Source organism: Pseudomonas sp. Irchel 3E13 (genome assembly GCF_900187455.1).
Classification (GTDB): Bacteria; Pseudomonadota; Gammaproteobacteria; order Pseudomonadales; family Pseudomonadaceae; genus Aquipseudomonas.
Window position 1 is genome coordinate 147,745 of record NZ_FYDX01000012.1, and the last position, 54,825, is coordinate 202,569.

Annotated in this window: 64 protein-coding genes (2 of these 64 cut by a window edge); 42 read left to right on the forward strand and 22 right to left on the reverse strand. The window is 56.1% G+C overall.

The features are described from left to right. A protein-coding gene (gene yejK, locus CKW37_RS21670) for a nucleoid-associated protein YejK (RefSeq protein WP_095158293.1) crosses the window boundary here: on the forward strand, positions 1-634 show its 3' portion. Its footprint begins 368 nt before the window's first position; the window shows 634 of its 1,002 coding nt (coding positions 369-1,002); its start codon lies off the left edge, out of view; the stop codon is at positions 632-634. Positions 635-989: 355 nt separating this feature from the next. Further along, positions 990-1,976, forward strand: coding sequence for a hypothetical protein (locus CKW37_RS21675; protein WP_095158295.1), 987 nt, complete (start codon positions 990-992; stop codon positions 1,974-1,976). 371 nt (positions 1,977-2,347) lie between these two features. On the opposite strand, the gene dnaB (CKW37_RS21680) is transcribed toward CKW37_RS21675, so the two are convergent. Beyond that, positions 2,348-3,745 carry a replicative DNA helicase gene (dnaB, locus tag CKW37_RS21680; RefSeq protein ID WP_095158297.1) on the reverse strand — a complete coding sequence of 466 codons (1,398 nt, stop codon included), beginning with the start codon at positions 3,743-3,745 and terminating at the stop codon, positions 2,348-2,350. Positions 3,746-4,056: 311 nt separating this feature from the next. After that, positions 4,057-5,574 carry a replicative DNA helicase gene (gene dnaB, locus CKW37_RS21685; protein WP_256587824.1) on the reverse strand — a complete coding sequence of 506 codons (1,518 nt, stop codon included), beginning with the start codon at positions 5,572-5,574 and terminating at the stop codon, positions 4,057-4,059. Between the two features lie 255 nt (positions 5,575-5,829). Between dnaB (CKW37_RS21685) and CKW37_RS21690 the strand changes: the two genes are divergently transcribed. From CKW37_RS21690 to CKW37_RS21700, 3 genes are all read left to right on the forward strand, one after another. Beyond that, positions 5,830-6,759 (forward strand): S49 family peptidase, encoded by a 930-nt coding sequence (locus tag CKW37_RS21690; protein WP_095158301.1) that lies wholly within the window; start codon positions 5,830-5,832, stop codon positions 6,757-6,759. Between the two features lie 174 nt (positions 6,760-6,933). After that, the gene (locus tag CKW37_RS21695; RefSeq protein ID WP_095158303.1) at positions 6,934-8,637 is read left to right on the forward strand and encodes a DNA cytosine methyltransferase; all 1,704 of its coding nucleotides are present in this window, start codon (positions 6,934-6,936) and stop codon (positions 8,635-8,637) included. A gap of 146 nt (positions 8,638-8,783) precedes the next feature. Next, positions 8,784-9,704 carry a hypothetical protein gene (locus tag CKW37_RS21700; RefSeq protein WP_095158305.1) on the forward strand — a complete coding sequence of 307 codons (921 nt, stop codon included), beginning with the start codon at positions 8,784-8,786 and terminating at the stop codon, positions 9,702-9,704. Positions 9,705-9,830: 126 nt separating this feature from the next. Here the strand turns inward: CKW37_RS21700 and CKW37_RS21705 are convergent, their stop codons facing one another. The 3 genes from CKW37_RS21705 to CKW37_RS21715 all read right to left on the reverse strand — a co-directional run bounded on the left by CKW37_RS21705 (position 9,831) and on the right by CKW37_RS21715 (position 13,046). Beyond that, the gene (locus tag CKW37_RS21705) at positions 9,831-11,870 is read right to left on the reverse strand and encodes a hypothetical protein (RefSeq protein ID WP_095158306.1); all 2,040 of its coding nucleotides are present in this window, start codon (positions 11,868-11,870) and stop codon (positions 9,831-9,833) included. A gap of 275 nt (positions 11,871-12,145) precedes the next feature. Then, complete coding sequence (locus CKW37_RS21710) at positions 12,146-12,490, reverse strand: hypothetical protein (RefSeq protein ID WP_095158308.1); 345 nt, start codon at positions 12,488-12,490, stop codon at positions 12,146-12,148. 73 nt (positions 12,491-12,563) lie between these two features. After that, on the reverse strand, positions 12,564-13,046 hold the full coding sequence (locus tag CKW37_RS21715) for a hypothetical protein (RefSeq protein ID WP_095158310.1): 483 nt from the start codon (positions 13,044-13,046) through the stop codon (positions 12,564-12,566). 1,012 nt (positions 13,047-14,058) lie between these two features. On the opposite strand from CKW37_RS21715, the gene CKW37_RS21720 reads away from it, so the two are divergent. The 3 genes from CKW37_RS21720 to CKW37_RS21735 all read left to right on the forward strand — a co-directional run bounded on the left by CKW37_RS21720 (position 14,059) and on the right by CKW37_RS21735 (position 15,722). Then, on the forward strand, positions 14,059-14,301 hold the full coding sequence (locus CKW37_RS21720; RefSeq protein ID WP_095158311.1) for a hypothetical protein: 243 nt from the start codon (positions 14,059-14,061) through the stop codon (positions 14,299-14,301). 11 nt (positions 14,302-14,312) lie between these two features. Beyond that, positions 14,313-14,798, forward strand: coding sequence for a hypothetical protein (locus CKW37_RS21725; protein WP_095158312.1), 486 nt, complete (start codon positions 14,313-14,315; stop codon positions 14,796-14,798). A gap of 537 nt (positions 14,799-15,335) precedes the next feature. After that, positions 15,336-15,722, forward strand: a complete 387-nt coding sequence (locus tag CKW37_RS21735) for a hypothetical protein (RefSeq protein WP_095158316.1) — start codon at positions 15,336-15,338, stop codon at positions 15,720-15,722. A 389-nt stretch (positions 15,723-16,111) separates the two neighbouring features. On the opposite strand, the gene CKW37_RS21740 is transcribed toward CKW37_RS21735, so the two are convergent. Continuing rightward, positions 16,112-17,212 (reverse strand): restriction endonuclease, encoded by a 1,101-nt coding sequence (locus CKW37_RS21740; RefSeq protein WP_256587825.1) that lies wholly within the window; start codon positions 17,210-17,212, stop codon positions 16,112-16,114. A gap of 168 nt (positions 17,213-17,380) precedes the next feature. Between CKW37_RS21740 and CKW37_RS21745 the strand changes: the two genes are divergently transcribed. The 20 genes from CKW37_RS21745 to CKW37_RS21825 all read left to right on the forward strand — a co-directional run bounded on the left by CKW37_RS21745 (position 17,381) and on the right by CKW37_RS21825 (position 30,543). Beyond that, complete coding sequence (locus tag CKW37_RS21745; protein ID WP_095158318.1) at positions 17,381-17,629, forward strand: PapB/FocB family fimbrial expression transcriptional regulator; 249 nt, start codon at positions 17,381-17,383, stop codon at positions 17,627-17,629. 228 nt (positions 17,630-17,857) lie between these two features. Then, entirely contained in the window at positions 17,858-18,043 is a 186-nt protein-coding gene (locus tag CKW37_RS21750; RefSeq protein WP_095158320.1) for a hypothetical protein, read from the forward strand. A gap of 13 nt (positions 18,044-18,056) precedes the next feature. Then, positions 18,057-18,251 (forward strand): hypothetical protein, encoded by a 195-nt coding sequence (locus CKW37_RS21755; RefSeq protein ID WP_095158322.1) that lies wholly within the window; start codon positions 18,057-18,059, stop codon positions 18,249-18,251. A gap of 376 nt (positions 18,252-18,627) precedes the next feature. Further along, positions 18,628-19,311, forward strand: coding sequence for a GNAT family N-acetyltransferase (locus CKW37_RS21760; protein ID WP_095158323.1), 684 nt, complete (start codon positions 18,628-18,630; stop codon positions 19,309-19,311). 124 nt (positions 19,312-19,435) lie between these two features. After that, on the forward strand, positions 19,436-19,801 hold the full coding sequence (locus CKW37_RS21765; protein WP_095158324.1) for a hypothetical protein: 366 nt from the start codon (positions 19,436-19,438) through the stop codon (positions 19,799-19,801). Next, on the forward strand, positions 19,798-20,067 hold the full coding sequence (locus CKW37_RS21770) for a hypothetical protein (RefSeq protein ID WP_095158325.1): 270 nt from the start codon (positions 19,798-19,800) through the stop codon (positions 20,065-20,067). The genes CKW37_RS21765 and CKW37_RS21770 overlap by 4 nt, the downstream gene beginning before the upstream one ends. 31 nt (positions 20,068-20,098) lie before the next feature. Next, positions 20,099-20,332, forward strand: coding sequence for a hypothetical protein (locus CKW37_RS21775; RefSeq protein WP_095158326.1), 234 nt, complete (start codon positions 20,099-20,101; stop codon positions 20,330-20,332). Between the two features lie 102 nt (positions 20,333-20,434). Then, entirely contained in the window at positions 20,435-20,671 is a 237-nt protein-coding gene (locus CKW37_RS21780; RefSeq protein ID WP_095158327.1) for a hypothetical protein, read from the forward strand. A 44-nt stretch (positions 20,672-20,715) separates the two neighbouring features. After that, positions 20,716-20,874 (forward strand): hypothetical protein, encoded by a 159-nt coding sequence (locus CKW37_RS32825; protein WP_159985297.1) that lies wholly within the window; start codon positions 20,716-20,718, stop codon positions 20,872-20,874. Positions 20,875-21,034: 160 nt separating this feature from the next. After that, positions 21,035-21,382: a hypothetical protein gene (locus CKW37_RS21785; protein ID WP_095158328.1), complete on the forward strand. Its 348-nt coding sequence runs from the start codon at positions 21,035-21,037 to the stop codon at positions 21,380-21,382. A gap of 327 nt (positions 21,383-21,709) precedes the next feature. Further along, positions 21,710-22,090 carry a hypothetical protein gene (locus CKW37_RS21790; protein WP_143502085.1) on the forward strand — a complete coding sequence of 127 codons (381 nt, stop codon included), beginning with the start codon at positions 21,710-21,712 and terminating at the stop codon, positions 22,088-22,090. 84 nt (positions 22,091-22,174) lie between these two features. Next, positions 22,175-23,266, forward strand: coding sequence for a hypothetical protein (locus CKW37_RS21795; protein ID WP_095158330.1), 1,092 nt, complete (start codon positions 22,175-22,177; stop codon positions 23,264-23,266). Between the two features lie 19 nt (positions 23,267-23,285). Then, positions 23,286-23,621, forward strand: coding sequence for a hypothetical protein (locus CKW37_RS32565; protein WP_143502087.1), 336 nt, complete (start codon positions 23,286-23,288; stop codon positions 23,619-23,621). Next, positions 23,600-24,244 (forward strand): hypothetical protein, encoded by a 645-nt coding sequence (locus CKW37_RS21800; protein ID WP_095158331.1) that lies wholly within the window; start codon positions 23,600-23,602, stop codon positions 24,242-24,244. The genes CKW37_RS32565 and CKW37_RS21800 overlap by 22 nt, the downstream gene beginning before the upstream one ends. A gap of 383 nt (positions 24,245-24,627) precedes the next feature. Beyond that, complete coding sequence (locus tag CKW37_RS21805; protein ID WP_159985299.1) at positions 24,628-25,710, forward strand: site-specific integrase; 1,083 nt, start codon at positions 24,628-24,630, stop codon at positions 25,708-25,710. A gap of 82 nt (positions 25,711-25,792) precedes the next feature. Then, positions 25,793-27,244 (forward strand): site-specific integrase, encoded by a 1,452-nt coding sequence (locus CKW37_RS32570; RefSeq protein ID WP_159985301.1) that lies wholly within the window; start codon positions 25,793-25,795, stop codon positions 27,242-27,244. Then, positions 27,234-29,327, forward strand: a complete 2,094-nt coding sequence (locus tag CKW37_RS32575) for an integrase (protein WP_143502091.1) — start codon at positions 27,234-27,236, stop codon at positions 29,325-29,327. The genes CKW37_RS32570 and CKW37_RS32575 overlap by 11 nt, the downstream gene beginning before the upstream one ends. Positions 29,328-29,371: 44 nt before the next feature. Then, positions 29,372-29,740, forward strand: coding sequence for a hypothetical protein (locus CKW37_RS21815; RefSeq protein WP_256587826.1), 369 nt, complete (start codon positions 29,372-29,374; stop codon positions 29,738-29,740). Positions 29,741-29,945: 205 nt separating this feature from the next. Next, on the forward strand, positions 29,946-30,131 hold the full coding sequence (locus CKW37_RS21820) for a hypothetical protein (RefSeq protein WP_095158335.1): 186 nt from the start codon (positions 29,946-29,948) through the stop codon (positions 30,129-30,131). A gap of 79 nt (positions 30,132-30,210) precedes the next feature. Then, positions 30,211-30,543: a DUF2790 domain-containing protein gene (locus CKW37_RS21825; protein WP_095158336.1), complete on the forward strand. Its 333-nt coding sequence runs from the start codon at positions 30,211-30,213 to the stop codon at positions 30,541-30,543. A 67-nt stretch (positions 30,544-30,610) separates the two neighbouring features. On the opposite strand, the gene CKW37_RS21830 is transcribed toward CKW37_RS21825, so the two are convergent. From CKW37_RS21830 to CKW37_RS21860, 7 genes are all read right to left on the reverse strand, one after another. Then, entirely contained in the window at positions 30,611-30,802 is a 192-nt protein-coding gene (locus CKW37_RS21830; RefSeq protein ID WP_095158337.1) for a hypothetical protein, read from the reverse strand. Continuing rightward, positions 30,792-31,568 (reverse strand): cytochrome c, encoded by a 777-nt coding sequence (locus CKW37_RS21835; protein WP_095158338.1) that lies wholly within the window; start codon positions 31,566-31,568, stop codon positions 30,792-30,794. The genes CKW37_RS21830 and CKW37_RS21835 overlap by 11 nt, the downstream gene beginning before the upstream one ends. A gap of 9 nt (positions 31,569-31,577) precedes the next feature. Beyond that, complete coding sequence (locus CKW37_RS21840; protein WP_095158339.1) at positions 31,578-32,654, reverse strand: copper resistance protein B; 1,077 nt, start codon at positions 32,652-32,654, stop codon at positions 31,578-31,580. Next, positions 32,644-32,961, reverse strand: a complete 318-nt coding sequence (locus CKW37_RS21845) for a hypothetical protein (protein WP_256587827.1) — start codon at positions 32,959-32,961, stop codon at positions 32,644-32,646. Before CKW37_RS21845 ends, CKW37_RS21840 begins: the two co-directional genes overlap by 11 nt. A 14-nt stretch (positions 32,962-32,975) precedes the next feature. Then, positions 32,976-34,817 (reverse strand): copper resistance system multicopper oxidase, encoded by a 1,842-nt coding sequence (locus CKW37_RS21850; protein ID WP_095158341.1) that lies wholly within the window; start codon positions 34,815-34,817, stop codon positions 32,976-32,978. Between the two features lie 183 nt (positions 34,818-35,000). Further along, on the reverse strand, positions 35,001-35,207 hold the full coding sequence (locus tag CKW37_RS21855) for a co-regulatory protein PtrA N-terminal domain-containing protein (RefSeq protein ID WP_095158342.1): 207 nt from the start codon (positions 35,205-35,207) through the stop codon (positions 35,001-35,003). Between the two features lie 190 nt (positions 35,208-35,397). Next, positions 35,398-35,757, reverse strand: a complete 360-nt coding sequence (locus tag CKW37_RS21860) for a co-regulatory protein PtrA N-terminal domain-containing protein (RefSeq protein ID WP_095158343.1) — start codon at positions 35,755-35,757, stop codon at positions 35,398-35,400. A 193-nt stretch (positions 35,758-35,950) separates the two neighbouring features. Between CKW37_RS21860 and CKW37_RS21865 the strand changes: the two genes are divergently transcribed. The 9 genes from CKW37_RS21865 (at position 35,951) to CKW37_RS21910 (ending at position 43,137) form a co-directional block, all read left to right on the forward strand. Beyond that, a complete protein-coding gene (locus CKW37_RS21865; RefSeq protein WP_010955863.1) occupies positions 35,951-36,628 on the forward strand; it encodes a heavy metal response regulator transcription factor in 678 nt (225 codons plus the stop codon). After that, positions 36,628-38,034, forward strand: a complete 1,407-nt coding sequence (locus tag CKW37_RS21870) for a heavy metal sensor histidine kinase (RefSeq protein ID WP_305885285.1) — start codon at positions 36,628-36,630, stop codon at positions 38,032-38,034. Before CKW37_RS21865 ends, CKW37_RS21870 begins: the two co-directional genes overlap by 1 nt. A 246-nt stretch (positions 38,035-38,280) precedes the next feature. Beyond that, positions 38,281-39,051, forward strand: a complete 771-nt coding sequence (locus tag CKW37_RS32580) for a hypothetical protein (RefSeq protein ID WP_143502093.1) — start codon at positions 38,281-38,283, stop codon at positions 39,049-39,051. Between the two features lie 521 nt (positions 39,052-39,572). Further along, positions 39,573-39,989 (forward strand): hypothetical protein, encoded by a 417-nt coding sequence (locus CKW37_RS21885; RefSeq protein ID WP_143502095.1) that lies wholly within the window; start codon positions 39,573-39,575, stop codon positions 39,987-39,989. Between the two features lie 94 nt (positions 39,990-40,083). Then, positions 40,084-40,404 (forward strand): hypothetical protein, encoded by a 321-nt coding sequence (locus CKW37_RS21890; RefSeq protein ID WP_095158348.1) that lies wholly within the window; start codon positions 40,084-40,086, stop codon positions 40,402-40,404. Positions 40,405-40,462: 58 nt separating this feature from the next. Continuing rightward, complete coding sequence (locus CKW37_RS21895; protein ID WP_095158349.1) at positions 40,463-41,197, forward strand: hypothetical protein; 735 nt, start codon at positions 40,463-40,465, stop codon at positions 41,195-41,197. After that, on the forward strand, positions 41,194-41,463 hold the full coding sequence (locus CKW37_RS21900; protein WP_095158350.1) for a hypothetical protein: 270 nt from the start codon (positions 41,194-41,196) through the stop codon (positions 41,461-41,463). The genes CKW37_RS21895 and CKW37_RS21900 overlap by 4 nt, the downstream gene beginning before the upstream one ends. A gap of 512 nt (positions 41,464-41,975) precedes the next feature. Next, the gene (locus CKW37_RS21905) at positions 41,976-42,260 is read left to right on the forward strand and encodes a zinc ribbon domain-containing protein (RefSeq protein ID WP_177454463.1); all 285 of its coding nucleotides are present in this window, start codon (positions 41,976-41,978) and stop codon (positions 42,258-42,260) included. A 97-nt stretch (positions 42,261-42,357) separates the two neighbouring features. Continuing rightward, positions 42,358-43,137 carry a hypothetical protein gene (locus CKW37_RS21910; protein WP_256587828.1) on the forward strand — a complete coding sequence of 260 codons (780 nt, stop codon included), beginning with the start codon at positions 42,358-42,360 and terminating at the stop codon, positions 43,135-43,137. Positions 43,138-44,239: 1,102 nt separating this feature from the next. On the opposite strand, the gene CKW37_RS21915 is transcribed toward CKW37_RS21910, so the two are convergent. Then, on the reverse strand, positions 44,240-44,458 hold the full coding sequence (locus tag CKW37_RS21915) for a hypothetical protein (protein ID WP_095158351.1): 219 nt from the start codon (positions 44,456-44,458) through the stop codon (positions 44,240-44,242). Positions 44,459-44,966: 508 nt separating this feature from the next. On the opposite strand from CKW37_RS21915, the gene CKW37_RS21920 reads away from it, so the two are divergent. Continuing rightward, positions 44,967-45,341 (forward strand): hypothetical protein, encoded by a 375-nt coding sequence (locus tag CKW37_RS21920; RefSeq protein WP_143502097.1) that lies wholly within the window; start codon positions 44,967-44,969, stop codon positions 45,339-45,341. A gap of 135 nt (positions 45,342-45,476) precedes the next feature. Here CKW37_RS21920 and CKW37_RS21925 read toward each other — a convergent pair whose 3' ends face one another. The 8 genes from CKW37_RS21925 to CKW37_RS21950 form a co-directional block, all read right to left on the reverse strand. Continuing rightward, positions 45,477-46,175 (reverse strand): GNAT family N-acetyltransferase, encoded by a 699-nt coding sequence (locus CKW37_RS21925; RefSeq protein ID WP_095158353.1) that lies wholly within the window; start codon positions 46,173-46,175, stop codon positions 45,477-45,479. 53 nt (positions 46,176-46,228) lie between these two features. Further along, the gene (locus CKW37_RS32585; RefSeq protein ID WP_143502099.1) at positions 46,229-46,615 is read right to left on the reverse strand and encodes a hypothetical protein; all 387 of its coding nucleotides are present in this window, start codon (positions 46,613-46,615) and stop codon (positions 46,229-46,231) included. A 173-nt stretch (positions 46,616-46,788) separates the two neighbouring features. Beyond that, entirely contained in the window at positions 46,789-47,100 is a 312-nt protein-coding gene (locus tag CKW37_RS32590) for a hypothetical protein (protein WP_143502101.1), read from the reverse strand. Positions 47,101-47,275: 175 nt separating this feature from the next. After that, the gene (locus CKW37_RS21930; protein WP_095158354.1) at positions 47,276-47,527 is read right to left on the reverse strand and encodes a hypothetical protein; all 252 of its coding nucleotides are present in this window, start codon (positions 47,525-47,527) and stop codon (positions 47,276-47,278) included. 226 nt (positions 47,528-47,753) lie between these two features. Beyond that, the gene (locus tag CKW37_RS21935) at positions 47,754-49,463 is read right to left on the reverse strand and encodes a DUF4942 domain-containing protein (protein ID WP_095158355.1); all 1,710 of its coding nucleotides are present in this window, start codon (positions 49,461-49,463) and stop codon (positions 47,754-47,756) included. Positions 49,464-49,590: 127 nt separating this feature from the next. Further along, entirely contained in the window at positions 49,591-49,812 is a 222-nt protein-coding gene (locus CKW37_RS21940) for a hypothetical protein (RefSeq protein ID WP_095158356.1), read from the reverse strand. 591 nt (positions 49,813-50,403) lie between these two features. After that, the gene (locus CKW37_RS21945; RefSeq protein WP_095158357.1) at positions 50,404-50,757 is read right to left on the reverse strand and encodes a hypothetical protein; all 354 of its coding nucleotides are present in this window, start codon (positions 50,755-50,757) and stop codon (positions 50,404-50,406) included. Positions 50,758-50,947: 190 nt separating this feature from the next. Then, on the reverse strand, positions 50,948-52,789 hold the full coding sequence (locus CKW37_RS21950) for a phosphoadenosine phosphosulfate reductase family protein (protein WP_095158358.1): 1,842 nt from the start codon (positions 52,787-52,789) through the stop codon (positions 50,948-50,950). A 268-nt stretch (positions 52,790-53,057) separates the two neighbouring features. On the opposite strand from CKW37_RS21950, the gene CKW37_RS21955 reads away from it, so the two are divergent. From CKW37_RS21955 to CKW37_RS21970, 4 genes are all read left to right on the forward strand, one after another. Continuing rightward, a complete protein-coding gene (locus CKW37_RS21955) occupies positions 53,058-53,861 on the forward strand; it encodes a phosphoadenosine phosphosulfate reductase family protein (RefSeq protein WP_256587829.1) in 804 nt (267 codons plus the stop codon). Between the two features lie 171 nt (positions 53,862-54,032). Beyond that, a complete protein-coding gene (locus CKW37_RS32830) occupies positions 54,033-54,257 on the forward strand; it encodes a hypothetical protein (RefSeq protein WP_095158359.1) in 225 nt (74 codons plus the stop codon). A 76-nt stretch (positions 54,258-54,333) separates the two neighbouring features. Next, positions 54,334-54,573, forward strand: coding sequence for a hypothetical protein (locus tag CKW37_RS21965; protein ID WP_095158360.1), 240 nt, complete (start codon positions 54,334-54,336; stop codon positions 54,571-54,573). Between the two features lie 76 nt (positions 54,574-54,649). Next, positions 54,650-54,825: the 5' portion of a hypothetical protein gene (locus tag CKW37_RS21970; RefSeq protein WP_095158361.1), read on the forward strand. 16 nt of this gene lie beyond the right edge of the window; the window shows 176 of its 192 coding nt (coding positions 1-176); it begins with the start codon at positions 54,650-54,652; its stop codon lies off the right edge, out of view.

Below are 54,825 nucleotides of genomic sequence, written 5' to 3' on the forward strand. Positions count from 1 at the left end.
GCTGCACCACAGCGAAGGCGTGGCGGTGAACGCCGAGCTGGACGTGACCCCGTCGCGCCACCTCGACCTGAGCCAGCTGCAACTGGCGGCGCGGATCAACATCTCCGAATGGCGCAACAACGCCAACTCCAAGCAGTACATCTCGTTCATCAAGGGCAAGAACGGCAAGAAGGTCTCGGACTACTTCCGCGACTTCATCGGCTGCCAGGAAGGGGTCGACGGCCCTGGCGAAACCCGCACCCTGCTCAAGGCCTTCACCGATTTCGTCGAGAGCGAGGACCTGCCAGAGGAAGCCGCCCGCGAGAAGACCCAGACCTTGGTCAACTACGCTACCAGCCAGACCCGCGCCGGCGAACCGGTGACCCTGGAGGAACTCTCTGGCCTGATCGACGAAGACCGGCCGAAAGCCTTCTACGACCACATCCGCAACAAGGACTACGGCCTGTCGCCGGAAATCCCGGCAGACAAGCGTACCCTCAACCAATTCCGCCGTTTCACCGGCCGCGCCGAGGGCCTGTCGATCAGCTTCGAGGCCCATCTGCTGGGCTCGAAGGTCGAGTACGACGAGGAAGCCGGGACCCTGATCATCAAGGGCCTGCCAACCCAACTGACCGATCAACTCAAAAGGAAGTAGCCCCAAGCCGCTGTCCTAATATCTCCCGCGGCTGTCGACCACTTTCGTCACGTCATAGCTCACTGCAGTTGGCCTGCAGTGAGCTCTATAACTTGCTGAGCTATCTCAACTTGTCCGCCTCCCAACGCCCCAGGTAGTTGAACATTTGCCCGGCCCGTGGCATTCCAGGCTATTGCCCCTGCCCCCATAAGTCACGCCTTTCGGCGATCGGTCGAGAGGCCTGGCATCGATATCGCTCCCCAATTCGTCCCTTAATTCCCTCCGGATTCAGGGTTGCAGTTCTGGCAACCTCTGTATTCTCAACACCATGAAAGGCAGAATGCCGACACGATAAACCGACTTAGGAATGAGCCTCATGTCTGAAAACGTTGCCATCCTCGACCAAACCGCAATCCCGGCCAGCGAGTTCTCGCTAGATTTCGTCTTCGGATCGATCAAAGGCGCGCTCGAACGTGACATGGGTGCAAAATCCCGCGACCTCTGGATGCCGTTGGTATCTGAAATCGACAAAATCCAGATCATGGACGGACTAAACGTCCGGGTGGATGATGCCGGCCTCCAGGCTCACATTCGTCAGATCGCCGACAGCATGAAGGTGAACGGCTTCAAGAGCTCGAAGCCTCTCGAAGTCTTCATCGTGGAGGACGGTGGGAAATCCATCTGCTATCTCGCCGATGGCCACTGCCGTTTGGCTGCACTTCGTATCGCGCTTGCTGAAGGCGCCCAGATCAAGAACATCCCGATTGTAACCTTGCCCACCAAGGGCATTGGACTGGAAGACATCATCGCCGGTCTCTACACAAGCAACACCGGCAAGACCCTCACCACCTTTGAGACGGCTTTGGTCTGTAAGCGACTTGCCGGCTTCGGTTGGAGCGAAGTTCAGATCGGCGCGAAACTGGGGTTTGGACCTGAGTACATTGCACAGCTTCTGGAGGTGGTCAGCGCACCGGTCACCATCGTCACCATGATCCAGAACGGCGAGTGCTCCGTTGGACTGGCGCTCGACATGCTGCGCAAGCACCGTGGTGGAGCTGTAGACGTGCTCAAGACGGGCTTGGAGAGCGCCCAACGCGCTGGCAAGAAAAGCGTCACCAAAAGCTTCATCGCGGGCGCCAGCCTTGAAAAGGTCGTTAAGAAGCAGGCTAAACCACTCTATGACGCGGCCAAAAAAATTACCGAGGACCCGGGATTCAAAGGCCTGAGCAAAGAAAACCGGGATCTGATGGAAAAACTGCTAGCTGAAATCAGCGACAAAGAGAAAAAAGCCGAAGAAAAAGCCAAGGCGCTGGAGGCGAAAAACGCTGGCAAGGATTCAGATTCGCAAGAGGCCGGGGCGTAACCAACTGGTTCACCCCCACGGCTATCAACGTCGCCCCTTCGGGGGCGGTTGTGCTCCAGGATCCCCCCATCATTCCCCCGCTCTCCTCCGCCCACTCAAAGCGCCCGCCCGTGCCTTGCACGCTGCGGCCACCCCGACCTAGTCCGAACCCCGTGTGAGCTCGACGTTCCGTGCTCCTCGCCCCACTTTGGCAGTGGGGCTCTGCTAAAGGTTCAGGGCCCAGGGCTTCAACGCCCACGAACTACAGACGCTGCCCTTGAAGACGACCGCGGCACCACTCACGAGCCCGCCAGCAGCCTGGTGGGCTTCGCAGATGGGTATCTGCCTCGCCGCCTAGAGGGGCTCAGTTGAGCGCATGCAAAGCCCGTGTCCTACTCGTCGTCATCGAAGTTGTAGCTGCCCGGCGCCAGGTTTTCGAAGCGTGTGTACTTGCCGATGAAGGCCAGGCGGATAAAGCCGATCGGGCCGTTCCGCTGCTTGCCGATGATGATCTCGGCGATGCCCTTGTGCTCGGTCTCGGGGTGATACACCTCGTCACGGTAGACGAACATGATCACGTCGGCGTCCTGCTCGATCGCTCCGGATTCCCGCAAGTCGGAGTTCACCGGGCGCTTGTTGGGCCGTTGTTCCAGGGAGCGGTTGAGCTGGGACAGGGCGACGACCGGGCAGTTGAATTCCTTGGCCAGGGCCTTGAGGGAACGGGAGATCTCGGAAATCTCGTTCGTCCGGTTGTCGCCGCTGGAGCCGGGGATCTGCATCAGTTGCAGGTAGTCGATCATGATCATGGCGATATCGCCGTGCTCGCGGACCAGGCGACGGGTCCGCGCACGCATTTCCGACGGGCTGATGCCGGCGGTATCGTCGATGAACAGCTTGCGGTCGTTGAGCAGGTTGACCGCCGAGGTCAGTCGCGGCCAGTCGTCGTCGTCCAGCTGGCCGGAACGCACCTTGGTCTGGTCGATGCGGCCGAGGGACGAGAGCATACGCATGATCAGCGATTCGCCTGGCATCTCGAGGGAGTACACCAGCACCGCCTTGTCGCTGCGCAGCACGGCGTTTTCCACCAGGTTCATGGCGAAGGTGGTCTTGCCCATGGACGGACGACCGGCGACGATGATCAGGTCGGCCGGCTGCAGGCCGCTAGTCTTCTCGTCGAGGTCGGTGTAGCCGGTGGACAGGCCGGTGATCGCGCTGTCGGAGTTGAACAGCGTGTCGATGCGGTCGATGGCCTTGGTCAGCAGTTCGTTGACGCCCACTGGGCCGCCGGTCTTCGGACGCGCTTCGGCGATCTGGAAGATCTGCCGCTCGGCATCATCGAGGATCTCTTCGGCGTTACGCCCCTGAGGGTTGAAGGCGTTGTCGGCGATGTCATTGCTGATGCCGATCAGCTGGCGCAGCGTGGCCCGCTCGCGAATGATCTGCGCGTAGGCCTTGATGTTGGCCACCGAGGGCGTGTTCTTTGCCAGCTCAGCCAGATAGGCCAGACCGCCGACCTGGGTGGAGACGCCCTCCTTGTCCAGTTGCTCGTGCAGCGTAACTACGTCGAACGGGTGGTTCGCGTCCACCAGTTTGTGGATGGCGCGGAAGATCAGGCGGTGGTCATGCCGGTAGAAGTCGCCGTCGGAGACTTGATCGAGCACCCGCTCCCAGGCGTTGTTGTCCAGCATCAGACCACCGAGCACGGACTGCTCGGCCTCGATGGAGTGAGGCGGCACCTTCAGGGCAGCGGTTTGCAAATCGTATTGTTCTGGGGATGTGTGCTCGTTCATAAGGTTCGAATATCTACACCAGAGGATGGGTGAATTCACCAAACCCGTTGCTGACAACGGATCGATGGAATAAGTGGTATGGCTGTGCCCAATTGCAGACGGTACCGGGACTACAGACCACGAGCGATTGAGCCAATGTGTTTACCCTGGCAGGGGCAAGTCTCAGCGGTGACTGGCCAATACCGACGGCACACCTTGCCAATATTTTGATCCGGTACCCGCGGGGCGGATCAAACCGCAGGCACCGTATGCGTGTTCAAATGTCCCCGTGTTTGGCCGATTCCAGACGGTACCAATGGCTTGCTGTTCGACTACTTCACCCGCGGCCTACGTCGAGGCTTCTTGACCAAATCTACTGTGGCCACCTCTGGCACGTGGACGCGGCCGACACGCGGCGACACTGGCGGGGGCTTGCGCCCCATCTCAAGCTCGGTGAACTGATGGCTGCCAGGCGCAAGGTTCTCGAATCGGCTGAGATGACCAACGAAGGCAAGACGGCAAAAACCGGTCGGGCCCTCGCGCTGCTTGCCGATGATGATTTCCGCCGTACCCTTAAACCTCGATTCGGGGTAATACACCTCATCGCGGTAAACGAACATGATCACGTCGGCGTCCTGCTCGATCGCTCCGGATTCACGCAGATCAGAATTAAGTGGACGCTTGTCAGGTCGGGCCTCCAGGCTCCGATTCAGCTGGGAGAGGGCTACTACTGGGCAGTCGAACTCCTTGGCCAGGGCCTTGAGCGACCGGGATATCTCGGAAATCTCGTTCGTCCTGTTTTTCCCGCTTGCACCAGGTACCCGCATCAGCTGCAAGTAGTCCACCATGATCAAGCCGATGGGCCCGTGAGCCTTGAGAATTCGCCGGGTTTCAGCACGCATGGCCGAAGGGCTCATCCCGGCAGTGTCATCAATGAAGAACCGGTTGGGCTGATTCAGCAGTTCTGCAGCCTTGACTAGCCTTCCCCAGTCCTGATCCTCCAGTCGCCCAGTACTGACCTTGGTCAGGTCAATACCCCCCACCGACGCGATCATCCGGTTTATCAATGTGTTCGCAGGCATCTCCAGCGAGTAAACCACCACCACCTTCTCGGAGTTGAGCACTGCGTGTTCAACTAGGTTCATGGCAAAGGTGGTCTTACCCATCGAAGGGCGGCCGGCGACGATGACGAGATCAGTTGGTCGAAGAGTGTCGAGGACCTTGTCCAGGTCCGCAAACCCCGTGCGCAGACCATCCACCTGGCCTTTTGCTCGCGCTTCGATTTTTTCCCGGGATTTGACCAGGAGCTCTTTCAGGCGAACAGGCCCACCCTCTTTAGGGCGGTCCCCCCCCACCAGAAGGATCTTCCGCTCTGCCTCTTCAACAAGCTCGGAGGCGGACAGACCCTCTGGGTTGAGCGCGTGATCCTGGATGTCGATGCAGGTGGAAATGATCTCGCGACGCTTTGCCATCTCACGGATGGTCTCCGCATAGGACCTGGCATTGACCGAAGAACTGTTGTGCCTAGCGAGCTCCTGGATGTACTCCAGGTCTTCGAACGCGTCCTCGAGGCCCGCTTGGATCAGTTGGTCTTTCACGGTCAGCACGTCGAAAGGACGTTCACGATCGGCCAACTGAGCGATGGTTCGGAAGATGTGCTGGTGTTCGGAGAAGAAAAAGTCACTCTCGGACACCAGATTGGACAAGTCCACCCACCCAGAGTTGTCGCGCAGGAGCTCCCCAAGGAAAGCCTGCTCTGCTTCCATAGAGTACGGAGGCTCACGCAATGCTTCTGGCTGCGTCGCTTCTGGGTGCGTCTCGCTGGGCGCTGTAGTGAGAGGATTGTTCAATGGTACCTGCACTCGTTGTGAGGCAGATAAACTGACCTCGATTTTCCCTTCCCAGGCGGTCAGGACTTCACTGGAAAAGTACGCTGTCCAATGACTGCCGCCAAAAACTATCCGGATTCTGCCACAGATCGCGTAACTGCAAGCGTTACCCTGCCCGCGACCTGATGCCCTGCAAACAGGGTCCAATAGCCGCCCCTTACCTGGAGCCTTGAGGCATCTTCATCGTCAGTATTTTCAATTACTTTCGAGGTGCGTATGACCGAGCCTGTTGAGGTGCTCGAACAACTGGTCCGCGAGATGATCCGCGAGCAACGGAGCAAGCGGCGCTTCAAATACGTCATGTGGCTGGGCGCATTTGCTCTTGTTACGACAACCATGGTGGTCGAACACGTCAACACGGATGACGGTGGACCATCAGGAATCACCGCCAGGGTGGATGTTAATGGTCCTATTGCTGAGGGTGAGGCCGCAAACGCCGAAGCGCTGAAGAAGAGCATTGCCCAAGCGTTCGAGGACACGCGCACTAAAGCCGTTGTGCTGAAAATCAACAGCCCAGGCGGCAGCCCCGTACAGGCCGGCTACGTTTACGACGAAATCAAGCGCCAGCGGGTACTGCACGAAGGTACCAAGGTCTATGCCGTCATTACCGATCTGGGGGCCTCTGGCGCTTACTACATCGCCAGCGCTGCAGACGAAATTTATGCCGACAAAGCCAGCCTGGTCGGTTCCATAGGGGTTACGGCCGCAAGCTTCGGCTACGTCGGCGTAATGGAGAAACTGGGGGTTGAGCGCCGCGCGTACACCTCCGGTGAACACAAGGCCTTTTTGGACCCGTTCCAACCCCGCAATGCCGATGAGACGGAATTCTGGGCTGGCGTTCTCAGGACGACCCACGACCAGTTTATTGGGGCCGTCAAAGCGGGGCGTGGTGAACGCCTGAAAACCGAAGGCCACCCTGAACTGTTCTCGGGACTTATCTGGTCTGGTGAACAAGCGCTACAACTCGGCCTGATTGATCGGTTGGGTGACATCGACTACGTGGCCCGGGAGGTTGTAGGCGCCAGCAAAGTCGTCGACTTCTCAACGAAGGACAACCCCTTCGATCGGTTTGCCAAGCGGATCGGCACGTCCGTTGCGCAGCAAATTTCCCTGACGCTGGGCTTCGCTGGCCAATCACTGCGCTAGCACCCACCCCACCGTGTGAAGACGCTTCAAACACCCCACCAAGGCCCGTTGGGGTATTTGAAGCGTTAGGTTTAACTGCCAATGGCGCTGGGGTTGCAGTTCTGATTATGCATGGAAGATGAGGGTCAGAAACGGGCGTACCGCCGTGCACTGACCTGGAAGAGATGCGTAGACATGAGTTCATTCCCCAAAAAATTCCCGACCCTCGACTTTTCAACCCAGTACGGCCTGGCGCTCGACGAATCTGACAACTGGATCATCGTCGACCTGTTCGCTGGCGGCGGAGGTGCATCAACAGGTATGGAGATGGGACTTGGAAGACCCGTCACCCTTTGCGTGAATCACAACCCGGCTGCGATATCCATGCATGCCGCGAACCATGCTCATGCGGACCATCACCAGACGGATGTGTGGGGGGTTGACCCGGTGGAGGCATGCCGTGGTCGCACTGTTGGCTATTTCCACGCATCGCCAGATTGCACTCACCACTCCCAAGCCGCTGGTGGTCAATCCCGCAAGAAAGAGATTCGCGACCTTGGCTGGGTCGTTCTCAAGTGGGCGGGGAAAGTAAAACCGCTGGTCATCAGCATGGAAAACGTGAAGCAGATGCAGTTGTGGTCGCCCCTGGTTGCGAAGCGGTGCCCGCAAACCGGCCGGGTTGTCAAACTGGACGGGACCATTGCCGAGCCTGGAGAGCGCGTGCCACGGCAGGAGCAGTTCCTGGTTCCGGACAAGGGCAAGATCACCGGGAACGCCCTACATCGCCGCAAGCAGCGTCGCAAGTACCAGCGCCATGGCAGCCCGGTATGCCGAACCTGGAACCACTTTGTAGCGAGCCTGCGCAGCCTGGGCTATCACGTGGAATGGCGCGTATCGCGTGCGTGCGATGATGGCGCACCAACCATTCGTGAACGTCTCTTCCTGATGGCGCGTCGTGATGGCCATCCAATTGTTTGGCCCGAACCGTCCCATGCTGCCGAACCGAAGAAGGGTCAACTGCCCTTCCGCACAGCCGCTGAATGCATTGACTGGAGTGACCTGGGTCCGAGTATTTGGGCACGGAAACGCAAACTGGTGAAGTCCACCAATACGCGCCTCGCAGCCGGCATAGAACGGTTTGTCCAAAACGGCCGGCCATTCATTGTACCGGTCACCCACCAAGGCGGCGTGCGCATTCACAGTATCGACGAGCCTATGCGCACGGTCACCGCTGCCAACCGGGGGGAGCTGATGCTTGGCTCTCCGCTGGTGACGCCGTTCATCACTGAACATGCCAACGCAACCCACCAACGCAACATGGCCGCCAACAGCCCGTTGCGCACAATCTGTGCCCAGGTGAAAGGTGGTCACTTTTCGCTGGTTGCCCCGATCATCGTCCAAGCCAACGGCGGCAAGAACACCACCCCGGCACGTAGCGTTCTGTCCCCGTTCAGTACGATCACCAGTGCCGGCAGCCAGCAACAGCTCGCCACAGCCTCGTTGGCAAAGGTCGCGTCGGATCTGGGCCTGCACATCAGCGAGGAGCTATTAGCCTGCGCCATTCGCGTGGCCGATTTCATGCTGGAGCATGGGACCTCACAGCACCAGGGCCGACAGCTCAGCATTGCCGAGAAGCTGGAATTGGTCACCGTCGTGCTGGATGGCATCAAGTACCTGATGGTCGACATCTGCCTCCGCATGCTGAAACCGCGGGAGCTCTATCGTGCCCAGGGCTTCCCCGAGACGTACAACATCGACAAAGGGCCGGAAGGGCGACAACTCACTATCACCGAGCAAACGCACATGGTTGGCAATTCTGTCAGCCCTCTACAAATGGCCCGACTTTCCGCCGCGAATGACCCTTGGAAAGCACGACAGCGGCTAGCGCTTTGTGGCTAGCAAACCGGAGGGCCGGCATTGGCGAGCGTGTTCACTGCTCTGGTGCCGGCCCATCCGCAGCAGTAGCCACGAGCCATACAGTCCCAAAATCACGGACGGTATAAGGCCGGCCCGCACTATCAGACTTCCGATCGAGGAGATGAAGTTTGGATCAAGCATACCCCCAGTTTGAACGCTTCGAGGACCTGCAGAAGCGCGAAGGCTTTCACCCACGACTGGAGTTTCACCCGCAAGGCGAGCGCACCATGGGCGAGGTGCTCTGGCCTTACAAGTTCCTAGACAAGGTCAACTGCGGTATTTCAACCTGCCGCCAACTCCACTATCACGGCTACCTGATCAAGACCAGCGACGGCCTTGAGACAGGCATAGGTGTTGATTGCGGGCGAAAACACTTCGGTTTGAAGTTCACCCGCCAGCGCCAGCGTGTCGACCAGGAGATCGCTCGACAGCGGCGTGTCAGGTCGATCAAGGATCTAATCGAGCAGCTCCCGTCGATGGTCGCCACGCTGACCCAGATCAAAACCGACTACCAGGACCTGCAGGATCAAAAGAAGCGCCTGATGGGGGCTATAGGCCCGGGCATCTACGCAGAGTTGAAGCAACGCGCAGAGAAGGATGGCTCTAAGATCACGCGCAGTGTCCAGCTGACAGGCAAAGATCTGGAGGCCTACTACGCCACTACCAACAAGCTCAGGGGGCGACGGAGCGATGCCCCACATCGAGAAGAACTGGTTGCCACTCTGGAAGGCCTGGCCTTCGTCAAAGCGCGCATCAAGGACCTGCTGATCACGAACCTGCTGGAGCCGCTCCATTCGCTCAGCAAGTGCAAACCTGGAGAGGTAGAGCTGTGGAAAGCACGGGAGCTACAGAAAACTGCCAAATGGGTCGGTGAGGTCCCCCAAAGCCTCATCAAGGCCCAAGAACTGATCGCAGCTGGCCGGAAGTTCTTCACCAGCGATAACATCGTCAACCTGGTCCATATCGGCGCCCCGGAAGGCCCCTTGGCGCAGTTCGTCTCCGACCTCAAGGCAGCTGAGCGAGCACGCCACAACTCTGATCGTGGATGACCTGGGCACCCATGCAACTTCGCCGGCAGCCTGCCCACTGCCTCGGATGCGATGGTGTGTACTGTATGAGCTGCCGGCACAGGCTTGCATTTCGAAGCAGCGGAGCGTAACCGCCGGCCGGGAGGTTCAGTTGGTGCTCGCTTGGTCCAGGTGTGGTCCGACGTAAGCTATTACCACTTTGTCATCTATGACATCAAAGTAGAGACGCATTCCCTCTACAGCCCCCCAGCCGTTACCTGTTCTTAGCCGGTACTCGAAAAACCGTAGTTCCCCGTTGTAGTTGAACTCTCGCTGGGCGCGCATCGAATGGTCCTGCGCGACGGTCTGGGATTCCTTTGCCGAGAAAGCGCCAGCAAACAGCTCTCGACCAGTGAGCCCCATGGGAGAGCCATTTCGTACCTGGTCTAAATAATCGTAAATCAACTTGCACAGCTGCTCAGCCAGGCGCTCAGGGTAAGCAAAGTTTTCGGCACCACGGGAGGACTTCCAAGCAGACTCGAGGACGACCAGCCGATCCGGGGCTAGATAGCTGTAGAACCGCAACAACTCTACAGGGCTCAATCGCTGCCCAAATATCTGCCGGCGTGTCAGATCCTGGAAATCCTGATCTACCGTGCCAGCTGGCTGATCAAGGCGAACCTGGAGGACATCGAGCGCGGAAGAGAGACGGTAGTTTTCCGCTTGTGCTGCTTTAAGCTCGGTTTCGAGCTGCGCGTTGATCTCAAGCAGTTCTCCCTCAAATTCGTCCGTTGCGCGCAACGGCGATAGCTCACTGGAGGCAGGTTGGACAGAAGCGCACCCACCGGCCTGGGCTTCAATAGGGACTGCATCCGGCTCGCCGGCACGACTAGCCACGTCGATGAAGAATTTCACAAGGCTCATCACTTTCGTCGCAGTACGCAAAGCGTCTGCTGCCAGCTGGGATCGCCGGCCGGAAAGATCAGATCCCTTCTTGCTCAGGTCGGATAGCAGAGCAAAATTACCTGTGGCTGTAACCGCGGATATCTCACTTTTCACGTCGTGGATTGCGTTATTCAGCTCTACAGCTTGCTCGAGATATGCCTGGTTGGTGAGCATCGGCAAAGCAGCCCTGCGAATCATTCGCGCGCTATCCACCACAAGGAGATTCAAATGGGCGGTGTACGGGAGTGAGCTTTGGATGAGTTCGTCGTCAAGATTGATCCCGGCCGCGCGAAGCTCATCGGAATTGACTTCAAGCGCCACCAAGGCGCCTATCACAGATGCCCAAGCATTATTCAGCTCGTCAACAAGGCACAGGATTGTGTGCAAGGTGAACCTCGATTCTGGCGATGCCGCTAAAGCGAAGCTCTGCAAAGTCTCCAGCATCGAGTCCACAGGATCACTGTTCCTGGAGATCCTGCTTTCAACCGTCAACAAAGCGATGACGGCGGACATTGAGCCGGCAACCAACGGGTTACTACCGAAGACGGGTGACTCTGGATTCAGGTCCTCTTCCAGTCCGAAAGGCGACGGATACATCTCTGAAAAACGTGGGTACTCATACAGGATGGCAGTGCGTATACCAGCAACTGGGATCATCTGCAGGTACAGGTGAACGGTCATGTCTACGCAGTAGCGCATTTCCCACGAGTTCGTCTGGGGGAGGTTCGAATCCAAAATGGCGCGCAGCATGACGCAGGCAGTCATCAGTTCGGTGCTGAATCCTCCAACTTCAATCACCTCTCCCAGCTGCGGAAATGCATCGTGAGCCATTTGAAGAAGTTCAACAGAAGAAGCGCACATGAGTTGGTGTTGGAGATCAGTAAGAGTCTTGGCACCGATAATGTCGCAGGTTTTTGCGTAAAGGTTACTCAGTGGCATTAGCTCCAGGACGCGTTGCCGTCCAAGCAGATCTTCGAGAGCTTCACGCCGGTCCTGATTGAGCAACACGGTAGAAATGAGCATGCCTGCGCCCATCAGCTTGAGATCACTACGCGTGAAACCCTCAAGTCTAATGCCCGACCCGATAATCTCGTTTCTGATGGCGACCACCATCTCCAATGAGCCATACCAGCTGGCCCAAGCTTTGTCGCACGTGAGTGGGTGGATGAATGAGGTAGGGGTTGTGGCAATCGAGATCACCATCTCATCAGAAACAACTCTGCCGGAACGCTGGGATGTGTTGTCTTTCTTTTGGCGTGCCATCACTAATTCTCTGGCGGATTGGCTAGGCGATCATTCTAACAACAAGCCTGTTTAGCCGGTTTCAGAAGTTGTTGGAGGTTGTGGCCTTCGGGGAAGGCCTCAAGGGACAGACGATGGTTTGTTGGAAGAGGGTATGAGGCGTGGATGAGTAGACAGAGCCCCATAACGGCCCAGGAGCTGATCGCAGCTGGCCGGAGGTTCCTGCCCGTGGCTGGCGGGAAGTGACTTCGCACCGTAGCAAAAAGCAAAAAACCCCACCGAGGTGGGGCTTCTGTTTAGTTGTTGGATAGGACCACAACCAGATGCTCGCGCATCATTGCTTGCGCACGGTATTGACGTTCACACAAAGCAGCCTTCAGCTTCTCGACAATGGCATTCCAATAGGGCATGTCGCTATCGGTGCCTTCGCCACTGAGACTGGGGTCGACGAAAACTACGACGTCCGCCAGATCATCTGGGTCGATCGGACCTTTCTTGTTGTGCCAGGTCATGACCTGCGAGCTGTTCACGAAATCCTGAAACCCAGGATCAGCGAACAACTCAGGCACCACCAGCTTGATCCCGAAAATGAATCGGGCTTCACTGGCCATGATGGCTTGGTCTACTGCTGAATTATTCATAGCTACTCCTGCTCTGGTAAGTAGGAGGCCAAGCCCTAAAGGGGCTTGAACCCCCTAGGGTTATGGGTCTGGATCAGAACTCGATGGTGCCGGTTGCAACTAAGGCAGCATGAATACCATCGAAGGTTACTTGCTGACAGATCTCCGCACTTGCTCCATTCGGCACATCCGTGTAGGTGGCGCTGATGATTTCACGAGGGTCCAGATCTTGGACCAACTCTTTCGCCATGTCGTCGAATGAGAGGCCGTTGGTGTTACACACACGCAGGGAATAGGCCTTGAGGACGGCAGATACCTCCCCCGCTGTGACTTTGCACGGCGGCTCACCGAAAACCTCAGGCTGCCCGAGTACAGTCGCGCTATCCACTGAACTTTCCCCTGGGAAGTGCACACTCTTGTCTTCTACCTGCCAACCAGGAAGGGCGACGATCAAGGTGAGGTTGTCATGCATCGCTGCGGCAGATGCAAAAGCGTTCTGAGGATGGTCAGCTAATACGTGGTTGGAGACGATCTGACCAGTTGTCTCGACGATAGCGATGACAGTGTATTTCTGCATGTGAAGCTCCTTCAGTTATTGGAAGGAGCCCAGTCCCCATAGGGGCTTGAGCCCCTGATGGGTTTGTGTAAGGTGCTTATTCGACCGAGGTCGGGCAAAGCTAGCCGCATGTGCCGGTATGGCACGTTGAGTCAGCCAGTATATCACCCGCGCTCTGCAGGAAAGCAATTGAGCTACTGCTGAAGCAAAGTGGTACCGGTACGTTGCCACCTCGTAAAATTGAGCGTTATCGCCCCCATGCACCTTTTGCATGAACCATCCGGTGTCTTCGTTCGCGGCTTGTACAAATTTCACAACGTCACCTGGGAAGTCATCCGGCGTTGCGGGCAGACTCGGCCTGACGGCGCTTGGCGTCCTCCAGATTGCGCACACAACTTGCAACTTCATCACACCAGGAACCCTCTCCCTTCCAATGACTGTGTGCTGAAACGGCAGAGCCACCGATGGGAGCCAGGCTGTACTTGTCGCGCCCACCGGGCGCCAGTCGACGCACCAAAGATTCTTCTGGAATGACCAGTGCATCGCTTTGCCAATCGGGATAGCCAATTAGTCCGCCCCTTTCGAGGGGGTCGACTGGCGCTTGTGTATTCCTGGCGCGTGAGAAAATTCACTCCGGCTTGGGGTTGTGTTAGGTCGCAGTGAAGTCCCTAGTGCCAACTGCCGCCGATGCCGGCCCTATGACAACGGAGTCGTACATGACCACTGGCGAAAACAGGGATGCTCAATATCTCTCGCTGGAGCTTGGCCGAAGAATCTTCCGGTGCCGCCCTGGATCGCCGGCTTCGCGATGCCAACATCATCCACGATGGGGGGAGCGAGAACGCTGTTCTTGAGCGGCAGCGCGGATCCCAAACGACGTCGCGAGGCGTTCGCAGTCGATATCCGGAATTAGCCGCATCAATTACATCAGGTGAATCGAACAACAAAACCCCGTCCAGGCCCAGCCGTCAAACCGCTGAGCCAAGGACGTAGTGAACTCGGGTTTTCGCGCGAGAATATGGAGGGTCAAGCAATGCTCTTAGCGTCCAAATCAGGAAACATCTCAGCAGCGAAACTGGTCAGTGAGACCGACACGGAGTGGCAGCTACAAGTCGAAAAACGGGAGCTCAGCATCAGCAAGACGGACAAGCAGATGCGCGCATTCAAGGACATGTCGGAGGCTCTGACCTGGGCTGGCGCGGAAGCAGAGTTGATCGAGCATTTTCGCGCCCAGGATGAAGCCAAAGCAGACGAAGGCACCCAGCCACAGCACTAAAGGAACTGAGCATGACCTTTATCCAGCAACATGAAAAACCGTCTGAACACGCGCCCATCATCTTTTTCAATGAATGCGGCCAGATGCCGTGGAGCGGCCGCCACCAGTCCGCTTTCACCGGACTGGAGGTGGTTGAGCTTCTCAGGTTCTGTGAAGACGAGGGCCAACGCCAGGGGTTCAATGACGCCAACCAAGCACGCATCGGCAGCCGGGAAGAGGCACCGTTCCACCCAGAGTTCATGAACGGCTTCCCGAAGAAGCTTTGGGAAACCGCCTACTGGTCTGGTGTTGAAGAGCAACGTGACTCGACACCGGAAGCGATTGAATGTGAAATTCAGAATATCCTGAGTAGCCCCGATACGAGCCACTGGCTTCATGATGCGCTGGCCAGCGCAGTCTCGCGCGACTGCGCCGACGCGGTAAACGATGCCGAACAACTCGGTGACGTGCTGAGGCGACGCTTCAACGCCACCCTCATGGCCAGCGTCGACTCTTAGGAGGGCCAAGGTCACAAACGTACAGGGCAAAACTCCCCTGCAGGAAATCAAGATGTCACCGGTTCAGGCAAGGCCCCTCAGAACTTTGGTAGTCATACTTTGACAGCGCTGTGGTGCTGGGCCTACACCGCCAGTAAAGGACAGCCAGTAGGGCTACTACCAAACGCCGGCCTGATACGGCTCCAGTTCTGCCTGGTGGGTTGTTTTGACCGTGGGGGGATGCTGAACTTTGGCGCATGGCCCAGATGAACAACGGGATGCAGAGCGAGAGACCTAACCAACCCCCATTCAGTTATCGCTGATTAAAGGGCGCTTCTGCGCCGACATAGGAGAAAGCCATGCAGATCGACCCGATCAAGGAGCAGGAACGCCTTCGACTCAACAGGGAGTATTTCGAAGAAGGTTGTGCGTGCATCCTTAAGAACAAAACTCTGCAGCCGTGTCCGACCAACATGCCTGACCTCAAGGCCGTGGAGTTCTACGAAAAGCACTGTTCGTGCTCCCGAAACTACGTTACGAGCTGATGGAGAGCCTGTCATGACGCACGACTACCCAGAGTACCCATCAGTCCTGGCCAAGGTCGACGAGTCGCGCTACATGGACGCAGTGGGTGCACTGCAAGGTGTACGACTTGCCTTTTTTGACGGGGTACAGATCCTGGTGCCTGAGGCCGAGGTACAGGCAATCGCAATGCTGCAATCGCGCTTCAATGCAGTCTTGGTTTACGGCCAGGCCAAGGAGTTTGAATTCGCGACCAAAGCCCAAGCTCAGGCCGTTGCAGTTGAACTGGTGCGACTCGGACAAGCGGTCCACAGCAGTACCGGCCAGAATGCAGAGGACATGGTCCGTTCTGCGCTGGAGCATCCTAGCGCGACGCTGCTGTCATGGTCTGCTCTCTATCGCTCAACCATGTTGCCCCTCTAAACCCGAACGCGAACGTTGAAAGATGACTTGCTCACGTTGATCCTGGTGGTCTTTAACATCCTTCCTCACTACGTCCTATCTCAACAGCAGCCAGCCCACCAACCTGGTGGTGTGGCTGCTAGTATCCGCCCTGCCCTCTGATGAGTTCTGACAAGTGAATGGTCCCGGGTTTTCTCCACCTTTAGTGACGCCACTCTGCAGGGATCGCCAATCGGCCTATTGGCAGTAAACGTTACATGCTGCTGGCTCTCATCCAGTTCATCTACACACGCATCATCCCGCACAGAGAATTTGAAACGATCACCGAGGGCAACGCTTAAGAAGCAGTTACCCTGGTAGGCGACGTGATCGGGCTCGCAGTTCAAGTCAGCAATGTCAAAGCAAACTCTTTAAGCCCGGTTAACTTTTTCGCTTTGGCGAGACCAGCCGTCTAGCTGCCGAGTGCCGCGGCAAGTGGGAAAGTTAAGACAGCCCAGGAATACGTTGTTTGCAATACCGTTGTTCTTGGCTCTGGCATAACGAGGAGTCATCTTTCCTCCACAACGTGGACAAGCCATCAACTGTTCGGTATCGCTGGAGTGGGCTGAATGCTCGACGACTGCTTCAACAGTCATAACCGAAGCCGTCTCTCCGATCGTAGGATTGCCAGCGGGCGCTGGACCACCCGAGCGCTGAGCCTGCTCCTCCGCGGCGCTTGGCTTGAACATCTCAACGAGTCGCGCTCCGTCCACCAAAACCACACTCGTACCGCGGGCAAACGCCCAGGCATCCTTGGTGAACACCCCTGAAGTCACTACGAAACCACCTGCAGCACCGCGTGAAGACATGACGCCGAATAGCTCGCGCACAACCTGAACGCTTACCTTGGCGGCTTTCCACTGTTTGCATTGGACCAGGAACAGCTCCCCTCCCCTGCGAAGTTCTAGATCGACCCCGCCGTCCGGACCTTTCGCGGTTTCCTCAACCCTATAGCCCTGCCTGCGGAATGCTTCCCCAACCATGCGCTCAAACTGCTCCCAGGTCAGGTCCCGCAAAGCCATACCCGGCTCCTTGGCCCTGGATATGCTTTTGAACTTGTACGCTCTGATAGAGCGCTGCAACCAACCCAAAATACCGCCGAGAACGAATACAGCGGGGATGAAAAACTGGCCTAAATAGGCAATCAGCTTGAGGAAGTAGTCCACGTAAGCCTGAGCAAGCTCACCGGTGGCCGCGTGCTGCATCACTGGTAAAGAGGAGCCAGCGTAATACCGCAGTAGGGCAAAAGAACCACCAGCAATAACCAGGTTCGCCCAAAGGGGCATCTTCATGGCGATGTTCAGCAGGTCATCAAGAGTCGAGGTTTTACGCCGCCGGGCCATACGTTGCTCCGCAAAGAAAAACACCATCTTGCCGGACAGGTGCTGTCTTTTGCTGGCAATCAGAGCCCTCCACAGGGCAGCGGATCTTGTGCGTGTATGGGACCTCGACGCACTGGCCGCGCTTTTCATCCAGTCACATCTTGCTGATGCTCGGGCGCCCCAACCAGATCTGCACCCTGGCGATATTTGACCGTCGATCAAGCGACGATTCGTCAGGCATTTGAAGTTGCTTTGTAGCCGTCATGGGCTTTACCATAAAGGGTAAAGCTACATTCATTCGCACAAGGCTGATTCTTGATGGTTGATACTGATTCGGGGCTGATCGCTGGCAAGGTCGATCCCCGGCATTTTGAGCTACTGCTGGAAGGTACTTCCATTCGCGCCCCCGCGCTGATCGAGGCGCTACGGGAGCACCTTGTTGATGGCCTGACCGCCAGTGAGGCCTGGACAAAGCATGGTGTGAACATGAGCCAGTTCTCACGACGCCTGGACGTAATCCGGGCTGAGCATCGGCGCGCAGCGGCACTTAGCGAGTTTTACCTTTAAAGGTAAAATAAAGCTTGCCAGCTTTACCATATAAGGTAAAATAACCTCATTGAAGCGATGCAGCAGGCGAGCATGACAGCGCTTGTTCGTTCGTAGTGGTCGATGATGCTGACCTGGTGAAGGTCGATATCGACCTGGCCGACAGCCTGTCGGACCTTGAAGGTGACGACACCCTTTGACCATGCCGCCCAGCTGAGGCTGGGCGTCTTCCCCAAGGAAGCCGCGACGATGAATCACTACCAGCAGCTAATCGCTGACGAAATCCTCTCGGTGCAAGGCCAGAAAGACTACTGCCTTTCGGTGCTGGGTGCCGGTGGCCTGGAAAGCTGGGAATCGAAGGAGTACAGCGAGTTGGTCGAGCAGTACGACCAGAAGCTGATCGAGCTGAACAACCGCCTGCCACTCGCGGGCTAAAGGAAAACTTACGATGCCAATAGCAGATATCACCTTCCGAGTGGCCTATCCCGAGGCCTTTGATTTTGAAGACCTGCGCACCATTTTCCATAGAGCTTTTGATGACGCCAAGGAGAGGGGGCTGCTCGACCTTCCCGCCTCTGAGAATTCGGACTCTGGCGAAGAGGTGAAGTGCATGGCCATCTACCCAGACTGGCCCGATGAGTAACTGAGATCCCTAAGCCCAAGCCCAAGCCCAGCCCCAGTGCTGGGCAGCGGCAGTAGAGGGGCATGGTAACCGTGCCCAGGATCGAGCAGGAAAATTGCTATGACTCTTGGATACAAAATTGCTTTGCTTGAAGAATTGCGTTTGGGCAGCTTGGACCAGTGCAAGGTTGCCAAAACAATGAAGGACGCAGCGAGGCACGCGCGTGATGCGGAAGCTTTCTCGGTCGAGGCTGACCGGCTTAAACCAGCTCAGAAGTAGGAAAAACACGGCCAAGTACGCCTAAGCCCAGCCATCGCTGGGCAGCGTAGAATGGGTGCGGTTTCCGTGCCCAAGATCAAACAGGAAAAGTCACGGCACTTACACGGGAGTTATACAAATGTTCACGCTTTCAACAACGTTCACAGAGTCCGACCAAGCGCAGGCTTTGCGCCTGTCTCGGGCTTACTACGTAGATCTGATCAACAAGTACGTGAAGCCGCACGGCCCCACCAGTAGCCTCTGTATCGCTCAGGTGGAGACCGAGGTGCAGGCTTATCTTGATGATGCACGTACCGGGTGCTACCAGGTACGTGCTGGTGCGGTCTTCGCGAGAGATGAAGCTACGGGAGAGGTTATTGGTTTCGCCACCTACCTCGGTGGCAAGACCCCGCCGACGGATTGCGGCCTCAACTATGTGGTGGTTGACAAGCGTCATCGTCGACAGGGGATCATGAAGGCGATGCTTGGCGTCATCATGGAGAAATTCACTTTCATCGGCCTGTCCTGCAACGTGGACAAAGTGCCGTACTACGAGGCTTTGGGGTTTAGGGTTACCGGTAGCGACATGATGCAGGTTGGCATGAGCTGGGGAGTGGACAAGCCTCACGGAGTGATGAACGTCTTGGGTTTCGATAACAGCGAGCCGATCCAGACAGCCATTGCGGCCTTTAAGCGCAACTCTGGGGGCAGAGCGGAAGCAATTCTTGCGGAGCTTGGGCGGGTACAGGAGCAAAAGATCTCCGAGGTGGAGGCCTATGTGCGAAAACGTCAATCAGGGCTCAGCCACGCTGATGCAATTTGACATTGCCCGCGACGTTCACTGATCAAGGACAACGCCCCAGGACGCCCTAGCCCCGCCAAAATGTGGGGCCGAGGACGTAGAGGGACATGATGATCGTGCCCAGGATCGAACAGGAAAACCTGTAATGCTGATGCAAACCCGTGAGTTTCGCCCCGTTGGCGAGTTGGCGAACTGTCACCCAGTAATATTCGAGGTTTCGCCGTTATTCCTGCATGTAAAAATTGGCCGCATTGGCCAGCCTTACGCCAAGATGACGGTCAAGCTGAGTGATCTGCGCTTCGAGGAAGCCGCGATGACTTTCGACAAACTCCGGGGGGTCAATGTGACTGGCGGTAGTGACAGCGACCTAGCCTGGAAAATCGCCCTCAAGCCTGAAGACGCTGAAGACCTGAAAACGTTGATTTCTGAAATCCTTGGAGCGGCCAAGAGCTTGATTCAGGCCCCGCCCGATACGCCAGGCATTCACCCTGGAAAGGAACCCCACCCATGACTACGACCCCGAAGCCCCCCAAGCCTGCGCCCCCTGCGCCGGCACTGCTGGCCGGCCCTGTGAACGTGACCTTTGAGTTATCTGAAGCCGTGGCGGCGCTCAATGCCTATCGGCAGGCCCTGCATGCCTCGATCCATGCCCCGGGCGATGCTTCGCCTGAGGCGCTGGAGGTGTTGCATCAGGAGATGTGCAAGTCGGCCATTTTCCTGGCGTCCGTAGTCGGTGCCCAGGTGCGTCACCAGCGCGGCGAACTGATCACCGATTGAACCACACCCCACCCGATCAAGGAGATCCGCCATGCCGGTCTACAGCACCACCGCCACCCTCGAGCAGCGCGCCTGGCTGCAGCAGTACGAGAACACCTGCGGTTTTGAGCCGATGCACCAAGAGGAGCTGGACAGCGGCGAAATGACCTTCGCCCAGGTGTACCGCGCCAATGTTGATTGGTTCGAGGCCTGGGCGGCCGACGCCCACCTGGCCATCCAGAAGAACACCCCGACCGACATGGACGAAGACGCCGACGCCGCGTAAGAGGGATAACGCTCAGTTGCATCCCAAGCCCCGGGCATCCGGGGCTAAAGACGTAGAGGCGTTGGTTCGGCCAGTGCAGCCAGTCATCAGGAGAGGACGTTCATGTTGTGCCTTGTCACAGATCACCAGGGCGATGAGCCCGACATTTTAAGCCCGCTTGTCCACGGGGATTTTGAAATTCGCACGCTTGCCGGCCAGGTGCTGAAAACGTTCCTAGCCCCGGCTTCCGGCTGGACCCACGAAAGCCTCCAGGCACTCGCAGATGAACACGAGTCGATCACCCACGACGGCGCGGATGGGTACCTCGGTGGAAAATGGATGGGCAGTACCGAAATCTGACCCAGGAAAACTGAACCCCACCCCACCTGATCGAGGGCACCGCCATGAGTATCCCAGTTCCGCACAACCCTAACGCCGCCCTGGGGGCCATTCGCCAGGCGATCAAGGCCGTGGCGGAGGCCTTCGATGAGCGCGAGCTGGAGGGGCGGTTGCGCCTGGCCGATGACCTGATTATCGACTGCTGGGGCCGGGCGGGTCGCTGAGGATGATTTTCCCGACCTCAAGCTTGAACTGGCGCTGACCGCCCGTAAGCGCCTGCAGCAGCTACGCCCGTAATCCGCCGTCGACCAGTTCGAGGAATTCGCTCGGCCGTTGCATGCCGGCCCGCAACACCACACCACGCCACAGGGAAAAGGACACGATATGAAAATTAAAACTGGCGGTTCCAGCGTCACAATCAACGGTCAAATCTTTACCGGAGGCACCATCAGCGTCACTGGCGACAGAATAGTGATCGACGGTGTTGAGTGCGGTGATAGCTTGATCGGGCCTATCAGTGTCGTCGTCAACGGCAACGCCGAGTCGGTCGAAACCACTTCCGGGAACATCGAGGTCACAGGCTCAGCTGGTCGAATCAAAACCATGAGTGGTGACGTTCATTGTGCGGATGTTTCCGGCGACGTAGGCACCATGTCCGGTGATGTCATTTGCCAGAAAATTGCAGGCAATGCCAAAACCATGTCGGGTGACATCAAGGGTGTGGGTCGCTGATCCAGACAAGAAGGAAAACGAACATGGCCGCTCACCCAACACCTGGTGAAGCACGCGTTTGGCAGCACGGAATAAAGTTTGACACACAGGAATAAAGTTTGACACAAGGCTCAAAACCCCGTGTTTACGGGGGTTTGCGGCTTAGGTGGTTAGGATATATTGCGAGGAAGTTTTCCACGCTTCTCACGAGAGCGGACCAGGAAGCCTTTCGCCGTGACCGCTCGGCCGCGCTTTGTTTTCCTATTACATTCGGATTGGGTGGGTTAGAAGGAACCATTTGCTGCTTGTGTCAAACTATATTCAGAGCCTCCAAGCATGGGAAAGACCATGAAAAAGATTCTTGTTGCGTGTGCCTGCTTTGTCTCACTGGCAGTGCATGCCGCTGCGGCTCAGATTGTGCCGGAGCGCGTAGTGATGGTGGGCGACCATTCTGCCCCAAGCAACGGGGATCAGCTCGCTTTCGAGGGCGCCAAGGGGTGCATCTACACAGGCACTGTGGATGGCCAACGGCTGGAGGTAATCGACCGGGAAATCTGCCCCGGCGTCACAACTATGGTGACTCTGGTTGTTCCCCTGGATCGCAAATCCGGTTTCACCGAGACACTGACTAGCAACATCTTTACTGAATGGCTCACGGAGTCGAGCCGGAACTATTACCTGTTCCCGATGAAAGCGGCAGGTGATACCCAGTCCCCCACCATGAATTGATCGCGGAAACCGTGACCATGGTCACCCAATCGATTATGTCGCGGCTCGCTTCCAGTCCTGTTTGAGTAATGAGGCCCCCCCGTCATGACGCAATTCATCGCAACTGAACACAAATTGGCTCGCCTATGGGTCGAGGCCTGCGGCAAGAGCTTGGGGATCGAGCGTGCAGAGGCCGCAGCAATGTATGCAAACCTGTGCGGTTTCCGAACTTGGGATGCAGTTACCAGCGCGATAGGGAATAGGCAGCCCAGTGTTCCAGACGAGCAACTAGAGGTACCCGAGTTGATGGCTCGACGGAATAGCTATATCGCTGTGATGATTGATGTTTTTGCGCTCAACCCAGCGATGGCCATCCATCTGGCTGCTAACCTCAGTCCTTCCAGCGCCAAAGTGCCCAAGCCCATATCCATCGACCGGAATACCTTGCATTCTCCGGTCGAAGACGATGATTTGAGCCTCTATGTGCCGGGCTTTGATGATCCTCGGGTATCTGATGCCATGCTCAAAGATTTGCTCGGAGGTGCGCCAGGCCTCGAAGGCATCAATCTGAATAACTTAACCGACCGTCTGCGCATTTCTCATCCGGTTGAACCAGGGGTTTTCTGGGACTTCTACAGCGATCAGGGCTTCGACCTGATCGAGGATACCTATGTCGAAGATTATGAATACGGTGCTCCATCGTTCTTCATGCCGTGTAGCAGTGAAATATCCGAGAGCGAAAAGGTGCCGGTCTTCCTGACCAGCCTTGCTTACATGCCGCTAGATCATCATGACAAGATGGCAGATGAGGTCCGTCGAGTGATGCTGGAGAGCGCCAAAGCGAGCACTGGTGCGGATACCCTGCTCCTCTGCTGGGGCCATTTGCAGCAAAAAGAATTTGGGGGCAAGCGGTTCACCTACGCTGGCCAAATTCATCACAAGGGGACTTGGCGCGATCTGCTCCTGAACAGATCGCTCGACTCCTTCGAGAAGATGCTTCACGCAGCAACCGCTCTACTGGACATTAACGAGCCAGGGCCGGAGTTTCAGGACAAAGGCTCGGAATGCACGATTCGCTTCTTTATGGTGCAGACCCAGTGCGAGTCCAGCGCGGAGTTCTTCCAAAAATACACGGTGAACAGCATCGGAAACCCCAGCGGATGGTCAATTGGGATGATTGGTAGCAAGTCCGAGTAGGCATCAAGGAAACCGAGCCATGTTTGAAGTCCCGTTTGAAGAAATGGCCGCCACGGTCTTCGTCGAAGAAGGCGCGGCAGGCATGGCTTACATGTTCGGAGCCGCGGACGTGCAGCCCGGCGAGAACAAGCTTCGCTGTGCAGAGGGGCTTGCGTTGATTCGCATACTGGATCCACTCCAAGCAGGAGTACCGAAACACCTGCACAAAAAGTGGCGACCATTTTGCGAAACAGTCTGTCTTGAACTAAGTCATAGGAAAGCGACCATGACACAACTGATCGGGGCTACGCGCAACCGCGGATCACATACCAAGCTTCAGAATCGGAGAGGACAATGTTCACTTATGGCCTTTTGAAGAACCATGCCGGGATCGTTCTTTGTGGTGATTATTCCTCACTCAAATCTCTCCACGAAGTCGTACACGTAGTTAACGAAAAGTCGATGCTCCTTGAGGACAAAGAGAGCTGGTTCCTAGGCTTGGCCTTTGATGTCAGAAAAGCTTACGAAAAGCAGCGCCAGATCTTTCAACCTCCGGCGCACTTTCCTGAAAAGGGTGTCCGTTACGGGGTTGAGATTCTCTGGCCTGTTGTACTCCTCCAATGCAGCATGCTGCGTGCGTCGCTCCAAACATTCGATAACACGAAACTAGAACAGGCAATGACCTACGCGCTGGAGTACATCGTATTAGCCGCGCTGGAAGATGACTTTGGTGTTCAAGCGAAAGCAATTATTGAAAGCTGGCAACGAATTGATTGCCGTCATCCGCATCCAGGACAAAAGTTAGATAGCCGTGGTGCGGTTTTCTGTAGCTGGTCAAAGAAGCAGCGTAAAGAAAGACTAGCAGGCTTGCTTGCCAGCTTAGATCCTATGTACCCCACGCTGTTCCCCATTTGGGAGCGTAATGGGGCAAAGCATTTGATAGCCCCCGACATACTGGATTCCTACGAAGATGCAGAGTGGGTAGACCCGAAGTGGTGAGGCTATTTGCAGCATTGCTCAGGACACGTATGAAATCGCCCTGCCCTACCAGCCCGCCTAGTCGCGGACTTTTGCAGTCAGCATGACCATTCTTTGGAATGTAAACTTATCTATAAAATAGACAATAAAAACAAATAGTTATTGTAATTTTTTGCGCAAGGTTAAATTGTGATCTAAGGTTGATTATTATTTACCTGTTGGGTATGTAAACAATGAACCCTTATAGAATCAAGCTTGTGCGGTTCGATAGTGGTGAACGGTTCCCCATCCTTTGTACTCGGCAAGATGGTATGCCCGTACACAGTGCCACGCTTTGGGCTCTTGCAGAGTTAAGAGCAACTAACTTGTCAGTGAACACTCTCCATCAAGCACTTCGCTCTCTGATGGTTTTGTTTATTACTTTGGACAAATTAAAAATAGATTTGTATGCCCGGTTGCGTGACGGCCAAATTCTAACTGCAGGAGATATAGAAGCTGTTGTTGGTGCGTGTAAGTTACCAATATCAGCCAGCGTTGAGGAGCAATGTGGGGATGGTATGTTTACATGGCCATGTTATACGGGGGGTGAGATTTCAAAAGAAATTAATCCTCCCACTATTGCCATACGGCTTTTGTACATAATCCGATACCTCAACTGGGCCGTTACCGATTACTTGCTAAAAATAGGGGCTGGGCACCCACACTTCTCTGGTTTAGAAAAGTTACGCGAGAGAGTATCCGCATCCATAAAAGCTCGCATCCCTTCAGTACGCCGCTTTTCAAATGTTGCCCCTCGCGAGGGGCTAGACGAGCAAGCGTTATCGCTGCTGCAAAAGATCGTTGATCCGAAATTTGAGAATAATCCTTGGTTGCATGGCGGTGTGCGGTATCGAAACTACATAATGATTCGCTGGTTGTTGTCCTTGGGCGTGCGGCGAGCTGAGTTGCTTGGTGTAAAAATTTCGGATGTTAACTTTCAAACCAATGAGGTTCTAATTTCCAGAAGGGCAGATGATCCTGCGGATCCCCGATTGAGACAACCAAATACTAAAACTAGCGGTCGCTTATTGTCGTTAGATACAGAGTTGGCGGAACTCACTCGGTCGTATGTAATGTCCGTGCGTCGTAATATCGCAGGCGCGCGAAGGCATGAATATCTTTGGGTGGCCGACGGGACCGGTAAGCCGCTGAGTCTTGCTGGGCTAAATAAAATCTTCGTTACCCTTCGACAAAACTGTCCGGAATTGCCGGCAAATCTATGCCCTCATCTTCTTCGCCATACGTGGAATTATCTCTTTTCGGAGGAAGTCGATAGAAGTAATGTTTCACCGGACTTGGAGAAGAAGTTGCGATCGCGCCTGATGGGATGGTCTGAGGCATCTGGGATGGCGGCTGTATATAACCAGCGCCACATCAAGAAAAAGGCCACCGCTGTATCCTTGCAACTGCAAAAACAATTGCGTCTGGGGGGGCATTCGGATGAGTAGAAGTCCAGAGATAGACCTCGTAATCCCTAGACGTGATGTCTGTTCGTCACTCCCCTCAGTAGTTCGGAGCAAAGGCGGAGTTGTGTTTGACCCTAACCAGCCAATTTGGTCGTATAGAGACGGCGTGCACTCGGTTTACATGAATTTCTCTGGGCTGAATTTTTCCCTCGTGCTCCTGGCTTCAGTTCGCCTTACGTTGATTTGGTTTGCTGAAAATAGAGCGCCGAGCACCCTGATGGGGCATTTTATAGGTTTGAAAGCGTTTGCTTTGCGAATGCAGGAGCGGTGTATTGAACCGTTAGAGTTGATCAGCGGAAATGACGTATTGATACATTGCGATGCCAATGACTTTCGAACACGCAATTTCTTTGCTTTTTTGCGCCGATGGCATGCAATGGGGCTGCCAGGTATTCACGGTGATGTTACGCACGTCCTAGACATGAAAAAGCTTCGAAAACGAGAAACTGGGATTGCCGTGTTGACGTGGGACCCCGAGTTGGGCCCCTTTACGGAAATTGAGCAAGTAGGTATTCAAGATGCCTTGAATGACGCTTATGGGGCGGGACTTTTGTCTGAGGAAATTTACCTACTGGGATGGTTGTTTATTGCGTTGGGTTCCCGCCCAATTCAATTGGCGGCCTTGAAGGTTTGTGATGTGGTGTGCTCTGTGGCTGCGGATGGGACAGAGTCTTTTATTTTGCGCATTCCGCGTGCGAAGCAACAAAACCAATCGATACGTCAGGAGCTAAAGCCAAGAGCGCTAGTTCATCAAATTGGCCGGCCTCTGTTTGATTACGCTCAACGCGTAAGTGAAAGTTTTGTTGGAGAGCTTCCAGACACCCAGCAGGCACCCCTGTTTCCTTTACCCCGGCAGTCACAGTATCGGGCGGATGTACCAGGATGGGGCAGGTTCCATCGTACCAGTGAAAATATAAGAAATCTTTTAGTGTCTGGGTTGAAGAAACTTTCCGTTCGATCTGAGCGGACAGGGGCCGTAATTAATATCTGTGCCCTGCGCTTTCGGCGCACTTTAGGGACAAATCTTGCGCGGGAAGGCCATGGGGTGTTGGTCATCGCGGACTTGCTTGATCATTCGCGGACAGACTCTGCTGGGGTCTATGTCGCCGCTACACCAGAGCTTGCGATGCGCATTGAAAAGGCGACAGCACTGTACATGGCGCCACTAGCTCAAGCCTTTAAAGGTCAACTGATAGCTCATGAGGGCAGTGCTGTCCGTGGGGCAGACCGTTCCAGCCGAATTATTGATCTGCGTATCGATCAAAGCGCACGGCCGATGGGATCTTGTGGAAGCTTTAGTTTCTGTGGATTGAATGCTCCCGTGGCCTGTTACACGTGTCAATGTTTTCAACCTTGGCTGGATGGACCGCATGAGGCGGTCCTGGATTTCTTGCTTGAGGACGCTAAACGCTATTCGGACGCGCGTATTGCGGCGGTCAATGATCGAACGTTGCTCGCAGTGGCAGAGGTGATTCGACTATGCCGCACCAGAAAGGAGCAGACTCTTGGACGATAGGATTATTCTGTTCAAGCCCCGAGCAGAACAGGCGGCTGAGGAAAACCTTAGAGACTTCATTAGTCTAGCCAGAGATTCTCTGACTGCCTTTGGTAGTGGGCTGATATTTGATGCAGACAGTTGGGACGTCACCAATTTTGTTCGATTGAAGCGACGTAATTCTCGTTCAAGTATCCGATTTTATGGCTTCCCCAGTGGGCGAGGGCAAAAGGACTCTTGTTGTTTACCGCAGCCTTTCAAAGACTTTGCCAAAGCCTACTGTCGTTATGACTATGCGATGTGTGCTTATACAACCGTAAGTTCACGATTGGCCGCGCTCCGCTCCTTGGCTGTAGCTTTGGAAGAAACGGAAGGTTGCGTCACGCCTATCAAGGCAGGGCTGGGGCACTTTAATCGCGCGTGTGCAATACTCAATGAGCGTTACCAAGCCTCTGCCGCTTTTTTTGCCGGCGTTGAACTCAAACGCATCTCGCAGTTTCTAGTTGAGCATAGACTCTGCGCGATGCCTCTACAGTGGCAAAATCCGCTTCGCTCGCCAACAACATTTGAACGTCGCGTGGGCCCGGAGTTTGATGCATCGCGCCAGGCACGTCTGCCCTCGCCGAGCTCGTTAGAAGCGATTGCCGAAATCTTCAGAACCGCCGAGAAGCCAAATGATGTCTTCACCTCCAGTGTGTGTGCATTGCTAGCGTCGGCACCGAGTCGCATTAATGAGGTGCTATCTATTTCAAACCAATGCGAAGTCGAGGAATTCGATCCAAAAACAAATCAACAATTATATGGATTGCGCTGGATGCCTTCAAAGGGTGGAAAGGCACAAGTCAAATGGGTGGTGCAATCAATGGCCAGTGTTGCTCGTGAGGCAGTGAGTAAACTCAGAGCTATTTCTGCACCTGCGCGAGAAGTGGCTCGGTGGTACGAGCAGTATCCTAACGCGATATATTTACCCATTGAGTTGGAGGCGCTCCGAGGGACGTCGTTAATTAGTCCAGAGCAAGTGAGTGCGATTGTTTTTCTCAATCCGCTGCCCAATGGTAATCAAGTCGAGCGCGGGTCAGGATGGTGCAGGAAGCAAGGGATCGTTGAGCACATTCCGTATGACCCTCAGCATAAAAATGCCCCTAGGTTCTTGTTCGCGGACGTTGAGCGAGTGATCACATCGATGCTGCCACTAAACTTTCCGATGGCGGACCAGAAGAACAACCTAAAGTACAGTGAAACGCTTTGTTTGACGCGCCTCAATGAGTTAACCGAGGCCTGGGGAACGTACCGTGGGGTAATTGTATTACCAGACACTAGTTATATTCAGAAGCAATTGTCCAGTCAGCGAAGGTCTCTCAATATTTTTGACCGCTTCGATTATAGTGAGCCTGATGGCAGTCCAATGAAAATTACGACGCATCAATTTCGCCATTTTTTGAATACCATAGCGCAGATGGGCGGATTATCACAACTCGACATAGCTAAGTGGAGCGGTCGCGCCAAGGTTGGACAGAATAGCTGCTATGACCATCAATCTGACAGGGATGTGCTGGCACTCGCCAGATCAGCTTTAGGTGATCCGGAAAAGTCGGCCGGGCATGTCGCGAGTATTCCACCCAATAGTTTGATTGCACGGGATCAATTTGCAGCACTGAAGATCGTGACCGCCCATACAACAGACCTGGGATATTGCCTGCACGATTTTTCCATGCTGCCTTGTCAGCTTTATCGTGATTGCCTTAATTGTGATGAGCATGTGTGCATCAAAGGTGATGGGGTTAGAGAGCAGGCTATTCGTCAGCATCGTCAGGAAACCCAGGTCCTCCTTGCGAAAGCCTTAGAAGCACTGGGCGAAGAGGAGTTTGGTGCCAACCGTTGGGTCGAACACCAGACGCTGACCTTAAAACGATTGGATGAACTGCATGCGATTTTTGAGGACCCTTCCGTTGCGGCGAACGCGATTATCCAGCCGAGTGGAGTAGTACCCGCGTCGAGATTGGAACAATTACTGGCGCATCATAAAATTGTGAAGGCGCGTGAACTTCAATCCTCGGCCATTGATGATCCAAATGTGCAACGCATAGAGTCTGAGGAGCAGTGATGTCTCGTTCGAGAAACCTTACCCCTAGCGCTATAGAGCAGATCGTGTCGATCCTTGATGGCTGGTCAGGAAAATTGACTTGGGAACTGTTAATCCAAAGTGTCGCACGCCGTTTGCGGGTGACCTATACACGTCAGGCGCTTCATAAACATGAGCGGATTAGGCGTGCTTTCTCTCTACGTAAAAAAACACTTCTCGTTTCGGCTGAGCAGAAGAAGGCCATAAACCCAGAGTCTCAAGCGACAAACGAGCGGATCGCACGTTTGGAAGGCGAGAATCAACGGCTGCAAATGGAGAATGATCGACTGCTCGAACAGTTCGTGAGGTGGGCGTATAACGCATATAGCCGAGGCCTGGATGAGCAGTTTCTTTCCCGCCCTTTGCCTACGATCAATCGTCAGCAGACACGGTAGGTAGCTTCACCGAGATGAGCGCGGTGAGATGAGTGCGGTGGCTAGGAGGAGAAAGTACTCCCCCCACCATGGCCTCACCTTTACGGGCGGACTCGTAATCGTCGGGCGCGCTCCTGAAACGCGGTGTTACCGCCTTCCAGAATTTCACATACCGCTTTGCGCACTTCCAAACTCTCCAGGCCGCTTGGTACATAGGAGATATCTGATGCAGCGACAGCTTGTCGCGAAAGTACGTCCGCCGAATTTTCCCCAACATTTCCATGCTGATCACCCTGTGTTCTCCTGCTCGGAAAGCGAGCAGAAGCAGTTGAACATCTGGATCAGTTTTCAGTCGGCAGAACAGCCTTTACTGGGTCAGTTTTCGGTCAGCGGCAACACCCTTACCGACTGACAAAGATGTAATCCACAGATCACCCGAGAGACAGGTGCTGCCCCCTAAGATTCAGTCACACCAAATCGGAGTGACGAACATGAAAGCTCTCAACGGCATTGCCGCCTTACTAATTCTGATCGCTTCCACGGCCGCGATGGCTGAGGGCGGGTCCGACCGCCTGCACGGGAAGATGATTCAGGCGAATGAGCAGGCCATGCGCGCATACGCAGCCTCCATCGGTAAAAATCCCCCTGAGGTAGTCCACTACCGCTACGGCATGGAGCTCGATGTAGCAAAAGTGATTGCTGTGACCTCGAACCGGGGAAGCTGTGATGTGATGCCTGCGCAAATGACCTATGAAGACTCGACAGGCAAACTCAACATTCTCGAATACCGTGCAGCTGGCATCAATTGCCGCGGACAGAACTGAGATCTTGGACGCTATCCAAACGAAAACGGCGCCTTTAAAAGCGCCGTTTGCGTTGGGAATACGTCGATCAGTGGCCTGGATACTCAGCAACCACTTCATCCTGCCCGGTCTTGTTGAGAGCGATGACCTGGTATGCATGAGTGACACCATCCACTTCCCGATGAACATCAATCGTGGTCGGCACGGCTGCGTAGACTGGTGGCAGCGCGATGAATGTCGCGAGGGCGGCCAACCTGAGAAAGCGGCTGTTAGCCTTCATGGGTGTGTACCTTTCCATCTTTGTGTGTGTGCGTCTTCGAGCTTGGCTTGGAATGCTGATCGGATTCGGTAGCATCATGATGGCCGCCCTCAGACTCGTGACCCTCGGAGTCTGCCGAGTGTGAGTGATGAGCCTCTGACTGCTCCATATCGTGGTGCCCAGCCTCTGAGGAAACCTTGCCATGATGGTCTGGGTCATTGCCGCCATGCTGGCCCTCATGGTTGTGCATCTCACTTTCCCCACCACCGTGCTGGTGGCCGCCACTGGTTGTTACCAGGGCCTTGTACTGCTCTGCGTTCATCTGCGGCATTTGCTCGAGGAAAGCGACAATACCCCAGATGTACTGATCACCCATGCTCTTGCCCCAAGCGGGCATGCCGGTAGCCTTGATACCGTGTTTAATGGTCCAGAAGGCAGCTGCGGGGTCATCGCTTAAACCAATCTTGGCAAGATTGGGCGGTGCCGGATAAAGCGCTTGGCTGAGCTCGGTTTTTTCCAACCCAGGCGCGAGGTGGCAGCCAATGCACATAGCATTGTAGTTACCGGCACCAGTACGGATAAGGGTTTCATCCTTCAGGTTCGGGACCTCTATGTCCCGTGCGCGCACTTCAATAGAGCGATCCCGCGCCATGGCGAGGAAAGCATGCACGGCAGGGAAGTGAGGATCATCAGCACCGACGTTGACCAGGCCAAAATACGCGGCCCCCAACGCCGCCGCACTACCCACGGCGCCTGCTGCTACCAACGTTGTAATTGTTCTCTTCATGTCAGGCTCTCAAAACCACATCCGAATGCCGGCAACGAAACGTGCTTCATCTACATCCCCGCCTTCATCGCGAATCAGGTCTGCTGTTTTGCCATAGGAGCGGTTCCAGGTTACGCCGATGTAGGGTGCGAACTGACGCACGATCTCATACCGTAAGCGCAGGCCGACTTCGGTGTTTGCCAGGCCAGAACCCACTCCGCGCTCGGGATCGTTTTTGCCATAAAAATTAGCTTCAGCGGTTGGCTGCAAGATCAGGCGATTGGTCAGGAGAATGTCGTATTCGCCCTCCAACCGAGCAGCTGTCTGGCCATTCTCACCGATGAACGCTGTGGCTTCGGCCTCGAAGTCATAGAGCGCCATGCCCTGGATACCAAAAGCTCCCCATGTCTGAGGAGATCCTGGTTGGAAGTCTTGGCGCACCCCAGCGACCACATCCCACCATGGGCTAATGGATCGCCCATACAGAAGCTGCAACTCAGCGTCTTCGGTGACGCCGTTCGTCCGCTCTCCTTCGGAGCGGATCCACAGCCGGTTGATATCGCTGCCAACCCATCCAGAAGCTTCCCAAGCCAGCGCGCTTCCTTCGTCTGCATCCTGGTACTCAAGCTTATCTAGCAGGAAGAAGCTGTTGATCGCGCTGTCGTGCATCTGATGCCCGCCCAACGGAGGAAAGGCAGCTTGGCGATCAGCATCCGTCAGCGCAGGTATCGGAGTACGGCTAGTCGTCGTTGGGGCATCAGAGCCATTGTTCATCATTGAGTGATCCATGGCCCCATGGTCCATCCCCTGCATGCTGCCATGATCCATCTTGCTATGGTCCATGTGCGCAGGTTTGGCCGCAGGTTGACTGTGTTTCATCTTGCTGTGATCAATGGGCGCGGGTTTCTTCTGCTGCTTGCTCGCGCCCATCTGAGCGTGGTCCATGCCTGGCATCGGGTCAGCAGAAGGGGCGGAATCCATTTCCATGGCCCCGTGCCCCATTGCCGAATGGTCCATCTCCTCAGCAGCAAAGCTGGGTGCAGCACCCAGCATGCTGAATGAAACAGTCAATGCCAGCAGCGATGGTCGTGCCAGGCTATTGGTCATCTTTCCCTGCCTTAGCTTTATCGCTGCCATGCGATTCCATCATTTTGCTGTGATCCATACCTTCCATCGACCCATGGTCCATACCTTTCATGGTGTCGTGGTCCATACCCTTCATGGAACCATGATCCATACCCTTCATCGAGTCATGATCCATGCCCTGAGAGCCCTTCGATTTCGCGGCATCGGCAGACTTCTGGGTGTGCTGTTCATGGTTGTCGCTGGACCACGACGAAGGAGCATAAACAGCAAACAGACCAGCCATCGCAGCAGAGAGGAAAAAGGCGTTTCGCTTTATTGGTTTGCTCATCTTGGATCTCCAGTTCATTCGTCCACGCGGACTTCTCGGAACATGCCCATTTCCATATGGAACAGTAGGTGGCAGTGGTAGGCCCAACGGCCCAAAGCATCCGCAGTTACTCGGTAACTTCGTTTTGAGCCTGGAGGCATGTCGATGGTGTGTTTTCGAACCATGAAATTACCGTCCTCATCTTCCAGATCGCTCCACATTCCGTGGAGGTGGATGGGGTGAGTCATCATGGTGTCGTTGACCAATGTGATTCGCAGACGCTCGCCATATTTGAGGCGCAGGGGTTCAGCATCGGAGAATTTAACGCCGTCAAAGGACCAGGAGAACTTCTCCATATGGCCTGTGAGATGCAGTTCGATGGTGCGCCCTGGTTCACGTCCATCTGGATCAATGAACGTGCTTCGCAGATCCGCATAGGTCAGGACACGTCGTCCATTGTTGCGCAGGCCGATTCCCGGATCGTCCAACTTAGGCGTTGGACTCATAGTCTGCATGTCGACCAAGGGGTTATTAGTTTCTGAGGCTGGGTGAGACTGCATGGCGCCGCCCATGTCTCCCATGCTGCCATGGTCCATGCCAGCCATCTTGCTGTGGTCCATACCGGCCATGCTGCCATGGTCCATCCCAGCCATTTTGCTGTGGTCCATACCGGCCATGCTGCCATGGTCCATCCCAGCCATTTTGCTGTGGTCCATACCGGCCATGCTGCCTTGGTCCATTCCAACCATGCTGCCGTGATCCATACCCATATCGCTCATTGAAATGAGAGGGCGAGGATCAACTGCCGGAACTGCAGCTTGCATACCTTCGCGAACGGCTAAAGTGCCTCTGGAGTAGCCTGTACGATCCATGGATTGAGCAAAAATGGTGTAAGCCTGCTCGCTTTCGGGCTCGACGATGACATCGTAGGTTTCGGCAACGGCGATGCGGAACTCGTCGACTGCAACGGGTTTGACATGTTGCCCATCCGCTGCGACTACCGTCATCTTAAGGCCGGGAATTCGCACATCGAAATACGTCATGGCCGAGCCGTTGATGAAGCGCAGGCGGATTTTTTCGCCCGGCTTGAACACGCCCGTCCAGTTACCGTCCGGGGCCTGGCCGTTCATCAGGTAGGTGTAGGTGTAGCCACTCACGTCAGCGAGGTCTGTAGGGCTCATTTTCATTTCAGCCCACATTTTCCGATCGGCCACCGCAGCCGACCATCCCATCTCGCCTACGTCGTTGACGAAGTCGCCCACGGTGCGCTTGTGGTAGTTGTAGTAGTCAGACTGCTTCTTGAGCTTGGACAGAACCCTGGCAGGATTCTCGTCAGTCCAATCGCTAAGCATGACCACATAATCGCGATCATAGGTGAATGGCTCTGGCTCCTTGGCATCAATGACTAGGGCACCGTACACCCCGACCTGCTCCTGGAGTCCAGAGTGGCTGTGGTACCAGTAGGTACCGTTCTGATGGACCTTGAACTTGTACTCATACATGCCATCGGGTGCGATGCCATGAAAGCTCAGACCAGGCACACCATCCATGTTCGCCGGCAGGATGATGCCGTGCCAATGGATAGAAGTGTCCTGCTTTAAGCGGTTACGTACTCGGAGTGTGACAGTGTCTCCTTCACGCCACCGAAGGATCGGCCCCGGCAGCGAACCGTTGATTGCCATGGCTGTGCGAGTTGCTCCGGTGATATTGACCGGCAACTCACCGATGTAGAGATCAAAATCGGTGCCTGTCAGAACATTCGGTTGGCCAGGGCTAGTCACAGCCCAGACCGGCGCGCGCCACATGCCCAGTCCACCCAGTAATCCAGTAGCGGCCAGGCCTTTGACGAAAGATCGTCTCGTGGTTTTGCTTTGCATGCCGTAGTGTCCAGTCAGTCAGATAGTTCGCTGATATCCGGGTCGCTTGGTCGCAGGCCCGGCTTCCTTGGGGATCCCACAAGTCTTAGGGACTTGCTCGAAAGCGCAAGCCACAGTGGGAGAAAGCGATTTGAAACTGCCACATAAAAGATTCCCGAGTGATTACATTTCCGTAAGCTCGGATCAGCAGTTCTCATGCTGCCCGTGTTTATGGCCCTGGCTTGCCACCGGCGCCTTGTCGGTCTTCTGCTGTGCGAGCTGATACGCCTCTGTTGCGGTCTGGCGGGCAGCCTCCATTTTCGCAAAGGTACGGTCGCCACCACCTTCAGCCAGAGCGACGCCGGCCATTCCAAAAGTGATAACCATTACGAGTGCTTTGATCGAGTTCATCTGGTGTTCCTCGGCGGATTACTGTGCGGCCCATGGAGTTCAGGCTTAGGGTCACATTAGCCAGGCTGCGCTTTCAGAAAGCTGAGCTCGGCATTACAGTTTCGTCAGCTTCATGCGGCCCCCAAAAAACGGCGCCGTGTGGGCGCCGATAGGCCAAAGGAGCAGAAGGGGAGCGGCCACGAATCCAGGGTTATGGATGACACTCCTTGTCCGCCATCATCAATTTGTGTTCACGAACCATTTGATCGAGTACGTCATCAACCATCTTGTCGTGTTTCTCCATCCACGCCAGGTGATCTTCTTTGGACATACCCGCTTTGGGGTGATCTTGGTGCAATTGGCCCATCAGGTCCTGAAGCATGGTCATGTGCTCTTTCATATGCACATGTCGCTGGCCGGGCTCAGCTTTTTCCGCCCTCATCAGAACCGCTTCGGCTTTGTCGCGAAGCTGCTGCATCCGCTCTATTGCCCGATCGCTCCCACCTTCAGCAAAAACGGCCGACGACAGCAGCATAGATGTAGCCACAAGCAAAAGTCTGATCGATTTCACGGGACTATCTCCATCAGGGGGGTTGAAGCAATTGCTACCGATAACGGCAGGCGTGACTGCATCGCCCGTCTTCAATGACCGTAGACGGCAGGCCCTGACAGCTGGCTGATACCAACATTACTTTTACGTCAGCTTCTGGTTAGCTCACTTTTTTGCTGCACACTGGGTGTGTACACCTTTGGAAGCTGAGCACATGAAACTACTCGTAGCTGAGGATGAACCGAAAACCGGTGCTTACTTGCAACAGGGCCTTGCAGAGGCGGGTTTCACTGTTGACCGGGTCCTCACGGGTACCGATGCCCTTCAACATGCACTCAGCGAAAGCTATGACTTGTTGATACTCGACGTGATGATGCCGGGGCTAGAAGGATGGGAAGTCTTGCGAATGGTCCGCGCAGCCGGCAAAGACGTCCCCGTATTGTTTCTGACTGCCAGGGATGGTGTGGATGATCGAGTGAAGGGCCTTGAGCTGGGAGCCGATGACTACCTGATCAAACCCTTCGCTTTCTCAGAACTGCTGGCTCGGGTGCGGACTTTGCTACGCAGGGGCACCAGCACAGCAGCCCAGACCACCATGAAAATGGCGGATCTTGAGGTAGACCTCCTCAAACGAAGAGCTACTCGAAGTGGCAAGCGAATCGACCTGACCGCTAAAGAGTTTTCGCTTCTGGAGCTTTTGATGCGCCGGCGCGGTGAAGTGCTCCCCAAATCTCTGATTGCTTCCCAGGTGTGGGACATGAACTTCGACAGCGACACCAATGTGATCGAGGTGGCTATAAGACGGCTACGGGCAAAGATCGATGATGACTTTGCCCCTAAGCTGATACATACCGCTCGGGGAATGGGCTACATGATGGATGCACCGGAGTGATTTTGACCCGTTCCTCGCTCGTCAAGCGCCTGACGCTGATGATCATGTTCGCGGTCATCGCTGTTCTTGTGGTCGCAGGCATCAGCTTCAACATGCTGAGCCAGCATCACTTCCGCATGCTCGATGAACAAGCGCTGTCTGAAAAGCTGGAGTCAACAAGACACATCCTGTCAATCCAGGCACCTGGAACGGGAATGGAAGAGCTGAGACCACAACTCCGCGCATTGCTGGGTGCTCATCAGGATCTGACGGCGGAGATTCTGACCTCAGAGGGTGAGGTACTATTTTCAGATCTCAAAGCAGTACAAGTTCCAGATAACTACAAGCGCGCCGACAAGGAAGAGATGTGGGAATGGCAGGACGAATCCCATAATTTCCGTGGTATCACCACTGACGTTGAGATCCTGGGCCAACCAGCTCCCGGAACCGTCATGCTGATGCTGGATATCACCAGCCATGCGCACTTCTTCGAAACCCTGCAACGGTGGTTTGCGATTGGTTTGGTTATCAGTGCGTTGGTCAGTGCTGGTATAGGCTGGCTGGTCGCGAAAAGTGGTCTACGCCCCGTCGAACAGATCACGAAGGTTGCTACGTCCATATCTGCCAGGTCACTTCAAGAGCGCATCCCTCTGGAGCCTGTACCACTCGAACTGCAAACACTGATCTTGTCCTTCAACGGGATGCTTGCACGCCTGGAAGATGCCTTCGTTCGTCTATCCAATTTCTCAGCTGATATCGCGCATGAGCTGCGAACACCTGTCAGTAACCTGTTAACGCACACCGAGGTGGTGCTGACCCGGAAGCGCGACGTCGACGCGTATGAAGAAAACCTGTATTCAAACCTGGAAGATCTGAAGCGAATGTCACGCATGATCGATGACATGCTCTTCCTCGCCAAGTCAGACAACGGCCTCATCATCCCTGAGCAGGTTGACATCCAGCTTCATGACCTCGTTTCCAAGTTATTTGAGTACTACCAGCTGCTGGCGGACGATCGAGGCATACGACTCACGCTTCAAGGGAAAGGTACTATCTCCGGAGACAGGCTCATGATCGATCGAGCTGTATCCAATATTCTCTCCAATGCCGTGCGATACACACCGGACGGAAGCGAGATCTCGGTAGAAATTCAGCAAGCCGCAGACAAAGTAACCCTTACGATCAAAAACGGTGGGGCCACCATTGACCCTCAACACATCAACAAGATTTTTGATCGTTTCTACCGGGCCGACCCGGCAAGGCGAGAGGGGGGGCCTAACAATGCAGGGCTTGGTCTGGCCATTACCCGTTCCATCGTAAAAGCGCATGATGGAAAAGTCTGGTGCACCTCGTCCGAAGGGGTTACAGCATTCAATTTCGTTTTTCCTGCAGCGCACCGGACAGTTCACAATCGCTCGCGTCATTAATGCTAAGTCTGCACATCCACAGTGATGTGTGGCTCGGTCTCGAACGTAGAGCTGTGGTTTCGATTCCCGGTTAAAGATTTCGGCAAGGGAAATTCCCGAATTTGAGCGAGGCCGATGTGCATCTTATTTTCTTTTTGACTGGCGTGAAGCCTTCGAGCATGTGTGTCGTAAATGGCTCAAAACCTCTAGGCGCGCTGCCAAATGTTGATCTGGAATTGTAAACTTTTTCATCAAAATGCCTGATATGTGACGTTAATTCCCACATCAGGTGTAGAAAAATCAGCTATTTTCAATGAGGTGCGGACTTTATTTACAGAATTGGTCCGCATAAATGCAGTACCAGGGCGGGGCTTTTCCGCCACGCCATTTGAATGCGACAGGAGGCCTGATGCCCCCCCCCCCCCGCACACTGAGTCACCAGAACGCTCGCCTACAGCCGATGAGGCGGCGGGTATCGCGTGGTGGAATTGCATTCCCGACGACGAGCGCAGCCAATGGCTTGCCGCGTCAGACACCGAGTCGGTGGCTAACGCTTGGGCAACACGCAAGGCCGCCCAGGCGCTGGAGCCGGCCGATGCGGCGGTCTATCACAACCACCTCTTCTGGTTCGATAAGCTCGCCGAACGGCACCGGGCGGTAGACACTGCTCCGAATGATGTGGACGCCCGTGCGGCGCTGCAGCGCGTGGAGGCGTTACTGGAACTGGAGGCGTCAGAGCGCCAATTGCCGCTACGAGCGTGGCACATCGGCGACGATTTTGTGGTCGTCGCACGTTCTGTTGAACAGGCGCTGGCCGTGGTCGAAGCAGAGGGCGCCGAGCTTCCGGGAGGATGGGCTGATCCGAGGCTGGTGGAAGAGCACATTCCTGATCCTTCGAGCTTGCGGCGTATGAGTTTCGATGATGCGCCGGATGTTATGTTGACCTTCGCTGAAATGCTTCCGCGATTCCGTTTTCCCCGGATTATCTGGGTTTGCCCTTTTGACAACACCTGGACCAATCCGGATTACGACGAATAGATGGGAAATCGACTATGGCTAGCCGCCGTGAGCCCTTCACCCCTTGTAAATTATACATCGACGGTGCAGAAGGCTTGAGCGCCGGCGACTACATCGTCACATCTGGTGGTTCGGCCTATCTGGTCCAAGCAACTCGGCCCAGTCCGAGCAAGCCTGAACGTTTGTATCTGGATTGTCTGCGCTGGGTATCGGACCAGATACCTGCGGATGCCAGATGCTATCAACTCAACTGGTACCGCCGTTAGTAAGGGTGCAGATCCTGCAATGGGTGACGCTCGCTTACAGCCCGAGATCCAGCTATTCGACCCAGTATCGAGATCAGTCTGCTACTTGCGCTTCCAGGTGATGCTGGATAATGCCAGTAACAAGTCGGGACTGTGCTCGCAGTTTGGATGTTCAGCCAAAAGGCCAACGAGTCTTCACTCCAAAGAGCAGCAGCGGTACCCCGGTGAAAAAGCCAACTGATCACCAGCTGACTGGAACGATGCCTAGTCAATGACGATTGAGTGAAGGAATCTGCGATGAATGCTCACAACCTAATGACCGATGAACTCAAGCATGCGATGCAATGCGACGTGCCGTTCTCCTGGGTGTCCTCCGGCAGCGTTCAAGAAGGCGCCTTTGGTATCTACTCTCAGGCGGAGTGGGATCAGCGCGCGATCAACCAGCTTTGCGATCTGTGGTCGGCTGCTGGCTACGACCTTGAAGATGCTGACGCCTTCCAAGTGTGCGCCGCGAAGGTGGTTGGCAGCGTGCGTTTCCACATCACTGATCCGGACGGTACCGGGATGCCCCATCCTGATACCGCATGCCTGGTTCATGCGTTCGACGCCGAAGACCACGAATTCCTGGAGTTGTACCGCGAGTTCCCGAACCACGCAGCGCTTGAGTTGGCGATGCCGGATCTGGCCGTTGAGGCTGCTGCAAACCGCTGCTGACCAACCCTAGGTTGCAAAAGCCCCGCCTTGAGTGGGGCCGAGGACGTAGAAGCTGTGGCGACTTTCGCCCCCGCGGAACTGATAGGGAATCGCCATGAAGAAGTTGAAATGGGTCATCTGCGATTGCTGTGAAGGAAATGGCAAGGTTGAAAATCCAGCGTTCTCGAACGGCTTTACTTCCAGTGAATGGCACGACATGCACGACGACGAGCAGGCTAGCTACATGGCAGGCGACTATGACGTTGAGTGCCAGGACTGCAAAGGTTTGGGTCGCGTACAGGTTCCAAACGTAGCCGCAATGACGTTTGCCGAAAAGCGCCTGCTGGTGGTCGAGCGCCGCGAAAGTCGGGAGGAAGCTCGCTTGGATGCTGAAATCGATGCTGAGTTGGCCGCAGAGCGCCATTTCGGCTGTTAAACCAGGACCTGCTCGGTTCGCCGGGGCCTCTGAAGCCCAATCCCAGGAGCACCACCGCATGCAAGAGATACCGATACTGTTCAACGGGCCGATGGCCAAGGCAGTCCTTGACGGCCGCAAGACCGTGACCCGCCGCCTGGTCAAGGGTGGCCAGATTCCGCACCTCAGTCCCATCGAAAGTGAATGGCCCTGGACAGCTGTGGCCCAATACGACCCTCGCTACGGATTCGTCGTCTCCGCACGCACTGAGCAGGAATGCGCCGAACTGCTGGGTATTCACGGCGAGTCCCCCTATGGACGCCCGGGCGATCGGCTGTGGGGTCGCGAAGCCTGGGCGGCTGATCAGCAGTTGGACGGCGTGGCACCCCGCGACATGAGTCACGGCGAACCGATCGTCTACCTGGCCGATAATGCGCTACGGCAGACTGGCTGCGCGATGATTACCAAGGGCAAGACGCGGCCCTCAATTCACATGCCACGCTGGGCGTCACGCATCGAGCTGGAGGTCACCGAGCGACGCATCGAGCGCCTGCAGGCGATCACCGAGGACCAGGCCATCGCCGAGGGCCTGGTCGTCACCGGCGAAGTTAATGGCCGGGTGCTCTACAGCGCAAGCACGCCGGCGCCAATTCCGGCCGGCACACAGCAGGTTTTCACGCCGTCCGGTACCGACGCGATTAGCGCGTTTCGGCAGCTGTGGGAATCCACCGGCGGCGACTGGGCGAGCAATCCGTGGGTATGGGTTGTTGAGTTCAAGCGGGTTGAGGCGGCTTCGGGGAGAGTGGCAGCATGACCGGGAAAACTTTCTACGCTCGACGTGTCCAGGTCGACCAGGGTGACCCGCGGATCTGGCCGCCCGGCGAAGCCGTGGTGCTGGCCAGCGACTACAACGCCCTGCTAGCCGAGGTCGAGGCACTGCGCGCTGATGCCGCTCGGCACCGGTATCTGCGCGATATCGTCGGCCTACGTTACAAGCGGCCCGGGGTGCCGATCGCACACAGCGCCGAAGCGAGCGACCAACTGATCGATGCCGATCGACTGCAGGCGCCGCCGGCGTGATCGAGCGCGGTTTCGCCGCCGTGGTCCAGGTCGTGCGCGCGGCGGAATTTCCGGTAACCATAATGGCCCGGCCCGGGTGGACCGCTTTTCATCATGAGATGGTGAGGCTTGGCGAATTCGGCGTTTCTGGAATGCATGGTACCGCCCAAGCCATGCCTCTGCTGGGCAGCAGTAGCGGGGTGCGAGTTTCGCGTCTGCCACCGACCTTGACCCAGCCCAAAACATCGCCGCCGAATTCAGCGAGCAGCAACCATTCAGCTAACACGTCCAGTAACGGGTCAGAGAGGATCCCTGTCCTCGACAAGCAAACCTGGACCTGGACACTCAGCTGACAAATGTCGCCCCTGCCCCCTACCCTTGCGAGCCTTTGCCCACTTGGGTACCACTCATCGCCGACTTGCACTTTTTTTGCCTTCGGTAACATCACCCTCATCGAACAGTCCCGGGCGTCGGGACTACGTCAGCGCCAGGGTGCTAATCAAGCGCCCGTGAACCTGCAGGAATGCGCCAGCATGCTCAATCTGAAATCAGCAATTTGCCCGGGGTGCGCTCAGGCCCTACCAGTCGAAAACACTGGCTGCACCAGTTGTGGCTATGAGGACTATGTTGCCGGCCGCATTCTGACTCTTGAGGAGATCATCAAGCTGCCGATCGACGATCAGCAGCGGGCGTTCAACGATGCCTCGCCAGCCTTCATTGCGGCGGTTGTCCAGGCGGCACAACAATCTCGAGATGAATCGCCAATGGTCGCGAGCGGAACAACCATGGATCTGGCCCCAGACACCGATATCGACTGATCGACCAAGTTGCCGCCGGCACACACGTCCCCTGCCATGCGGGGTTGTGGTCGTGGAGGGGCGCGGTATTCGCGTCCACGAAACTGGTGGTGAGATCATGGACTTTACTTGGGCGTTGGCGTACCACTCGGGCATGAGTGCGAGCAGCGACCTGCGAGCGGCAGTCGACGAAGGCATTCCTGTTGGGGTCGTTGCAACGTTGTTGGACACCCTCAAATTGATCCGTGTGGTACCACGCCACCTCGACGCCGGAGGTGCCGTGTTCATCGACTCTGGGGCCTTTGCAGCTTTCCAGAAAGGTGATGTGGTGAACTGGTCTCGGGTGTTCTCTGCGTATGAAACGGTCCTGGGTCACACCGATCGGCCTGATGGCCTGAGCATCGTCGCGCCTGATGTCATTGGTGACCAGACCGCAACGCTAGCACTGTGGGAGGTGCACGCAAAAAGAGTAGGCGCTTGGATCGCCGACGGTGCCCGGGTGATCGTTCCTCTGCAGCGAGGGAAGCTGTCGGCCGGCACGATGCTCGCCCATGCCAAACGCATCTTTCAAACCGACCGGTTCTGCGCGGGTATCCCATCGAACCTGGAGGCGATGAGCGCCGAGGACTGTTCGACGCTGCACCACCATGACTTCCATGTCCTTGGACGGGTGATCCTGACCCCAGAACTGTGGGACAAATTGCAGGCGCTATTGGCGAATAATCAAGATGCCACGTACACCGCAGATGCCAACTGGCTGCGATCGCGCATTCAAAAGATCAGCCGAGCCGCGCAAAGGCTTCGGCATGAACCAACCCGCAATCCGTTTGATACGTCACGAGCTCGCGCGGTGCGATCCGTCCTACGCGAAGAAGCGTACCAATACAAACAAGTCTGAACAGGGCGCAATTATCATGACCACACCCTCCCCCCTGATGGCAGCAACACGTGATGCCAGCTGGTTCAACCGCCCGGATGTTCGTTCGCCCAAGCGTTACCACCTTGTCAGCTTAACCGGCGACCCGAAATGTCGCCTAAGGACCCTGCTCGGCGATCCAATGGCAGCAGTTGACGTTCCAACGAACCTGCGCTGCCAGCGCCCTGGCTGTCGTGACGGCTGGCCGGTAGATCCGCCCGAACTGTCATCCGATTCCCCATCTGCTGGGCAATCGGTTGGAACAGCTTAGCGGCGTGATTCACTGTCGCCGGGCGACCCATCGAAGGGTGACCTAGGCATCAACATTGGCGAGCAACTCAGGGGCGCTGCCTAATGCCCCTACCGCTCGCTATACGAGGATCCGTTCTCACTTGAAACAGAGTCACAGACCAGAGGCCGGCCAGTGTCCGGACTGTACCGGACGAACGTGCTGTCTCTACGGTGCTCAATCAGCCTCACAACCTGTATGCGGTTGATGCAGTAGGTTCTGTACCTCACACCAAACTGTTCAAAACCTGCGTTCTGCCCACCACTGCAACCTATCGCCAGGCCCTGCGCATCGAGCAGTGCTGTAACAGGGTTCCCCAAGCGAGTCAGGTAGCTGACCCCATCCACGCAAGTCGTCATTGAAGCCAGATCAGCCTGAGAGACAGTCACGCCAGGCAGTTCTAGCTGTCTAGGCGGCTGAGGACCAAGGAACGTGAAAAGGGAATAGCCACCAAGGCCGCAGATCACTATTGCGCAACCGACCTTCCGGAGCGCTTGGCTGACTGGGTGTTTCGGATTCACTGGCATTGTGAACTCCAATCAGCCTTACAAATAAGACGACTCATCCTGACCCTCCAGATTTAGCAATCAGCACCACCGGTGCCGGCAATATTGTCATGGACCTGGGTGAGCCATGTATCGGCAATCTGCCACCTGGAAAGGGTCTGATACCCGTGGTTTCCAGCGCTTTCGCGTGTCGAAAGTTTACTTTGCGTTGGGAGATCGACTGGGCTGGAACAGCTTATCGCCTTTATGCGCAGTCGCCGGGCCACCTCAGAGAAAGGCGTCACGTGTATCAGCGCTGGCTTGGAACATCCTCCGAAGCCACCAATAGTCGAATTACTGCGCCGCCCACAATGCCAGGAACGAAGGCAAAAGCGAGCATCGTCATCCGGATCAAGTCGCTTTGGAAGCCGACTTCGCGAAGGAATTCCTCCCCAGGCCTGATCCAAAGAAAAAGTGCGGTGGCGATTGCGAAGGCAATGAGGTTGCTGAATTTGTAGATGAATTTCATAGCCAAACCCTTAGTCGATTTCTTGATCTGGTGGAGATGACTCGATTGACCGGTCCGGTAGCTTGAATGGCGAACAGAATCAACGATCAGCACCACCGGTGCCGGCGGTATTGTCACGGACCTAGGGGAGCCATGAATCGGCAATCTGCCACCTAAAAAGGGCCTGATAGCCGGGCGGCCTCCACTCTCCTGCCGGGGGAGTTCAACTTGTGCTGGTCGATCAGCGGAAACAACCTGCCCCATTGGGTGCGTTTGCTGATAAGGAGAAAATTACAAAGACTTGGGCCTGGTGCTGACTCGTTGGGCCAATTGTCTACCTGGAGTCACGTTCCCTTTGCTAATCGGTAATTCGGTTGTGCTATTTGTTCTGCGTACCTGGACTCAAGCACCGATGCGTGGTGACCGTAGCGTCCCGATAGTCGACGTCACCAGGTGTAGCGCTGAGGACAATTTCCTCCTACGCTGCTATGCGAAATTTAGGGCTGATTTTTTCAAAGGAGAACTACCGGTGGACAAGCAAAAACTTCAGCAAATCGCGGCGTTCGCCGCTGATGAGAAACGATTGAACGCTGCCTTTGAGAATGTGATTGGAGGCATCGAAAGCGGCCGTATTCGGGCTGATGACTTTCCAATCGCAGCTGCACCGCTCCGAGCGGGTGGACTGAAGGACAACCGGGAGTTTGTGGCTCGCTACTTAGAGCAGTCTGCTGGACTGACGCTCAGCCCAGACCAGAAGCTCGCGCTCGATGACACGATAACCGCTCTTCCTCCAGGTGCGAGCATTGAAGAGCTGTACCTTGCCCTTGATCAGGTTCCATCACTGGCAAGCTTCACCGCGGCCCTGCGAAAGGCCCATGCCGAATCGGTAGATGCCCCACACTGAGGCCGTCGGTCATGCCCCTGGCCAGGGCTTGTGGATCAAACTACGGCCAGTCCTGGGCGCGATGCTCGCGCCCTACCCTCCTGCCGCAACCTCACGTTTCAATGCCTGTAGGCAGTCGCTGATATATGCCTGAAGTCACTCTGGGGCTTGGACAGCTTTAGAACGGGCGTCAGCGAATGCCTTGGCATGTCGCGCAAGCTGCGCAACGTGGCGCTCAAGCTGTTTCTCTGCCTGGGTCATTGCCCTGAGGCCCCAGCGCTGCACCAGGCCGCTGTGATGCGCACTGACCTCGCTCGACTCATAGATCGGACTCACGTCGAGAACAGCCATCAGCCCTGTAGTGCTCGCCGAACGCGTGTTCATCACCACCTGAGTGTTGTGTGAGTCCAACACCTGAAGGCCAAGTGATTCGTAGAACGGTACCTTTTTGATCTGGCAGGTGAGCTCAGTGTGGGGGTGCTGTCCGATCAGCATCTTCATCAACTGGGTACCAATACCGCGGCGGCGATGGGATTGCTTGACCGCCATGTAGTTGACCCCGCACGCCTCAGGGTGGGTGGGCACTGGAGAGAACAGGAGAAATCCGACTACTTCATGCGGAGCTGCGTCATCGAATGCCACCAGGAGCTCTACCGGCTCACTGGCGACTTTGCCTATGCGACTGATGTACGCCCCAATTTCGGTGGGTAGTGCCCAACGATAGATCTCGTAGAGAAGATTGCTGGGCGGTACAGCGAGCATGCTCAGCTCAGTGATGTTGTCCTCCACGAGCTTGAGCACTTGCTCGCCGATAGCTTGACCGGGTGGAGTGGCATGGTAGCGAGTGATGCTCATTCGGGATTCCTAAACAAAAGTGAGTAGAAGGTCTGATCTAACGAGAGAATGCATCAGCTGAGTCGAAGGTCAGAATAACGAGACAACTGGAATCGGCGAGCCTCGACGAGTAGTGAAGCAATAAAAAATGCAACAGCTGGTATCGATATCCAGTTCTCATAACCTGATGTTGCTTCCCAATTGAGCGGATTAATCAACAGCCCAATTAAGATTGCTGAATTAGCGCAGACTGCCTTTGTCGAGGGCTTCCATCTCGTAACGAATCCGGTCAGTAACAATGCTATGACCGTGCCGCATTTCAAACTCGATGAAAGAATGGTTTCTCCCGGAGCGAGCGGGAAATACCATACTAGCCCTGCCCAGTATACGGCCATTGTTAAAAGCAGGGCGTTGCGCAGAAGACTGAGCTTCTCGATACGTTTTTTAAGTAAGGACTGCAAGGTTCTCTCCGTTTCCGTGATTAAGCCGGGAAGCTGGTACTCCACTGCTCGAATTGTGATTCACCATGGCGCCTGGCCCCAGTTTTCTAGGCCGGGGATTGGGATGCTGCTGAGGCGGTGTCCTCCAGACCTAGCAAGCTGCTTTGACGCTCTCGTAGAACATGCGTTTTCCCTCAATTTACGGTGTTGACACCGAGGTGCTTACAAAGAGCATCCAGCTTAGTTTCAAGAGCCTGAACCGCTGGCGTTGCCGAAACATCCTCGACTAACGGAGGGCGCGGATGGGTACCGGACAGACCTTTGCCTAGCTCTCGGCAAGAAACAATCACTAACGCGACCGCCACAGCAGCAAAACCTACTGCCCCAATACCAAACCACCATTCCATCGCAAACGCCGTAGGTATGTTCGCGCAACTCCAGGTCGTTAGGACCGAGTAAAAAACCAACCAAGCAGGGCTGTTTAAAGGTGTGGCTTCAAGTCTCATCAGAATATCCATCATTTCGTGTGCGCGAAAATCGCATCTTCTCTTAATACCTAGCCCCAGTATCACAGGGCTTATGGGTGTAGCTGAGCGGTTTCCTACTTACCAGCACTATTGCCGAAAGTGAGGAACACCGCGGCGCTGACTCGCACCACAGCTAACGCCCAGCCCCCCACCCTCAGAAGGCTTTCGCCTGCTGGTCAATTGGCTGGCACCGCTTTTTGAGACCTACCAGGTCCCGGCGTCGGATCTCGATCGCACCGCGGTTGGCCTGCATGAGCAGTTTGGCGGCACAGTCTGACCCAGCCATAGCCGCTTGAATTTCGGAAACGGTTGCAGCCTTAAATGTGCTTGCGACCGACAGCACACCAACTACTGCCAATGCGCAGCCGGCGAGTACTGCTCCGGTGAGCATGACTTTGCTTTTCATGGTCGTTCCTCTTGCCTTCCTATGTGAGCGGCCTGCTTCACGTTTCAGGCCCTCTGAAAGACCCTTTGGTCAGGCTCTCTGCCCCCATCGAGTCGCTGCCCTGTAGCTTAAATTTTCCCACAGTCGCGGATCTCGCAAGCCCCAATTCTGCCCTGCAGGTGGCACCAACCCCGGTCTGACAATCGGGGCTAGCAATTGGCTTCTAGGCCTCGTTTCCAGTCCAGGATCAGGCCGCTTTACGCCTTGCCACCAGGACAACGACCGATACCGCAGTGCCGGCGAAGGCGTTCTCGATTACGCCGGACCACTCCAGTTCGAAGCCTGGGAGCAACTCCTTGTGCTTAGCGATGGCCGGCAGAACCGCGGTTATCTGGCCGTCATCCGCCAGCAACCCTGCTGCAGCGTTCAAATGTGACAACCAGCGGCCTTCGCTGAATGGTGGGTTGCATACGACCCGGTCGAATCGCTCATCAGTCGTGCTCGCCCATTCAAGGAAGTCAGCCTGGGTAACGTCGAAGCCCTTCGCTGCAAGCACCTTGCAGTGCAACTCGCTGATCTCGATGCAACGGGTCTGGTCCTTGGGCATGTGATCGGCAAGGCCGCCTACCCCTGCTTGCGGCTCGAGGCAGGAATGCCCCTCCTGGATGTCGGCCAGATCGACTACCAGCTCAGCGAGAGTACCGGGGGTTGGGTAGAACTGATGCCCTTTGGTATCTGGGATGCAGCCGCTGATGATGATCTCGTCGAGCGCCTCCCGGGGGTCGAAAGCGAACTCAAACCATACGTGCGAATTCTTGTTATGGCGCACACCACCGATCATGGCCAGGACCTTTTCTGCCTCGGCCTGGACTGCCGCGTTGCGATCGCCATAGAACTGGAGAGCGTAGGGGTTTGCCGTCAGCGGCTGCCGTGGTTCCTGCCACCGATCCCACTTCACAGGTTTATTCGGCTCAGATCGCATAGCCGACAGCATGGCAATCACCGGGAACGGCAACGGTTTCACGAAAACCTTGTGCTGTTTGGCCTTGGCCTTTGGCTTGGTGCGGAAACTTGCCGGGATGGCAGATGGGTAGATGCTGGCCAATACCGCGTTGAGTCGCCATGCCATTTCCGGGTGGACCTCGATATGGCAGGTCCCCTTTTTGAACAGCTTCATGCGCAGGGTGCCACCATCGACGTCGAACCATTCGCCCGTACGACGACGGAACGCGGTCAAAAGTGGCTGAGTATCACCGTGTTTCAACTCCTCGCGCCCCATGAATTTAGCGATGATGCAGCGCAGGTCATTCAGGTATCCAGAGCGGTCATGATCGATGGTGTCATAGCTGGTGATCATGTTGGCGACGATCAACCGATTGCCGAAGGCGCCAGACTGGTTTGTGACGTGATCGCCGGACAATGCCCGGAATATACCGTCGACCCTTTCTGCAAAGAACCTTGAGCGCGACAACAGCAACTCGTTGAGAGTGGACCTCACGCTCATCTCTTCGAAATCAGGCAGAGGGTGGATCTCCCACTCTTCCTCGACCTGTTCCGACGACCGCCGCCTGTGAGCCTTCTTGCCCAATGGGTTGCGGATCTGTTCCTGCCATTCGGAGCGGCGTTTCTGGGGCATGCAATCATAGACGTCGGTCAGTGCCAGGGCCTTACCCCAGTAGGACGCGTTGAGCGATCCTATGGCCGGCTCCAGCTGCATCAAATTCGCGATGTTGGTGGTGTAGTAGCGTCCCTGTTCGCTGGTGTTGCCCTCCATGAAGTGATGGAGCGCCACGCTGTAGCCACCACCCGTCATCATCTCGTGCAACTGCTCGATACGGGCGCGTTCGGCCTGGTAACCACCAATCAGACCGTCTACCAGGTCGGAGGCGACCGGGGCGAAGAACTCGCAAGCGTCTTCGACAAGGTCACCAATTTGGGCGTGGGAGAGGTCAGTCATGGGCAGTATCTCGAGAAAGTTTCAGTACTGCAGAAGCCCCCAGTGAAGGAGGCGTGGTCGTCGTCAGCGTGAAATCGAAGATTCTTCTCGGCGGTCTGCAATAGCCCCTAAGGGATCTGTTCGACCTTCAGGAATAGAGGTACTTGATGTGGTAGACCGGGATCTCGTGGAATTTGCGGCCACAAGCATCGTCGGCAACAAAGCAGCTGCTGACGTCGTCGGTGAAGTCAACGCCAAGCCGGCCACGATCTTCGCTGCGGATGACGCCCTTTGCCCCGGCGGTGGCGATCAGCTCGCCGTGGAGGTTTCGGTAGTCTTTGTGAATTACAACGTTCTTGAACTGGGTCATGTCTCGGCATCCTTCGCAATCCGGCTTCATGAAAAAGTCTCTCCTGAGAAGTCGAATGCGCAAGGGGCAGCCAAGTCATTTTTATCGAATGCTTCCGGCCTGGCTGGGTGCAGGGAGACACGCGCAAGCGTCCTTGATCCCTGCCCGGTAAGAGCTATAGAGCGGGGGGCGTTGACCGTGCACAAGGTTTCGAACGACATTCCTGGCCAGTTCTGCGAGCGCTAGAGCTCGAACTATTGCCCGGTGGTTGCCTGAGCTCGCGCCAGCTGGACTGGGCTGAGTTTTGACGTGAGCGCATCACGTGCATCGTCATATTCTGACGTGACATTGGCGATGGCGATGGCCATCGATTGCTGGTTGTGATCCTTGGGTACGCATCGCTTGGAGGCATACGCAAGGTCCAGGTCTGTGTGCGCTCCAGTAAGCCCCAACTCCGAAGCTATGCCGTACTAAACGAACGCCTGGTTAAGGTCTCCTGAACTGCAGGGGCCTCGGGCATAGTGATTGCCGAGCTTGAACCGGTCTGGCGCGAAGCTCGGGCTGAATCAGGCGGGCTCCTAAAGCTATGGGCATCAGGCGCCCAAGCTATATCTATTTCCCCTCGCCGACCCCCTTGGCAAGGCATGGAATGTTTAGCGAGAACAATTCGCCCTCTTTTGCCATGGCGAACTTGTCGTACACCGCCTGGCGGGTTCGAGGGCCGTAGTCTTTCTCAATAGCCCGGAGAATCCGCTTACCGGTGTAAGCCGAATAAAAGGGGAGCGCGAAAAAGGTCAGGATCAGGGAGGCCCCCACCCAGAACGGGATTGAAACAACCCCATTATTGAACTGTTTCATGGTGACCCCTACTGTCACGAGGGCCATCATCCATGGTAAGCCAATATAGCCAATGGGATTACCAAGGGTAAAAGCAATTTGGCGTAGCACTTTGTTGGAGTAGCTCATGGTGTTCCTTGATGGTTCAGACGACTTGCAGGCGTGGGCGGTCAGGGTTCAAGGCACTTTACCTCCCGCTAGCCTAATGAAAGGGACTATCCGATCCAGTAACTGGGCCGGATGATTGGTCCTTCCTTTGGCGGGTCTGCACCTCCATACACTCGTGCAGGACTGCTGCCTGGCCTCACCCGCACAGCCGTCAGAACTGCATCAAGTACTGACCACATTCAGCCACAGGAGGCAACGGCGTAACCTCCACCGACCCAATCATTGGGTCACAAGCCCGGGCCGTACCGGTTAGCCTGGCAATCAACGCCTCAGGATTGTTCAGGATGTCGCGGAGCCCCAGACGGTGCAGCTGGTTTCCGATCCGGAGCATGCGGTCCCATTCGGAGTGTCCGCCTTTCTTGAACGAGACCACCCCAAAGCGTGCCAGGTAGTGCACGGCCTCCGACGGCGCCACGTCAGCGTGTGGACCATAGTACTCAAGGGCACGGTCGAGCTCGAACTCGTAGAAGAGCTCCACCGCTTCAGCGTCCAAATCGTACTCAGTGCTCTCATTCACGTTGGTGTAGTAGACGCCGTTTTTCTTGATCACCGACTCGCAGCCGGCGGCCGCGGCTGTAACCGACCTCAGGCCCTCGTAGAAGCCGTTGAAATGCTCATCGGCGAATGGCACCTCGACCGACTTCGACACGTCCAGGTCGGAGCGTGTGAAGGCCTTGTACTCCTCTGGGATGTAGTACCGCTTGCCATCCTCAAAGATGGCCTTGTACTCGGCCAGGGCCGTGAAGGGCTTCTGGTAGCTGTACCGTGCCCACTGAAGATCGATAGCCAAGACCTCACGCATACCCAGGATCTGGAACCGCGCAGCCTCACCGGTGCGCATGGACCACTCGGCTTCATCAGCGTCGATGGTCAATGCGTAACGCAGCAGTTCGAGGCAGAAGTCAGGAGAGTAGGCGTTTGCCGCGATCTTGATGTAGCCGTTGTCGGGGTTGATCGATCGGGCAAGCCAGTTGCGGGCCGCGGGATCATAGTGCCTCGCACCCAGGTAGTTTCTGAACGCGTTCAATGGGCGCATGTGAGCGTGCTTGCCAGTCTCCTCGGCCAGCATCTGTTCCATGGACCGGTCCGTGCTCACTCGCAGGCAGCCCCAGCATCCATGACGACTGCCACAAGCAGTACGGCGCTCTACCCCACCCTCTCGCATGAACACGTTGACCATGCACTCCCCGCCGGCGGAGTCGCGGTAGATTTCGGTCAGTTGCTGAAAGTCTGAGTACGTTTCGAAGCGGCCGTTGGTAACTCGGCCCAGGAAGGTGAAGATGTCCATGGTGGTGAAGTCCGCGATCGGACTAAGCACCCAGCTTGGCTTCTCACCCTCGCTTGCCATGTTAACCGGTTCATAGGCGCTTTCGCCCCGAGCCTCCATGTTGCGCTCCCGCACAGCCGACTCATCGCGTCGGGTGCCGATCAGGACGATGACATCCTCCTCCTTGTAGGCCGCTCCCACCTTCTGCTTGATGACTGCCTTGATCTGTCGCTTGGTTCGGTCGAGCGGGGCCTTCTTCAGCTGTTGTTGGCATTTGGCAGAGTTGCCTGGCAGAGATGCCACAGTTCGCCCACCGATAATGCTTGCGAGCCAATTTTCAGAAAGATTCGGGCGGCACACCCATACGCGAACCGGCAAGTCCTTGGCCTTGGCGTAGGCCTTCAGTACGGAAATCTCCGTCTTACTGTATATATGTACAGATGGATTCTCCATGAGCGTGTCGCTGTTCATGACGCTCAGCTCAGGGACTTCAAAGCCAGCGGTCTTCAGCTCGCTCATCGCTCGTAAGGTGAGCGCCAGGGTTACGGAAGAATCTTTTCCGAAGGAGCACGCCACGACGAGGTGCTTGCCATTGCGGATGAGACATTTGATGACTTCGACTGCGGCTAGCACCTTCTCGTCGAACGAGCGCTCTGTCACGACGGCCGCTTCCCGAATGGTGACTGGGGTTGCTGGCTCGAAAAGGCCGGTTGGGATCAGGTGCATGTCGAAGGCTCGTTGTTGGACTGACATCCTCAAATTACCGTCGATCCCAAATCTGCAACCTCCACCACACCCGGCCTGGGCGAATTAGCTTTCGCATCTGGTTGTAATGGGCTGAGCGTTGTACACAGACGCTCCATTCCTGGTAGCGACTTGGGCCGTGGGACAAGGATCTGGTCGGCCGCCAACTTGCATTCTCGAAGCTGCGTGAGACGCTGAATCCATTACGAAACACGGGCAGTGCACGCTGCTCTTACCTGAGGATGCAGGAATGGAATTTCAGCAGCAGCGTATGCTTTTCGAAGATGAACTCGATGCTCGCGCCGCATGGGAATCTGAGGTTGACCGTCTGATCGGTAGTGGTGCGCTGTTTGTAGCGAACCATTCGGGCGGCAAGGATTCCCAGGTACAACTGATCCGCCTCCTTGAGCGCGTGCCAGCAAACCAGCTGGTTGTGGTTCATGCGTCGCTTGGGCCGATGGAATGGCCGGGGGCCATGGAGCTGGCTCGCGACCAGGCTGCTGCTGCAGACCTGCCTTTCATCGTCGCCAAGGCCGGCAAGACCCTGTTGGAAATGGTTGAACGGCGGTTTGAAAGCCGACCCGAGGTACCTAGCTGGCCGTCAGCATCGACCCGACAATGCACCAGCGATTTGAAACGTGGGCCTATTCAGCGGGAAGTGCGGCGTTACGCGAAAGCCAATGGCTTCAAGACGATCGTAAACTGCTTGGGGCTTCGCGCCCAGGAGTCGCCAAACCGTGCTAAACGTACGGTCTTCAGTCGCATGGGTATCAGCAACTCTGTGCTCACCTGGTACGAGTGGTTGCCAGTTCATGACATGCGCACCACTGAGGTTTTCGAAGCGATTGCTGCGGCTGGACAGCAACCCCATTACGCCTACGCCCTCGGTAATGATCGACTGTCCTGCGTTTTCTGCGTGATGGCATCCAAGCCAGACTTGCGGAATGGGCGAGCTCAACACCCTGAGTTGTTCGAGCAATACGTCGCACTGGAGCAGCGTACGGGCTACACCATGCACATGAACCGCATCCCTCTCCTTGAACTGACGGCATGAGGCCCTTCACGGGAAAGGCCCAGCTGCTCAAGCGCTGCACTTGGAGCGAATCCCGCGGCAGTGCCGTGGATCACCGCATCATGGCTGCCGCCCGCAAGCTGCAGGATGCTTCGAGCCGAACCGGCTACGTGCGACGCTGAGCTCCACCCACCCTAGATCGAGGCCGCCGCCATGCCCCTGATTGACACCGATCAGCTGAAAGCCGCCCATGCTGCCTGGATGCAAGCGTCGGCCGCGTACAGCCAGGCCGCGCGGGTCATGAGTGAGGCCCAGGCGCAGCGCGACCGCCCAGCCTCGGAGGCGGCCTACCAGCAAGCCCTCGAGGCGCACGACGAGTGGCACGACCGCAGCCAGGAGCTGTGCCACCTGGTCGGACGCCTGCTGGCCGAGCCCTGAGGGTTACCGTAACGAACCGCCCAGAAGCCCCAACCCGCCACGCGTGCCGGCCTAACTACTACAAGGAGCTCCACCCATGCCCACCTTCACCGACGAGCAACAGCGCATCGTCAACCGCCTGGATCGCGCTTTCAAGGACGCCAAGAAGGCCGGGCTGGCCCTGCGCGTTTATGATGGTGCGGTGCTGATGCTGTGCGAGGACGCGTTAAACGATCCGCGCTATGGCGACTTTGGGTCTGTGGGTGGCGAATGGTTCGAGGAGTGCACCACTCGCATTGCCTTGGGCCTGAACGCCGATGGCGGCGCCGGCCGTTGAACTGAATCCCCACCCTACTTTATGGCGAGGAACCCGCCGTCGCTGACGCGGCCGCGCCTGACAGGAGAATCACCGCATGGCCAGCCTGACCACCTCACAGATTCACGCCGTCGGCGAATGGTGCGCCGAACGTGGCATGCTGCCGCAGCGGATCGACGCCGCCGATATCAAGGCCGCATGTGCCAGCCTGGGCATTGCCCTGGTCGCTGCGCTTAGCCAGCACGAAGTGGAGGCGATCAGCGACGTGTGCGA

What these genes read in the sequence shown, in the direction of transcription:
- CKW37_RS21925 (WP_095158353.1), bottom strand. Translation starts at nt 46,175, where the DNA reads ATGAGCATCACTCGCTACCATGCCACTCCACCCGGTCAAGCTATCGGC.
- CKW37_RS32565 (WP_143502087.1), top strand. Translation starts at nt 23,286, where the DNA reads ATGTTTGAAGTCCCGTTTGAAGAAATGGCCGCCACGGTCTTCGTCGAA.
- CKW37_RS21910 (WP_256587828.1), top strand. Translation starts at nt 42,358, where the DNA reads ATGGACTTTACTTGGGCGTTGGCGTACCACTCGGGCATGAGTGCGAGC.
- CKW37_RS21735 (WP_095158316.1), top strand. Translation starts at nt 15,336, where the DNA reads ATGACGCACGACTACCCAGAGTACCCATCAGTCCTGGCCAAGGTCGAC.
- CKW37_RS32830 (WP_095158359.1), top strand. Translation starts at nt 54,033, where the DNA reads ATGCCCCTGATTGACACCGATCAGCTGAAAGCCGCCCATGCTGCCTGG.
- CKW37_RS21830 (WP_095158337.1), bottom strand. Translation starts at nt 30,802, where the DNA reads ATGAAGGCTAACAGCCGCTTTCTCAGGTTGGCCGCCCTCGCGACATTC.
- CKW37_RS32825 (WP_159985297.1), top strand. Translation starts at nt 20,716, where the DNA reads ATGAGTATCCCAGTTCCGCACAACCCTAACGCCGCCCTGGGGGCCATT.
- CKW37_RS21750 (WP_095158320.1), top strand. Translation starts at nt 17,858, where the DNA reads ATGAATCACTACCAGCAGCTAATCGCTGACGAAATCCTCTCGGTGCAA.
- dnaB (WP_095158297.1), bottom strand. Translation starts at nt 3,745, where the DNA reads ATGAACGAGCACACATCCCCAGAACAATACGATTTGCAAACCGCTGCC.
- CKW37_RS21850 (WP_095158341.1), bottom strand. Translation starts at nt 34,817, where the DNA reads ATGCAAAGCAAAACCACGAGACGATCTTTCGTCAAAGGCCTGGCCGCT.
- CKW37_RS21840 (WP_095158339.1), bottom strand. Translation starts at nt 32,654, where the DNA reads ATGACCAATAGCCTGGCACGACCATCGCTGCTGGCATTGACTGTTTCA.
- CKW37_RS21760 (WP_095158323.1), top strand. Translation starts at nt 18,628, where the DNA reads ATGTTCACGCTTTCAACAACGTTCACAGAGTCCGACCAAGCGCAGGCT.
- CKW37_RS21835 (WP_095158338.1), bottom strand. Translation starts at nt 31,568, where the DNA reads ATGAAGAGAACAATTACAACGTTGGTAGCAGCAGGCGCCGTGGGTAGT.
- CKW37_RS21720 (WP_095158311.1), top strand. Translation starts at nt 14,059, where the DNA reads ATGCTCTTAGCGTCCAAATCAGGAAACATCTCAGCAGCGAAACTGGTC.
- CKW37_RS21800 (WP_095158331.1), top strand. Translation starts at nt 23,600, where the DNA reads ATGTTCACTTATGGCCTTTTGAAGAACCATGCCGGGATCGTTCTTTGT.
- CKW37_RS32590 (WP_143502101.1), bottom strand. Translation starts at nt 47,100, where the DNA reads ATGAGACTTGAAGCCACACCTTTAAACAGCCCTGCTTGGTTGGTTTTT.
- CKW37_RS21755 (WP_095158322.1), top strand. Translation starts at nt 18,057, where the DNA reads ATGCCAATAGCAGATATCACCTTCCGAGTGGCCTATCCCGAGGCCTTT.
- CKW37_RS21865 (WP_010955863.1), top strand. Translation starts at nt 35,951, where the DNA reads ATGAAACTACTCGTAGCTGAGGATGAACCGAAAACCGGTGCTTACTTG.
- CKW37_RS21955 (WP_256587829.1), top strand. Translation starts at nt 53,058, where the DNA reads ATGGAATTTCAGCAGCAGCGTATGCTTTTCGAAGATGAACTCGATGCT.
- CKW37_RS21780 (WP_095158327.1), top strand. Translation starts at nt 20,435, where the DNA reads ATGTTGTGCCTTGTCACAGATCACCAGGGCGATGAGCCCGACATTTTA.
- CKW37_RS21935 (WP_095158355.1), bottom strand. Translation starts at nt 49,463, where the DNA reads ATGACTGACCTCTCCCACGCCCAAATTGGTGACCTTGTCGAAGACGCT.
- CKW37_RS21795 (WP_095158330.1), top strand. Translation starts at nt 22,175, where the DNA reads ATGACGCAATTCATCGCAACTGAACACAAATTGGCTCGCCTATGGGTC.
- CKW37_RS21930 (WP_095158354.1), bottom strand. Translation starts at nt 47,527, where the DNA reads ATGAAAAGCAAAGTCATGCTCACCGGAGCAGTACTCGCCGGCTGCGCA.
- CKW37_RS21710 (WP_095158308.1), bottom strand. Translation starts at nt 12,490, where the DNA reads ATGAATAATTCAGCAGTAGACCAAGCCATCATGGCCAGTGAAGCCCGA.
- CKW37_RS21740 (WP_256587825.1), bottom strand. Translation starts at nt 17,212, where the DNA reads ATGAAAAGCGCGGCCAGTGCGTCGAGGTCCCATACACGCACAAGATCC.
- CKW37_RS21705 (WP_095158306.1), bottom strand. Translation starts at nt 11,870, where the DNA reads ATGGCACGCCAAAAGAAAGACAACACATCCCAGCGTTCCGGCAGAGTT.
- CKW37_RS21945 (WP_095158357.1), bottom strand. Translation starts at nt 50,757, where the DNA reads ATGAGCTACTCCAACAAAGTGCTACGCCAAATTGCTTTTACCCTTGGT.
- CKW37_RS21915 (WP_095158351.1), bottom strand. Translation starts at nt 44,458, where the DNA reads ATGAAATTCATCTACAAATTCAGCAACCTCATTGCCTTCGCAATCGCC.
- CKW37_RS21785 (WP_095158328.1), top strand. Translation starts at nt 21,035, where the DNA reads ATGAAAATTAAAACTGGCGGTTCCAGCGTCACAATCAACGGTCAAATC.
- CKW37_RS21825 (WP_095158336.1), top strand. Translation starts at nt 30,211, where the DNA reads ATGAAAGCTCTCAACGGCATTGCCGCCTTACTAATTCTGATCGCTTCC.
- CKW37_RS21675 (WP_095158295.1), top strand. Translation starts at nt 990, where the DNA reads ATGTCTGAAAACGTTGCCATCCTCGACCAAACCGCAATCCCGGCCAGC.
- CKW37_RS21965 (WP_095158360.1), top strand. Translation starts at nt 54,334, where the DNA reads ATGCCCACCTTCACCGACGAGCAACAGCGCATCGTCAACCGCCTGGAT.
- CKW37_RS21885 (WP_143502095.1), top strand. Translation starts at nt 39,573, where the DNA reads ATGAATGCTCACAACCTAATGACCGATGAACTCAAGCATGCGATGCAA.
- CKW37_RS21890 (WP_095158348.1), top strand. Translation starts at nt 40,084, where the DNA reads ATGAAGAAGTTGAAATGGGTCATCTGCGATTGCTGTGAAGGAAATGGC.
- CKW37_RS21855 (WP_095158342.1), bottom strand. Translation starts at nt 35,207, where the DNA reads ATGAACTCGATCAAAGCACTCGTAATGGTTATCACTTTTGGAATGGCC.
- CKW37_RS21905 (WP_177454463.1), top strand. Translation starts at nt 41,976, where the DNA reads ATGCTCAATCTGAAATCAGCAATTTGCCCGGGGTGCGCTCAGGCCCTA.
- CKW37_RS21805 (WP_159985299.1), top strand. Translation starts at nt 24,628, where the DNA reads ATGGTTTTGTTTATTACTTTGGACAAATTAAAAATAGATTTGTATGCC.
- CKW37_RS21820 (WP_095158335.1), top strand. Translation starts at nt 29,946, where the DNA reads ATGCAGCGACAGCTTGTCGCGAAAGTACGTCCGCCGAATTTTCCCCAA.
- CKW37_RS21695 (WP_095158303.1), top strand. Translation starts at nt 6,934, where the DNA reads ATGAGTTCATTCCCCAAAAAATTCCCGACCCTCGACTTTTCAACCCAG.
- CKW37_RS21745 (WP_095158318.1), top strand. Translation starts at nt 17,381, where the DNA reads ATGGTTGATACTGATTCGGGGCTGATCGCTGGCAAGGTCGATCCCCGG.
- CKW37_RS21790 (WP_143502085.1), top strand. Translation starts at nt 21,710, where the DNA reads ATGAAAAAGATTCTTGTTGCGTGTGCCTGCTTTGTCTCACTGGCAGTG.
- CKW37_RS21950 (WP_095158358.1), bottom strand. Translation starts at nt 52,789, where the DNA reads ATGCACCTGATCCCAACCGGCCTTTTCGAGCCAGCAACCCCAGTCACC.
- CKW37_RS21940 (WP_095158356.1), bottom strand. Translation starts at nt 49,812, where the DNA reads ATGACCCAGTTCAAGAACGTTGTAATTCACAAAGACTACCGAAACCTC.
- CKW37_RS21900 (WP_095158350.1), top strand. Translation starts at nt 41,194, where the DNA reads ATGACCGGGAAAACTTTCTACGCTCGACGTGTCCAGGTCGACCAGGGT.
- CKW37_RS21690 (WP_095158301.1), top strand. Translation starts at nt 5,830, where the DNA reads ATGACCGAGCCTGTTGAGGTGCTCGAACAACTGGTCCGCGAGATGATC.
- CKW37_RS21765 (WP_095158324.1), top strand. Translation starts at nt 19,436, where the DNA reads ATGCTGATGCAAACCCGTGAGTTTCGCCCCGTTGGCGAGTTGGCGAAC.
- CKW37_RS21770 (WP_095158325.1), top strand. Translation starts at nt 19,798, where the DNA reads ATGACTACGACCCCGAAGCCCCCCAAGCCTGCGCCCCCTGCGCCGGCA.
- CKW37_RS21775 (WP_095158326.1), top strand. Translation starts at nt 20,099, where the DNA reads ATGCCGGTCTACAGCACCACCGCCACCCTCGAGCAGCGCGCCTGGCTG.
- CKW37_RS21845 (WP_256587827.1), bottom strand. Translation starts at nt 32,961, where the DNA reads ATGAGCAAACCAATAAAGCGAAACGCCTTTTTCCTCTCTGCTGCGATG.
- CKW37_RS21895 (WP_095158349.1), top strand. Translation starts at nt 40,463, where the DNA reads ATGCAAGAGATACCGATACTGTTCAACGGGCCGATGGCCAAGGCAGTC.
- CKW37_RS21715 (WP_095158310.1), bottom strand. Translation starts at nt 13,046, where the DNA reads ATGCAGAAATACACTGTCATCGCTATCGTCGAGACAACTGGTCAGATC.
- CKW37_RS21725 (WP_095158312.1), top strand. Translation starts at nt 14,313, where the DNA reads ATGACCTTTATCCAGCAACATGAAAAACCGTCTGAACACGCGCCCATC.